This window comes from Jeongeupia naejangsanensis, from assembly GCF_016865585.1.
Lineage (GTDB): Bacteria > Pseudomonadota > Gammaproteobacteria > Burkholderiales > Chitinibacteraceae > Jeongeupia > Jeongeupia naejangsanensis.
Genome location: NZ_JAESND010000004.1, coordinates 223685 through 281156, shown reverse-complemented (window position 1 = coordinate 281156; position 57472 = coordinate 223685). Strand labels below are relative to the sequence as shown.

Sequence of the window (57472 nt, the reverse complement as noted above, 5' to 3'; positions counted from 1 at the left end):
TGACGTAGTTGTTGCCGCTGTAGACGCGCCGGTAGTAGGTGTAATAGGTCGTGCCCCAGACCGGCTGGTTGTAGGTGACGGTCTTGCCGTCGTCGATCCCGTAGGCGAGTTCGACCAGCCAGTCCGCGCGCGACGCATTGCTGTCGAGCGTCAGGCCGTAGCCTTCGAGCGCGACGGCGACATCGTGTTCGACCTGTCGCTGCAGCAGGCTCTGCGCCTGACTGGCGTCGCGCTTGAACGCGAAGCGCTTGCCGGCGACATCGGACGCGATCTGGTGACGCACGCTGACCTCGGCGTTGAACGTCGGTGGTGACGTCGCGCAGCCGGCGAGCAGCGCCAGCAGGGCCATGAGGACAAGCGCACGCATTTCAGGTTCTCCGCTCAGGCAATCTTGCCGGGAATGCGCGGCGTATCGACGACGACATCGCCGCACTGGGCACGGTGGCGCAATGCGTGGTCGATCAGCGTCAGCGCCAGCATCGCCTCGGCGATCGGCGTCGCGCGGATGCCGACGCAGGGGTCGTGGCGACCGGTCGTGGCCATCATCACCGGGTTGCCCTGCTTGTCGATCGAACGGCGTTCCTGCGCGATGCTCGATGTCGGTTTGACCGCGAGATTGACGACGATATCCTGACCGCTGGAAATGCCGCCGAGCACGCCACCGGCGTGGTTGGTCGCAAAGCCCTGCGGCGTCAGCTCGTCGCAGTGCACCGAGCCGCGCTGCGCGACGCTGGCGAAACCGGCGCCGATCTCGACGCCCTTCACCGCGTTGATGTTCATCATGTTGTAGGCGATGTCGGCGTCGAGGCGGTCGTACACCGGCTCGCCCCAGCCGACCGGCACGTTCTCGGCAACGACGGTGATCCTGGCGCCGACCGAATCGCGCTCGCTGCGAACGAGGTCCATGTAGTCCTCGAGCTGCGGCACGATGGCGTTGTTCGGCGCGAAGAAGGCGTTGTCGCCGACCTGGTCCCAGCTTTCGAACGGGATCTCGATCTCGCCGAGCTGGCTCATGTAGCCGCGGATGACGATGCCGAACTTCTCGGACAGCCACTTCTTGGCGATCGCGCCGGCGGCGACGCGCACCGCGGTTTCGCGCGCCGAGCTGCGGCCACCGCCGCGGTAATCGCGGATGCCGTACTTGTGCCAGTAGGTGTAGTCGGCGTGGCCCGGGCGGAAGGTCTCGACGATCTTGCCGTAGTCCTGGCTGCGCTGGTCCTGGTTGCGGATCAGCAGCGCAATCGGCGTGCCGGTGGTCTTGCCTTCGAACACGCCGGAGAGGATCTCGACCGTATCGGGTTCCTTGCGCTGGGTGACGTGGCGGCTGGTCCCCGGCTTGCGACGGTCCAGCTCGAGCTGGATGTCTTCGAGCGTCAGCGCCAGCCCCGGGGGGCAACCATCGACGATGCAGCCGATGCCCGGCCCGTGCGATTCGCCGAACGAGGTGACGGTGAACAACAAACCGAGCGAATTGCCGGACATGGAAAGCCCCCAGAAGCGCAGATTGGAATAGGAATTGCTGCCAATTCTACCATGCGCACCGCGCGCCAGCCCGGCCGTGCACGGGATCAGCCGCCTGCCTGCAGATACGCCGCAAGCCGGTCGAGAAAATGGCGCGTACGGGCCGGCATCAGGCGCCGGGCCGGCAGCAGCGCATAGATGATCAGCGGCTCGGTCGGCCATGCCGGCAGCAGCCGGACCAGCTCGCCCCGTTGCACTTCGGGCTCGCAGAACGTGGTGGCGACCATCGCCACGCCCAGCCCCTGGGTGGCCGCGCGCAGGCGCAAGGCCGCGTTCTGCGTGCGCAGACGCGGTGCCAGCGCCAGCACATGCGATTGCCCCTGCGCATCGCGAAACTGCCAGTGCTGCTCGTTCGGCGATGCGAGCTGCGGCCACTGCGCCAGCCCGGCCGGATGATCCAGCGGCGGCAAGGCCGCAATCAGACCCGGCGAGGCATACAGGCCGCGTTCGACGCTGAATACCTGCCGCGCCACCTGACTCGAATCGGGCAAGGCATCGGCGGTGACCACGAAAACGATGTCGTAACCATCGGCAATCGGATCGACGCGGCGCGCACTGACATCGACGTGGATGTCGAGTTCGGGGTGCTCGGCCAGCACGTCGCAGATCACATCGGCAAGTTGCAGGGTGCCGAATTCGTACGGTGCGGCAATGCGCAGCACACCACGTAACCGGTCGTCGCCGGCGTGCAGATGGTCGGCGATATCGTCCAGCCGGGTGAACAGCGGTGCAATGGCCGCCAGCAGCTGCTCGCCCTCGGCAGTCAGCCTGAGCCGGCGGGTGCTGCGCTCCAGCAGGCGTACGCCGGCACGCTTTTCCAGACGGCTGATAGCAAGGCTCACCGAGGATTTGGGCTGTTCGAGCCGTTCTGCCGCGCGGGTAAAGCTCGCCAGTTGCGCCACCATTGCAAAGCAGTACCAGTCGTTCCAGTCTTTTGTTCGCATGGATGAACAATAAATCCATTTGCCGGTATTTTTCCAGCCCCCCGGCCTGCGTACGCTTCGGAGATGAATACCCCGCCCCTGCTTTCCAGACACCCCGAACTCGGCCGCGCCCGGGTTTACCTGTTCGGCCTGACCGCCGGCTGCGTCACCGGCGTCGATTTCGTCGCCTCTTCGATGATCGGCATCGCCGGCGCCCACATCCAGGGCGGCGTGAATGCCGCGCCCGAAGAATACCTGTGGGCCATCACCGTCTACGCCGCCGCCGCAGTCGTCGCCAATCTCGTGCTCGGCCGAATCGGCAGCCGGATCACCTTCCGCCGTTACATCCTGCTGTCACTGCTGGTGTTCTGCACCGGGGCACTGCTGTGCGCCGCGTCCAACGACATCAGCGAGCTGGTGCTGGCGCGTGCCGTGCAGGGGCTCGGTGGCGGCGGGCTGTTTGCCGCCGCGCGCATCATCGCGCAGCTCGTCAGCGAGCCGCACGAGCGGCTGCCGATCTTCGTCGGCTTCGGCCTCGGCAGCTTCGCCATGACCGCGCTGGCCCCGTGGGTTTCGGCCGAACTAGCGCTGAACCTCGGCTGGCGGGCGATCTTTCTGGTGCAGGCGCTGGTCGCCGTGCCGCTGTTCGCAATGGTGCTGACGCTGTTCCCGCGCCGGCGCGAGCCGCCGACGACGGCGCAGATGGGGACGCTGGGCTGGCCGGCTGCGCTGGCTTTTGGCTTCGGCGCGCTGCTGCTGCTGCACGGTGTCGAGGATTTCCGGCTGGCGCGGATCGGCCTGTCCGGCGGCGAAACGTTCGCGCTGCTTGCCGGCGCCGGCCTGCTGGTGTTTGCCTTCCGCTGGCTGCACAGTCATCCGGACCCGTGGCTGGACATCCGCCGGCTCGGCAGCCGCCGCTATCTGGTCGGGCTGGGCTTCTACTCGCTCTACTACCTGATCTCGGGCGGCTGGAACTATCTGGTGCCGTCGTTCATGCAAGCCGGGCTCGGCTTCAATTTCCAGACGACCGGGATGGTGCTGAGTCTGGCCGGGATCGTCGGGCTGGTCGGGGTGATGCTGCACACCTTCAACTTCCGCCGCATCTTCCGCCGGCGCCGGGTGATCACGGCCGGCTTCATCGTTTTCGCACTGGCGGCGACACTACTGTCGGTCGGCGCGATGCCGGGAGCATCGATCGCCACGCTGATGCCGGCGATGATGCTGCAAAGCCTGACGACCGCACTGATCATGGTGCAGGTCGCGTCGATGACCTACCTCGATTTCGAGCCCGAGGACTTCGTCCACGCCTACCAGCTGAAGAACATCATGCGCGAGGTGGCGACCGCGCTGGGCACCGGCATGACGAGCCAGTGGCTGCAGACCGACCGGGCCATCGCCCGCACCGATCTGGTCGGCCGGGTCAACGTGTTCGACCTGCAGACGCTGGCGCCGGAACTGCCGCGGACGCCGGACACGCTGGCGCGGCTGTCGCTGCAGATCGACCAGCAGGCGGCGCTGATCGCCTGCGACCACCTGTTCGTCGCGCTGGCCGTGATCTGCATCGCCGCCGCCGGCGTGGTGCTGGCGCAGCGCGCGCTGGCCTGATCAGCCTTCGATGAAACGCATCTTGAACGCACGGCCCTTGATCTTGCCGTGCTCAAGCCGCTTGAATGCCTTGTCGGCAATCTTGCGGTCGAGCGCCACATAGGTCATGTGGTCGAACACATTGATCTTGCCGACGAACTCGCCGCTGATGCCCGCATCGCCGGTCAGCGCACCGAGCAGATCGCCGGGACGCAGCTTGTCCTTCTTGCCGCCGGCAATGCACAGCGTCACCATCTGCGGCAGCAGCGGCGCCTCGCTGGCCGGCGTCAGCGTTTCAAGGCCGAACCAGCGCACCGGCCCGCCCTGATACTCCTCGATCAGCTTGACCCACTTCTTCTCCTGCGGCGACGCCAGGCTCAGCGCCAGCCCGCGCTGCTGACCGCGTGCCGTACGGCCGATGCGATGAATGTGGATTTCGGTATCGCGCGAGACATCGACGTTGATCACGTAATCGAGCGTGGTGATGTCGAGGCCGCGTGCCGCGACGTCGGTCGCGACCAGCACAGTGCAGCTGCCGTTGGCGAACTGCAGCAGGATTTCGTCACGGTCGCGCTGTTCCAGATCGCCGTACAGCGCCAGCGCCGAGAAACCGCGTTCGCGCAGTTCGTCGACCAGCTCGCGGCAGTGGATTTTGGTGTTGCAGAACGCCAGTGCCGACTTGGGCCGGTAATGGTCGAGCAGCATCGCGACCGTGGCGTTGCGGTCTTCGTGCTCGACTTCGTAGAAGCGCTGCTCGATCTTGCTGGCGTCGTGCAGCGATTCGACCTTGATCTCGACCGGCAGGCGCAGCAGGCGCGCGCTTTCCTTGCGGATGGTGTCCGGGTAGGTCGCCGAGAACAGCAGCGTCTGGCGCTTTTTCGGGCAGGCGCTGGCGATGCCCATGATGTCTTCGTAGAAGCCCATGTCGACCATCCGGTCGGCCTCGTCGAGCACTAGCGTGCTGATCGTCGACAGGTCGACCGTGCCGCGGCCGAGGTGATCGCGGATTCGCCCCGGCGTGCCGACGACGATGTGCGCGCCGTGTTCGAGCGAACCGATCTGCGGCCCCATCGGCGTCCCGCCGCACAGGGTGATGATCTTGACGTTGTCGATGTGCCGCGCCAGCCGGCGCAGCTCCTTGGCGACCTGATCGGCGAGTTCGCGCGTCGGGCACAGGACCAGAGCCTGAATGCCGAAGAAACGCGGATTGAGCGCATTGAGGATGCCGATGCCGAAGGCCGCGGTCTTGCCGCTGCCGGTCTTGGCCTGCGCGATCAGATCGTGGCCGTCGAGGATCACCGGCAGCGCCTGTGCCTGGATCGGCGTCATCTGGTGATAACCGAGGCTGTCGAGGTTGCCGAGAAACGCGTCGGACAGGGCCAAACTGGAAAAAGGTGCTGTGTTCACAATGACTTGGCCCCGTTAATGACAAAGTCGCGCAGTGTAGCACCGCCAGCCCGGCTTGCGGCCCGGCAGGTAAAAATGCGCGGCGTGCCGGACGATGCCCGGCCGTTCCTGCGCCGTGGAACGGATCGGCTGGGGCAGCCGGCACCATGCGGGATCAGAGCAGCGGCAAGCCGCTGTTGAACGCCAGATCCACCGTATCGGCGGGCTGGCCGGTAAAGGTCAGCAGGTCCGCGTCCCGGGCCTGCGGGAAGCTGATCTGCTGCGCCAGCAATGCCGACAGCGTGGCCTCGCTCAGCATCAGCACCGCGTCACCGGGCTGGGCTTCCTGATGCGAGCGCATCAGCACGCCCTGATCCGAACCTTCAAATCGCGTCCACAGCCGGCTGTCGACCAGATAGACCGCCAGCCGGGTTTTCATGCCATTGCTTTCCAGCGTGGCCCGCATCCGGTCGAGCCAGCCGCTGGCCCGCGCCAGCCCCTCGGTTCCCGCCAGAGGCGGCAAGGCGCGGATTTCCCCGCTGACCACGGCCATTCGGGAATTCACGTCCAGCCTGTATGAGTTCATGTACGGATACAGCGTGACCGTACCGTGCATGCCGCCGTAACCGCAGGCCTGCGCCAGCCCCGGCATCAGGGCCAGACACACCATAGCAACCCGTGCTTGTTTGCTGAAGATCATGGGACTCCTGTCGTGACCGGCCGGTATGCAGGCCGGGCCACCGTGATTTCAAAAAGCAACGGCACCCGAAGGTGCCGTTGCGTTCAGCGCGGGATCAGGACAATTACTTGATGCGGTTGCCTGCTTGCAGCGGCAGCACCAGGTTCATGTCGTTCCGGATGGTCAGATCGAACAGGCCCGGCAGCTTGTCCAGCACCTTGGCATCGCCGGTCACCTTGGCCTTGCCGGCCTTGACCAGATCGCTCATCGGGCTCTTGCCGGCGAGGAAGGTCAGCAGATCAAGCTTGGAGATGTCCAGCGTCACCTCGGCGTTCTTGGCGCTGAAGTCGCCCATGGTGTTGAACACGCCATTGTGCAGATCGATGCTGTACGGCTTCTCGCCCTTCAGGTTCAGGTTGATCAGGTGGTTGCCCGCCTTCTCGGCCTTGATCTGGTCGGTGATGATGCCAAGGTAAGGCATCAGGCTGTCGGCCGGCAGCGCTGCGATCACGTCAGGCGAGGTGGTCGCCAGACTGTTCGGCACGTTACCGCCCATGCGCAGTTCCTGCGCGCCGGCAAGATACCAGTTGCGGTTCAGTGCGGTTTCTTCCTGATAGCCCAGCTGTTCCAGCGCGTCGGCCATCAGCAGCACCGCTTTCTGGTTCTTCGGATTCGAAGCCACAATGTTGTTCAGCAGCTCGGTCGCGAAGCGGTAATCGCCCTTGTTGAAGCTCTTCAGCGCCGCATCCAGCACCTTCTGCTCGCCACCGAAGGCCTCGACATAGCGCTGGCCACGCTCGGCATCCGGGTAGGCTGCCAGCTTGGCGGCATTGCCGTCATACCAGCCGAGGTTGCGGATGTAGGTCGACTTCAGGTTGTTCTTCAGGTTGCCGTAGTACGGGCGGTTGTCCCACTTGTTGAATACCGACTTCGGCAGCTTGGCGTTTTCGGCGATCTCGTCCGGGCCGTAGCCGTAGTTGGCGTAGCGCAGCGTGGTATCGAACAGCGACTGGTACAGGTCGCGCTGGTCCTTCATGTACTCGACGACGTTCTTGTTGCCCCAGACCGGCCAGGTATGCGGACCGAACTGCACTTCGACCTTGTCGCCCCAGCGGCCCAGCGCCAGGTTGATGTACTTGGCCCAGGCGGCGGCGTCACGGATCTGGGCGCCACGCAGCGTGTAGATGTTGTGCTGCAGGTGGTTCACGTCCTCGGCCATCGACAGCGCATTCCACTTCGGAATGAACATGACCATTTCGGCCGGTGCCTCGGTCGCCGGGACCAGATAGAACACGAAGTCGACACCGTCGATCTTGACGGTCTCGCCATCCTTGGTGATGAAATGGTTCGGGATCGGCAGCGTCGATGCGTCGTTCGCCAGCGCCGGGCCGAGCGCGCCGGTCACGATGCCCTTCTCGTTGATCTTGAGCACGTTGCCGTACTGGTAGCCGGCGCGGCGGGCCATGATGTTGCCGGCATTCACGTTTTCGCTCACGGCTTCTTCAACAAAGCCTTCCGGTGCGTATACCGGCAGCTTGCCGCTCTTCACGTCTTCCGGCGTCGCGAGGCCCGCGGCGTAGATGCCGGCGAAGCCGCCGAAGTGGTCGGCGTGGCTGTGCGAAATGATCACGCCCTTCAGTTCACGCTTGCCGCGGTGCTTTTCGTACAGATCGAGCGATGCCTTGAGGGCCTTACCCGAGTACTCGACGTCGTACAGCACGATGCCGCTGTCGGTTTCGATGACGGTCAGGTTCGACAGATCCTGGCCACGCACCTGATAGATGTGGTCGTTGACCTTGTACAGGCCGCCACGGTTCACCAGCTGGGCATGGCGCCACAGGCTGGGGTTGACCGAAGCCGGCGCTTTCTTGTCCTGCATGTAATTCATTGCAGTGGCGCTGAATACGCCATCGATATCACCATTGTTCAACAGCGGCGCAATGAAGCCGCGATCGGTATCGGCAAATGCCGTCTTGTTGCTGAAGTCCAGCTCCTTGTATACCTGCTCGTTGGCCTGTTTGGTATACGTGCTTGCGTCCTTGGTCTTGGCGGTGAAGTCGTAAGCCAGGGCTGCTTGTGACAGCGCCAGCATCGAGAACAGCAGCGGATAGCCGATCAATTGTTTCGTCTTCATTAAGATCTCTCCTTTTGAGATTATGCATGCAGTCAATGGACATGCTGTTGGCAGGGTCAAACAATATGGGCACAGCGTCCATGTCAACAGAATATCAGCAAATTGTAATTAACCGTAATCAATCAGCCGCAACGCCCGTATTTCACCGGGACAACGCTTCAACCGGAACGGATGCAAAACCGCCCCTCAGCTCCCCGCGCCTTTCCCGACAGGCGCTATCGGCTCGATGATCGGGCAAGCAATCGGGTTGGGGCAGCACCATGCCGGTATCGGGGCTATACATATTGGCATTGGAATGATCTGGCTTCAGTGCAATACCTGAACCACGGCGCGCCTTATCCGGCCAATCAAACCGGCCATACCGGAGCCGTAATCAGGCGGAACGAATGGAAAACAAATCAGCACCGAATCGTGAACCGACCACGAACGATTCATCAACCACTGGCAATGTCCAATCGGCATTTTTCGCAACACCACACGTTTTAAATGCAACGCCTTGGAAATCCGGCATGCCAATATTTGCGTATTGGCCATCGATGGATATCTGCGACACTCAGCGATATCCGATGTGCACATAGTAGTGTTTAGCAACTATGGAAAACTATCCCCAAAACGAAGACTTGCCCGTTTCCTCGATGTGTTTTCTACCAATTTTCCAGCATCATGGTTACGCCGACTTCGAACCCGCGCAGGCATTCGACATCGTGCAGGGCGGGTATTTCGAGCACCGGCTGCTGGCTGCGCAGCCCTCCGCAATGCGCCACCAGCGCCTGACGCTGGACGGTGTCCGGCTTGAAGCGGGCTTCTACGACTTCCCGGTGATCGTGCGTGGCGAAATGCCGCAAGACTCGTTCGGCTTCGGGCTGATCTCCGAGGGCTACGGCGATACCCGCTGCAACATCCTCGAGCTGAACGACAGCGAGATCCAGATCTACCCGCCCGGCAACGACATGATCTATCAGGCGGGCCGCGAATCGCGCTGGATTCATCTGGCGGTGCCGGAGTCGCGGCTGCAGCAGACCGCACTCGCCCGTACCGGCCGCACCCTTCAGCTGCCGCGGCACGACTCGACCTCGCTGCTGATCCCGCCTGCGCGGCGCTACGAACTGATCCGGCTCGCAGACGACGCACTCAGGCTCGGTCATTCGCTGCTGTCGACCGGCATCGAATCGGAGTTTGCAAAGCTGATCGCGCAGGCCCTGATCGACGGCTACGTCGATGTGCTGAGCGACGCCGTTGAAAAGCGTTCGACGTCGCGCGACAAGGCAGCGCAACGCCACCTGAAGATCATCCTGAAATCCGAGCAGATGCTGGAATCGGTACGCACCGCCGGCGTGGATCTGGACGTGCTGGCCCGCAGCGGTGGCTATACCCGGCGTGCGCTGGAGCTGCTGTTCAACCAGAGCGTCGGCATGACACCGGGGCGCTGGTTCATGAACATCCGGCTCAACGGTGCCTTGCGCGACCTGATGATGCCCGGCGCCGACTACGGCGTGACCGAAGTCGCGATCAAATGGGGCTTCACCCACCTGTCGCGCTTTTCGCAGCACTACTTCCAGGCCTTTGGCGAGCTGCCGCGCCAGACGCTGAAGCGCGCGCGCGGCCAAGCCCTGTCGTAGCCATTCGGCCGCCCACATGCCACAAAAAAAGCGCCCACCCGGGCGCTTTTTTCATGAACGTACAACCGGGCGATCATGCCGCCACGTGCAAACCGTCGCTCAAGGACAGCCGGTATGCGCGCCATGCCGGGACGATGCTGACCACCAGCCCCGCCAGCAAGGTGCAGCCCATCAGCAGCCATTCGCTGGCGGTCGGCCAGCCCGGCGTGATCAGCAGCGTCATGTGGTCACGCAGCAGCGGCCCGGCAATCGCCAGCGCGCCCTGCAGCAGCGCGCCGCCGATGGCGATGCCGCCGACCAGCAGGCAGGCCGTTTCGCCGACCACCAGCGCGAACAGCTGCCACGGCCGGGCGCCGACCGAACGCAGGATCGCCATTTCGCGGCGGCGCTCGTTCAGGCCGACCAGCAGCGCCGTCATCATTCCCAGCAGGCCCACCAGCAACACGAACCACGACAGCACCTGCAGCGCCTGTTCGGCCACCTTGAGCAGCTGCCACAGCTCGGACAGCGCAACGCCGGGCAGGATGGCCATCAGCGGCTCGCCGCGGAACTGGTTGATGGCGCGCTGGACGCCAAACAGCCCGGTGCGCGATTTCAGCCCGACGTAGAACGCGGTGATGCTGTCCGGCGGCGGCACCGCGCGGTCCTGATCGGCCGAGAGCGCACCGGTGGTCGCCAGCAGCGAGGCACTGCCCGATTCCCAGCCCTGGTGGATCGCGGTGAGGCCGTCGAGCGAGATGTGCAGCGTGTCATCGACCGGGGTGCCGGTCGGCGCAAGGATGCCGGTGACGGTGAACGGCTGGTCGGCATGCTCGGTCAGCGCGCCGTCGCCGCTGCCATGGGTCAGCACCAGTTTCTGCCCGAGCTGGTAATGCAGCCGGCGGGCGATGTTGGCGCCGAGCACGACGTCGTGCAGATGGCTGAATTCATGACCGCTCTGCATTTTCAGCGGCTGGTCGTCGCCGTAGCGCAGGTAGCGGAAGTAATCGTGGCTGGTGCCGAGCACCGGATAGCCGTGGTGGCTGTCGCCGAGCGAGACCGGAATGGTCCAGGCCACGCGCGGGTCTTTCGCCAGCTTCTCGTAACTGTGCCAGTCGATGTTGTTGGTCGCGTTGCCGACCCGGAACACGCTGTACAGCAGCAGCTGGATCGAGCCGGTACGCGCGCCGACGATCAGGTCGGTGCCGCTGACGGTGTTGGCGAAGCTGGTGCGCGTTTCGTTGCGCACCCGGTCGACGCCGAGCAGCATCAGCGTGGCCAGCGCGATGGTGGCGATGGTCAGCACCACGGTCAGCCGGCGGCTGCGCAGACTGCGTAAGGCAATTTCAAACATGGTCGACCTGGCTTGCGGTATTCAGTTCGGAAAGGTTCAGGCTGCGATCGAAGCCTTCGGCCAGCCGGGGATCATGGCTGACCAGTACCACCGCCGTGCGCTGTTGCTCGGCACACGCGAACAGCAGCGAGACGAAGGCATCGCGGCGCGCTTCGTCCAGCGCCGACGTCGGCTCGTCGGCGATCAGCAGCTCCGGCGCGCCGATCAGCGCCCGGGCCACGGCGACGCGCTGCTGCTGCCCGACCGACAGCGCGCGGGCCGGACGATCGGCCAGATCGCCCAGCTCGAGCTGGGCGAGCAAGGCCAGCGCCTGCTTTTCCGGCGAGCCGGCCAGTCCGGCGGCCCGCTGGCGGCGCAGCTTCGAAAACTGGCAGCCCAGCAGCACGTTCTGCCGCACCGACAGATACGGCAGCAGGTTGAACTGCTGGAACACATAGCCCAGATGGTTGGCACGGAAGTGATCGCGCTGCGGTGCACTCAGTTTCGCCAGATCCTGGCCCAGCACGGCCAGTTGCCCCGAGTCGGGCGTCTGGATGCCGGCCAGCAACGCCAGCAAGGTGCTCTTGCCGCTGCCGCTGGGGCCGTGCAGGAACAGTTTTTCTTCGGCAGACAGGGAAAACTGCGGGATGCACAAGGTATCCCGCGGATTGCCCGGCCACTTGAAATGGAGGTCGCGCAGCTCTATCAGCATCGGATCAACGCAGGTTCAGCGTCTGGCCCGGCTTGAGCTTGAGCTGGCGCTGGCCCTTGTCGGTGGCGATGTTCACGACCAGTTCGTGGATGTTCGGGTACTGCTTCCACAGCGGCAGCGCGATGCTGGCCGGCGCACGCTGGCACTTGAAGCTGTAGTCGGCATCGATGTCGACATGGGCGCCGGTGCTCCAGTCCGGCGCGGCAACCTTGATCGGGGCGGTCTTGCAGCCGGCAGCGGCGTCAGGCACGAACAGATTGGTCGCGAGCGACAGCGTTTTGGTCATCTGGTCGATCTTCTTGCGCTCGGCATCGGTCTTGGGCGCGTGCTCGAAACCGAGCACGTTGTCGGCCGGGCTGGCGAAGTCCAGCGCCAGTTCGCCCTTGTCGAACGCGACATCCAGCGTCGCCACACCGTGCTGGTGCGGGCCGTGCTCGTGATGTTCGTCATCGTGTGCCCACGCTGCAGCGCTGGTCAGCGCCAACAGTACGATCCACTTCTTCATGGGTCCTGCTCCTTTGCTTGCTTGCGGAAATGCTATTTCTTGTAGGCCGTGACGGCGTCGGCCGACATCTGGTAGCCCGATTCGACCATCGCCGCACCGTCGACCAGCGACAGGTTGCTCTTGCTGTGGCCGACCCTGAGCTTGCCCCTGATCGTCACCGGCGCGAACAGCTCGCCCTGCTCGTAGCCCTGCGGATAGCGCACGACGATCATCTGGTTCGGCGGCGGCGGCGGGACGTGGATGCAGGCGCCGACGATGGGGACCAGCAGGAATTCGGTGACCTTGCGGTTGCTCTGCGTCAGCGGCAGCAGGTAGCCGTCGATCTGCACGTCCTGCAGGTTCAGCGACGGCTTGAGATCGGTGATGCGACGTTTCTCGAAGGCGTTGAGCTGATCGACCATCGGTGCAAGATCGCTCAGGTCTTCCTTCAGCAGCTTGCGCTCCCACTCGCCCAGCGCGTCGGGCTTGGTGCCCTGCTCTTTCATGCTCAGCTGCAGCTTGCGCTGCTGCACCGCGCGCACCAGCCGGCTGCGCTGATCGCTGCTCATTGCCGCAACCTTGGCGCGCAAGGCCGGGTCGTACTGGAGGCTGACGCCGTCGCCCCAGAGATCATGTTGCCCCTGCGATCATACTGCATGGTGTAATTCTCAGTACCTTGTACCCGATCAGCCGCTGCGGTGTGTCGTAGCTGTAGTCGATTAGCTAGGCACCGTATTTCTGCCGCAGGACGTTGGTTGTTGTCGTCATAGTAGATGTCGATCTGGTGTAAATTTGTGTCCGGTTCAGCTCCGAATAAACCACATACTAGATCTGAGTGACTATGTTGTTGCCGTCGTAGTATAAGAAATAACTCAAGACCATCAATACATTGAAACCATCCAACCAACACCGAGACAAAGGCCCTATTGCATTTATATATTTTTCACAAACTTAATTGCCCCAGCCTGCTCGGGATCAAACCCATCTGGCCAAGTAGTTTCTTGATCATAGATAGCGCCACTCAAATCAGCCTCATCCAATCGCTTTACACACATATTCGCACCTTTCAACACCGCCCCAGAAAATACAGCCCCTCCAGCATCCCCCCCTGCTAAGTTAACAAAAGACAAATCTGCCTCGGTAAAGTCTGCAAAAATCGGCAGAGCATCCTTTAGATTCGCTCTAAACAAATTCGCCCTTTTGAAATCTGCATTCATGAGGCGAGCATCCGTCAGAATTGAAAATCGCAAATTGGCTGCCTCAAAATTTGCACTCCGAAGATCGACCCCCTTAAATACAGCATAACTTAAATCCAAACCAACAAATTGAGCGCGATGCATGTCCATAGCGGAAAAATCGAACCCAACCAACGTCTCTACTGCCAGAATCTCAGGCTCTTTGTGCTCAAAAAAAACCATAACCATAATCAGTGATTCCCCCAATCAGTCGGGTCAATTTTCATGTTACTTATTGGCTGAATTTGCCCCACTTTACCAGGAGGTACTGTTCCCGGCTTCACATCTGGCATCTTCCCCACAACTTTGCCAGCAATGTACCTATGATTACCGTCAACAATAACATTTCCATCCTTAGTAATTGCAGGAGCTTTCTTGCCTCTCAGCAACTCTTTTCCATATCGAACAATAGCTGGAAGTGACACGGCCTTTTGAACCGTCTCGGTCATGTCGTCCTTTAATATTTGCTTCACGGCATCGGCAGTCAAATCATCCAAAGCCTTCGTAAATGGACCGATATTTCCAACGAGTCCAAACGCTAGCGTCGGATCAGCCTCAAGCGTCCAGACTTGCTGCATTTGACGAGCCCATGGGCCTGAAGCCACACAAGCAGTGCATTGCGCTTTGGGATCAACCCCCGTCCATCCAGTATGTGGACCCAGCACGCTTGCTGCAGTACTTTCAGCCTCTCTACCATCCGGATCAATATACTTAAATGGATTATTGCTTGCGTACGCATACGAGTTAAAGCTGTATAGCGGATTACCTTCCACCCACGGCACCGGATCAATCGCGGCAAACCGCCCCAGCACCGGGTCATACCAGCGTGCACCGAAATAGCTCAACCCAATCTGGTCCTCATATGGCTTGCCGGTAAACCACTGCTTGTTCTTGCCGCCGTCACCGCCCACCATCCGCTCGCCGTACGGGCGATAGTAGGTGCGCCAGAGGATGTTGCCGTTGGCGTCAGTCGCCGCAACCGGGCTGCCCAGCACATCGGTATGGTAATAGGTGACTGTTTCGGCGCCGCTGCGCGTTTCGATATCGGCCGCCTTGTTGCGGCCGAGGTAAATGTATTCACGCGTGGTGCCGGTGCTCAGGTCCTGCTCGTACACCAGTTGACCGGCCTGATCGGTGAATTCGACACGGTTCAGGTTGTTGCCGACGCTGAGCACACGCTGGCCGGCACCGTCGTAGCTGTAGGCAATCTGGCTGGGCGCGCCTTTGTTGGCATAGCGCAGGTTGCCCGCAGCATCGTACTGGAAGCTGACGCCGTCACCGCGGGTCGTCATGTTGCCCCAGCCGTCGTATTGCATGGCGTAGGTCTTGGCGCCTTGCACGCCGGTCAGGCGTTGCTGGGCGTCGTAGTTGTAATCGATCAGCCAGTCGCCGTACTTCTGTCGCTGAATGTTGTTGTTGCCATCGTAATAGATCTCGCCACGCCCCCATGGGCCATTGGCAACGATCAGGCTGTCGATCTCGTCATAGGTCAGTGTCCGGTTCAGTTCCGGGTAAACCGTATCCTGAATCTGCGTAACGTTGTTGTTGCCGTCATAGCGGTAGTTGGTATCCAGCACCGTGGCCACGGCCGACGCCGTGACTGGAGCCAACAGGGTCAGACCCAATGCGACGACCGGCAGTACGTTCAAGCGCGCGATGTTTTTCATGTTCTTGTCCTTCGCACCTTAGGGGTAGCAACGCTGGCCGGTTGAAATGCGGCGTTGCAAGCACGCACTCTTGATGCACGGTGTACCTACGCCCGGGCGTACCAAGTTGCAAAGCTCCGAGCCTACCCCGAGATACTGGCCGGTCTGGGTGCAGGCATCGCCAATGGCGCTGGGGCTGCAAGTGCTGCCTTGGTGACTGAGTTTCTCGACAAGAGGCAGCGAACCACACTGAGTCTGACAAGTGGACTGGGTAACATAATCCACCTTGTAGATGTTGTACTGGAAGCCCGGGGGAGTCGGCACTGGAGTAGGTACAGGTGTGGGCACCGGCGTCGGAACCGGCGTTGGGACCGGAGTCGGTACAGGCGTGGGCACCGGGGTCGGTACGGGGGTAGGCACTGGAGTCGGAACCGTGCAGCGTACGCCAGTCGATAGCCGCTTTTGCAGACATGCGTTCTTGATGCAGGCGGTGCCGACGCCAGGACGGGTCTCGTTGCAAATATCCCGACCAACGCCGAGGTAGTCGCCACTCCCAGTGCAGCCTTCGGACAGGGTCGTTGCACTGCAGGTCAGACTGGTCTGCGACAGCGTTTCCACATAGGGCAAGGTTCCGCACTGGGTTTGGCAGCGATTGTCAGTCGCATAATCAACCTTGTAGTAACCATACTGGTAGCCGGCAGGGGTAGGCGCCGGAGTCGGCACGGGAGTCGGTACCGGAGTGGGAATCGGTGTCGGCACCGGGGTTGGGGGCGGCGGATCGCAGCGCAATCCATTGGCCTTGCGGCGCTCCAGGCAAGCATTTTTGATGCACGCAGTGCCGACGCCCGGTCGGGTCTGATTGCAAATGGAATTACCGCGGCCAAGGTAATCGCCAATCTCCGTGCAAGCGTCAGGGACAGAGGTTGCACTGCACACTGTACCTTTCTTGCTCAGCACCTCCTCAAGCGGCAACGTGCCACATTGCGTCTGGCAAGGGATCAAGACGGCGTAGTCCACCTGGTACACGTCGTATTGATATCCGGTAGGTGTCGGTATCGGTGTAGGTGTTGGGATCGGGGTTGGCGTAATGTATTGCCCACCGACAAACAGACGCTCGGTTCGCAAGCGCTGATCCTGCAGGATCGACGTCATCAACGGACCTTGCTGGAAGTACTTCACCTGGCCATTCGGGTGATACACGACCGGGCCGCCAACATAGCTACCCAGCTGGGTCGGACGGCCGAAGGCATCCGGTTGCAGGTCAAGCTGCCGCCCCGTTGGATATCGCTGCACGGCTAATGCGTCGTTGCCGTTGTAGCTGTAATTCAGATCCCATTGTTTGCCGTCGAGCAGCAGGGATTCGGAGGTCAGGTTGCGGTTGCCGTCGTAGCCGTAGCTGCGGGTTACTTTGGCTGTCTTCAGCTCGCCCAGCTTGCCGTTTTTTGCATGCTGCAGGCAGCTGTTTTCCGCCAGATTGTCGCTGTAGGTGGTGGCCTTGAGGCGGTTTTGGCCATCGTAGGTATACGCCGTGGTCGGCTGATTGCCGACCTTGCTGCTGATCATGTTGCCGACCGCATCCCGACCGTAGACGGTACGGCCGACTTCCGGATCGTTTCGGGCAATCAGGAACTGTCTGGCGTCGTACTCGTACGAGCGGGTGGCGCCCTTCTGGCTCACCGAAGTGACATTGCCGATCAGATCGCGGGTCAGCGTCACGGTCGGATCGGTCAATGCCGGGACGATCTGCATCAGCTGGCGTGCATCCGGGTCACCGTAAGCGCGGTAAATTCTGGACGTTGCAAAGCCGCGCTCGTTTCGCTCCTCGATGGTCGCACCCGAATAACTGAACTGCTTGTACTGTCCGTCCGCATGGGTCACGCGAACCGGGCGGGACAGCGCATCGAACTCGGTGGAGGTTCCCACGCCCGCCCCCGGATAGCTCTGGAATACCAGACGTCCGAGCGCATCGAAACGACGATTCACGCTGACGCCGTTGGTGACCTCGGAAACCGGTCGACCAAAGCCATCGAAGTAAATCGCATTGCTGTAGTTGCCACGCGTCAGGACACGCTGGCCTTGCTGCCAGACAATCGAACTCGGGTTGCCCTGTGGTGTTGAAATCGACGTAACGCGATTGAGGCCGTCGTACTGGTAAGACGTTGTGAAACCCGCACCGTCCGTAAACGAGAGCACGTTCCCGTAATCATCGACAGTACGACGCAGATCGATGGTCGCGCCAATGGTCGACGGGCACGAACCACCATCACTGACACCCACTGGACGCTGCTCAAAGCGTGGCAGGCCGCGGTAGTAGTCGTTGAAGCTGGTTACAAAGCCCCGTGCATCGCTGGTCGTCGCAACATCGCCACTGGCGTGGTACGTGAACCCGGTTGTGACCTGATTGGCGGTTTCCGTGGTGACGTTGCCGCGATCATCGAACTGCCGGCTGAGGCGGGAAACAACGGCCCCTCCTTCGGTAGCAGCAACAGTCTCCTCACCAACCAGATTCAACAGCCACTTGCCAGACAGCTCGACATAGCTCTTGCTGGTGACCCGCGTTTCACCGCCGGGCCCCGTTTCCGAAATCAGGGTCGGCCGGCCATAGGCATCGTTGCGATAGTTGGTCGTGTAGGTCGCACCGTCGCGGACCACGGTTTTTTTGTTCATGACGGGCATGAACGCCTTCGAGCCTGTGCAAGAGAAGATATTCTGCTCATAGGAGAAGGCCTTGATCGGGCCAAACAGATAGTCGTCGCCAATGCCAATCTGTTGCTTTTCCCAATCGAAGGTGGTTTTTTCCAGCTCGCGACCGCTGAAGTCCCGCACCGACTTTTCTAGCAGCGAGCCGATCTTCCAGCGGTCTGCCGTGCAGTTATCCGTGTCATAGATACTGAAGTAGCGATATACCGTTGTGCCTGACGGTGTCGAGACCGTACGGATCGTTGGGTCGGTCGGTTTTTCACTCATCGCCGAAGGCGCATAGGTCGAGTTCATTTTCCCCGGATTGAACTCACGGATCGTCCACTCTCCGCCATCGGAGCTGGCCTTTCGCCAGACCAGGTAGCGACCATGCTCACGGATGGGATTATTGCGCTGAAGTTGTCCGCAATTTTCATTCCCGCAGTCACTGGCACGGGGGTTATCCACGACCAAGAATGCGTAGGAGTAGGTGTATTTTCCGGAGTCCGGCGTTGTAATTGATGTCAGCAACCAGTCCAAATTAAACTTGGTGGCGGTGTAATCGAATATCCAAGCCTGGCCATCAGGTCTGACCAATCTAAAACGCGAAGTGTTGTCTCGTTCAATGCGCCAAGCCTGATTGCCCACGGCAATGCTCGTGAGTTTGCGATCGGCATAGGCCAACGTGGCGAGACGTCCATCACTAGCCTCTACCCGGCTCAAATCGCCATCCTGATACTGGATGCTCAACCAGTTGCCATTACGATCCGTCACTCGACTGGGTTGAAAGTAATTGAATGTGGAAACCGAGTATTGCCGCTCGATTTGGGTTGCGCTGCCGACTTGTGCATCGGGGTTCCACAGCGGCGCATAGGCTGCTGTACGCGTTGCTCGTTGATCAAACTGAAAGACGGAGCCGTCGGGGGCATACCCGTAAAAGACAGGCTTCCCATCCTGTAGTCTGCAATCGATTTTCCAGTTCCCTGGTGTACGGAAGCGGGCCTCTCCGTTGCCGAGTGTTTCGGCATACAGCACCTGCTGGGTGGTGCCATCCGGCATTTCCAGCTTCAACATCGCCTCCCTGTACTCAACGGCACCGGTAAAGCAAGTCGACGTTTTGGTGGCATACCGTAGCCGTGGGTAATACACGCCGTTTTGTAACGGATCCGCAGTGTTGATCGTGTACTGCAGTGCGAGTGGAAGCTGCCCGTTCCCCCGAATGTTGAACATCGGGATGACCACCCGCAGCGTACCGGTCAGCGGATCGAGTTCGTCGACAGAACCAGTTCCCTCGGGCGTACGAACTTGCTTGGCCCCAGGTTCGCTATAGGTATCCGGGAACTGGCCACTTAGGTCTGTGCCAGTGCTCGTTGGATCTGTAATCGCGGCTAGAACAATCCCTGCGGTAGCGATGACGCAACCCGCAGCCAACAACTTGTTTTTGATTTTCATGTGCAGTTTTTTGTATGTCGTCAGCTACGAAGCCAAGCGCGCAACTTACGAAAAATTAATCCCAGACTGACTTTTACCCTGCACACGAAACAATTTCAAAATCGTTACGAAAAAATGTCACAACATCGCTACATATGGTCTATATGCAATCCGCATTTATTTAGCACGTCTCTCGCCTCGACCAAGGCGTACGGTCGAAGGCGCATGGGTGACTCATTTGTCAGGTTTGGGCATCCTGCTGCGCATACTTCAGGTTTTGCACCACACGCCTCGACCAGCCCTTACCGTTGTCCGGCCAGCCTGAGCAGTCGGTGAAATACTGCTCGCGCAAGGCGAAGAACAGCGGCTGCACATCGTAGGGGGCTTTAGCGCCTGCGGGCCGATCATCGATTGCCGAAGCCTTCGCACCCAAGTTGAAACCGACGGGTGTCGCAGCCGCATTAGAAGCATGGCTCGCCGCACCTCCACGCAAACCTGTAGCGGCTCCTACAGTGCCTGAGCGTGCAAGGGGGATCACGGCTGTAGCCAACTTCTGGGCACCAACAATCGCAGCAAAGCACCGAAGCAAGAACAGTTGCCTCTCAAAGGCGTAGCAAAGCAAAAAAAAGCCCGCATATGCGGGCTCCTTGAAAGATGGTTCTGCATCGAGGATTAGAAGTCCTTCTAATCCGAGCCAGAACGAAAAAAGGGGGTTAGCCGAAGCTAACCCCCTTTTCTTTTATTGGTCGGAATGGCGGGATTCGAACTCGCGACCCCTTGCACCCCATGCAAGTGCGCTACCAGGCTGCGCTACATTCCGAGAGCTGCGAAGTATAACGACTTCGCCGGCACTGCGCTAGAGCTTGAGCCAGTCGAGCAACGCTTGAAGCTCCTGCCGTACCGACGCGGTCACTTCATTGCTGCCGGCCGTGCCCTCGCCCAGATGCGCGAGCTGGTTGCGCGCGCCGCTGATGGTGAAGCCCTGCTCGTACAGCAGCGAGCGGATCCGCCGCACCAGCAGTACTTCGTGATGCTGGTAGTAGCGACGGTTGCCCCGCCGCTTCACCGGCTTGAGCTGGGTGAATTCCTGCTCCCAGTAGCGCAGCACATGCGGCTTGACGCCGCACAGCTCGCTCACCTCACCGATGGTGAAGTAACGCTTGGCCGGGATCGGCGGCAGTTCATTGGTCGGAACGACGTTGCTGGTGCTTTGCATAGTGGATTTCGACTAAGCCCTTGAGCTTCTGGCTGGCGTGAAAGGTCACCACCCGGCGGGCGGAAATCGGGATTTCTTCCCCGGTCTTGGGATTGCGCCCGGGGCGCTGCGGTTTGTCGCGCAGCTGGAAATTGCCGAACCCCGACAACTTCACGACATCCCCATCGGCCAGCGAGAGGCGAATTTCTTCGAAAAACGCCTCGACCATGTCTTTTGCTTCGCGCTTGTTGAGGCCCACCTTGTCGAACAGCATGTCGGCAAGGTCGGCCTTGGTCAGCGTCATTGTGGTAGTTCCGTACTGCATTACGCCCTCAACATCGCGCCACACGTTTCTGCTTTGCGCAGCAGCTGATTCACGGCGGCATCGACCTCATCATCGGTCAAAGTTTTCCGAGTATCTTGGATTAACACCTTGAAAGCAAGGCTCTTTTTCCCGTCCTCGACCCCCTTGCCACGGTAGACGTCGAACAGGGCTACCTCGGTCACGATCGGGTTCTTCACCGTTGCGAATGCGGCCTGAAGTTCGGCCACCGACACTGCCTCGTCCACGACCAGCGCAAGGTCACGGCGGACAGGCTGGAACTTCGACACCGGCTCGGCCTTGATCCGCCGCACCGACAACAAGGCGGCAACATCCAGTTCGAACAGCACCGGCGCCTGACCGAGTTCGTAGGCCTGCACCCACTGCGGATGCAGCTCGCCGAGCACGCCGATCACGGCACCGTCGAGCACGACTTCGGCGGCACGGCCCGGATGCAGCGCCGGATGGGCCACGCGGCGGAACTCGGCCACACGCGGCGCGATCAGGGCTTCGACATCGGCCTTGATGTCGAAGAAATCGACCTTGTCCTTGCCGGCGCTCCACTGCTCGGGCGCGCGGGCGCCCCAGGCCAGCGCGGCAATGCGCTCGGGCTGAACGTCGGCGGCAACGCCGTTGAACACCCGTGCCACTTCGAACAGGCGTACCCGCTCCTGCTTGCGATTCAGGTTGTGCTTGAGGCCGGCAACCAGACCGCCGATCAGGGTCGAACGCATCACGCTCATCTGGCTGGCGATCGGATTGATCAGCTTCACCGGATTGGCGTTGGCGGCGAAGTCGGCTTCCCACCGGGCTTCGACGAAGGCGTAATTGATCGCTTCGCGATAATCGCGCGCCACCAGCTGATGCTTCAGCGCCATCTTGCCGCGCGCATCACCCGGCAGGGCCAGCATCGCCAGCTTGGCATTCGATGCTGCGACCGGAATATTCTCGTAGCCGTAGACGCGGGCGACTTCCTCGATCAGGTCTTCCTCGATTTCGATATCGAAACGGAAGCTCGGCGGGGTCACGGTAATCACGTCACCGGCCAGCGCGGTCGGCAGGCCGATCCGGCCGAGGATGGCGACAATCTCTTCTGCTGCCAGCTGTACGCCCAGCACCTTGGCGACGCGCGACACGCGCAAGGTCACCGGCTTGCGGGCCGGCAACGTGGCGACGGCCTCGGTTACCGGGCCGGCATTGCCGCCGCAAATATCGAGGATCAGTTGCGTGGCACGTTCGAGCGCCTCGCGGCTGGCGCCGAAATCGACGCCGCGTTCGAAGCGGTGCGAGCTGTCCGAGCTGAAGCCGAGGCGACGCCCCTTGCCTGCAATCACTTCCGGCGCGAAGAACGCCGATTCCAGCAGCAGCTCACGGGTCTCGTCACCCACCGACGAATCCAGTCCGCCCATGATGCCGGCCAGCGCCAGCGCCTTCTTGTCGTCCGCGATCACGAGCATGTCTGCGTCGAGCTTGACCTCCTTCTCGTTCAACAGCACCAGCGTTTCGCCGGCCTGCGCAAAGCGCGCCCGGATGCCGCCTTCGATCCTGGCCAGATCAAACGCGTGCATCGGCTGGCCTTGTTCGAGCAGCACATAGTTGGTGACGTCGACAACGGCGGAAATCGAACGCACGCCCGAACGTGCCAGACGCTGTTTCATCCAGTCCGGCGTTGCGGCTTGCGTGTTGACGTTGCGCAGTACGCGGCCGAGGTAGCGCGGGCAGGCTTCGCCACCGTGCAATGACACACTGATCGCGTCATCAATGCTCGGCGCAACCGCGACGGCCAGCACCGGCTTGGCCTCGGCACCGGTCAGGGCCGCCACTTCGCGGGCAATGCCCTTGATCGACAGGCAGTCGGCGCGGTTCGGCGTGAGCTTGAGCGTCAGCAGCCGGTCGTCGAGCTGCAGGTAATCGCGGATGGGCGTGCCGACCGGCGCATCGGCCGGCAGCAGCAGCAGGCCGTCGACGCCGTCGGGAATACCGAGCTCGTCACCCGAGCACAACATGCCGGACGACTCGACACCGCGCACCTTGGCGCGCTTGATCTTGAAATCGCCGGGCAGCGTCGCGCCAATGCGGGCGCACGGCACTTTCAGGCCGGCAGCCACGTTCGGTGCACCGCAGACGATGGTGATCGGCTCGGCTTCGCCGACATTGACACTGCAGACGTTCAGACGGTCGGCGTCCGGGTGCTTGGCAATCGACAGCACCTCGGCAACGAAAACGTTGTCGAATGCGGGCGCTGCCGGTTCGTTTTCTTCGACCTCAAGGCCGGCCATCGTCAGCAGATGCGCCAGCTGCTCGGAATCGAGCTGGGGGTCGACCCAGCTGCGCAGCCATTGTTCGGAAAATTTCATCGCTTGGCTCCAAGGTGCAGCCGTCGCATCGCGACCGCTGCATTCAGGCATGGGAAAAGGAATTCGGGGGTAAGACGGCTTATTCGAACTGACCGAGGAAGGACAGGTCGTTCTCGAAGAACAGGCGCAGGTCGTTGACGCCGTAATAGAGCATCGCAAAACGGTCGAGGCCGATGCCGAAGGCAAAGCCGGTGTACTTTTCCGAGTCGATGCCGACGTTCTTTAGCACGTTCGGATGCACCATGCCGCAGCCGCCGACTTCGAGCCAGCCGCGCTCGCCCAGCACGTCGATCTCGGCCGACGGTTCGGTGAACGGGAAGAAGGACGGACGGAAACGCACCTGCAGGTCATCGCGTTCGAAGAAATTGCGCAGGAAGTCGACGATCACGCTCTTAAGGTCGGCAAACGACACGCCTTCTTCGACCCACAGACCTTCCATCTGGTGGAACATCGGCGAATGGGTCGCATCGGAGTCGACGCGGTACACGCGGCCCGGCGCAATGATCTTGATCGGCGGCTGATTGTTCAGCATGTAACGGACCTGGATCGGGCTGGTGTGCGTACGCAGCACCAGCGGCTCGCCGCCGCCTTCGTCTTCGATATAGAAGGTGTCGGCCATCGCCCGTGCCGGGTGATCCTTGGGGATGTTCAGCGCTTCGAAGTTGTGGAAATCGTTTTCGATTTCCGGGCCGTCGGCGACATCGAAACCGATCGAGCGGAACAAGGCCTCGATGCGCTGCTGCACCAGCGTCACCGGATGCAGGCCACCGGACGGCAGGCCTCGCCCCGGCAGCGAAACGTCAAGCGCTTCGGCGGCCAGCTGCTTCGCCAGCTTGTCGGCGGCCAGCGCATCGCGTCGCGCCTGCAGCGCGGCTTCGAATGCCTGCTTGGCCTGATTGACGGTCGCGCCAAAGGTTTTCTTTTCTTCCGGCGGCAAGGCGCCCAGCTGGCGCAGCAAGGCGGTGATCGCACCTTCCTTGCCAATGTAACGCGCCTTGGCGTTCTCCAGCTCTTGCGCGTCGCTCGTCGCTGCCAGCGCGGCCAGGCCTTCATCGAGAAGGGTTTGTACGTTCGCAACCATGGTCGGGTCCCGGATGGGTCAGGAAAAACGATTCACGAAAATTCTGATCAGAATGCTCGGGAATCACGTCTCGTCAACGTCGCAGCGGCAAAACACGCCCAAAACGACAGGAATAAAAAAGGGAGGCCGGAAAGCCTCCCTTTTCAAGCACTTACCGATCAGGCAGCGAGGCCAGCCTTGGCTTGCTCGACAAACTTGGCAAAAGCCGGCTTGTCGAACACGGCGAGGTCAGCCAGCACCTTGCGGTCCACTTCGATGCCAGCCTTCTTCAGGCCGTTCATGAAGCGGCTGTAGGCCAGACCGCATTCGCGTGCTGCTGCATTGATACGGGTGATCCACAGCTGACGGAACTGACGCTTCCTTTGACGACGGTCACGGTAAGCGTATTGGCCAGCCTTCATAACCGCTTGCTTGGCAATGCGGTATACGTTCTTGCGACGGCCGCGATAGCCCTTCGCCAGATTCAGGATCTTCTTGTGACGAGCGCGGGCGGTTACACCACGTTTAACGCGAGGCATGTTTCTTCTCCTTTAGTTACGCGTAGGGCAACATCGCACGTACGTGGCCCATGTTGGTCGCATCGACCATCGAGGTACCGCGCAGTTGGCGCTTGTTTTTGGTGGTTTTCTTGGTAAGGATGTGGCGCTTGAACGCATGGCTGCGCTTGACGCCGCCACCGCCAAGAACCTTGAAGCGCTTCTTGGCGCTGCTCTTGGTTTTCATCTTGGGCATGTATATGCACTCCAAGTTGTGTTGGATCAGGCAACAGGCGCTCCAAAGAGACTTAAAGCCCGCCACCCCGCTTTTGTTGCGACAACGATCCCGTTTCCGGAACTCGACGGCGGCTGTCGCCACGCCGTTATTCTGTGCTGCGGGCGCTTACTTCTTCTTCGGCGCCAGCATCATCACCATTTGCCGGCCTTCAAGGCGCGGATACTGCTCGACCACGGCCAGTTCGGTCAGGTCGGCTTCGACGCGCTTGAGCTGCGCCATGCCGATTTCCTGGTGAGCCATTTCGCGACCGCGGAAACGCAGCGTGATCTTGGCCTTGTCACCTTCTTCCAGGAAGCGAACCAGATTACGCAGCTTGACCTGGTAATCGTTTTCGTCGGTACCCGGACGGAACTTGACTTCCTTGACCTGGATTTGCTTCTGCTTCGCCTTGGCCGCCGCCTTCTTCTTCGACTCTTGGAACTTGAACTTGCCGTAGTCCATCAGGCGGCAAACGGGCGGCTGCGCGTTCGGGGCGATTTCAACCAGGTCGAGTTCGGCTTCTTCGGCCATCGACATCGCCTGGAACAGGCTTACGATACCGAGTTGTTCACCCTCGGCCCCTTGCAGTCGCACTTCGCGGCCGGTGATTTCACCGTTGATCCGCGGTTCTTTGTCTTGCGCAGCTATTGCAGTTCTCCAAATCCGGAAAAAGAAAAACCGTGCGTCTTAGAGGACACTCCCTCAGAGCAGTTCGCCGTTGAAGCGCTCAACCAGCGCATCCAGCGTCATTTGCCCGAGATCCTCGCCACTGCGGCTACGCACGGCCACCAAGCCTGCTTCCTTCTCCTTGTCGCCCACGATGAGCTGATAAGGAAGGCGTTGCAAGCTATGTTCGCGAATTTTATAGGTTATTTTCTCGTTCCTCAAGTCGGCGTCACCACGGAAGCCGCGTTGACCCAGCAACTTGGCAACCGATTCGGCGTACTCGCGCTGAGATTCGGAAATATTCATCACGACAAACTGCGTCGGCGCCAGCCAGAACGGGAACGCGCCGGCATGGTTTTCGATCAGGATGCCGATGAAGCGCTCGAGCGAACCCAGCACCGCGCGGTGCAACATGATCGGGCGATGCTTCGCATTGTCTTCGCCGACGTACTCGGCACCGAGACGCTCCGGCAGGTTCGGGTCGATCTGCAGCGTACCGCACTGCCACAAGCGCCCCAGACAGTCCTTCAGCGTGAACTCGATCTTCGGGCCGTAGAACGCGCCCTCACCCGGCAGATACTCGAATGCCAGCCCCTTGGAGTCGAGCGCAGCCGCCAGCGCCGCCTCGGCGCGATCCCACGCCTCTTCGGTGCCGATGCGCTTTTCCGGACGGGTCGACAGCTTGACGAGGATTTCGTCGAAACCGAAGTCGGCATAGACCTCTTTGAGCAGATCGATGAACTTGGCTGCCTCGACCTGCACCTGTGCTTCGGTACAGAAGATATGCGCATCGTCCTGCACGAAGCCGCGCACGCGCATGATGCCGTGCAACGAACCCGACGGCTCGTTGCGGTGGCAGGAGCCGAACTCGGCGTAGCGCAGCGGCAGGTCACGATACGAGCGCAGGCCCTGGTTGAACACCTGGATATGACCCGGGCAGTTCATCGGCTTGACCGCGTAGTCACGTTTTTCCGATTCGGTCGTGAACATGTTGTCGCGGTAGTTGCCCCAGTGGCCGGACTTTTCCCACAGCGTCCGGTCCATCACCATCGGCGTGCGGATTTCCTGATAGCCATGCTCGTTCAGCTTGCGACGCATGTACTGCTCGATCGACTGCCACAGCGACCAGCCCTTCGGATGCCAGAACACCATGCCCGGTGCTTCGTCCTGCAGGTGGAAGAGATCCAGCGCCTTGCCGATCTTGCGATGGTCGCGCTTCTCGGCCTCTTCGAGCCGATGCAGATAAGCCTCGAGGTCTTCCTTCTTGGTCCACGCGGTACCGTAGACGCGCGTGAGCATTTCGTTCCTCGAATCGCCGCGCCAGTACGCGCCGGCGACCTTCATCAGCTTAAACACCTTGAGCTTGCCGGTCGACGGCACGTGCGGGCCGCGGCACAGGTCGGTGAAATCGCCTTCGCGGTACAGGCTCAGCACCTGGTCGGCCGGAATGCTCTCGATGATCTCGGCCTTGTACGCTTCGCCAATGCCCTTGAAATAGGCCACGGCCTCGTCGCGACTCAACTCGTAGCGCTCGACCGGAAGGTCCTTCTTGGCCAGCTCGGACATCTTCTTCTCGATCAGCGCCAGGTCTTCGGGCGTGAACGGACGCTTGTAACTGAAGTCGTAGTAAAAACCATCCTCGATCACCGGGCCGATCGTCACCTGCGCCTCCGGGAACAGCTCTTTCACCGCGTACGCCAGCAAGTGCGCGGTCGAGTGGCGGATCACCTCCAGCCCTTCCGCATCGCGGTCGGTAATGATGGCCAGCTGGACGTCGCGATCGATCAGGTAGCTGGTATCGACCAGTTGACCATCGACCTTGCCGGCCAGTGCGGCACGGGCCAGGCCGGCGCCGATGCTGGCTGCGACGTCGTGCACGCGCAGCGGTGCATCGAACTGGCGTTGGGAACCATCAGGAAGCGTGACGACGGGCATGGTGAGCGCCTTTAAACTGGACCGGATCAGGTCGTTAACGATACGTGAGGACAAAAAAAAAGTGCGGCCAGGCCGCACTTTTTTCATTCGATCAAATCAACTTGCCAGCACGGCTATCCGTTTAGTGTTGGATAGTAGTGCGAGTTCGCAACATGATTCAATCTCCAAATTCGTTGGTAGGCACGATTGGACTCGAACCAACGACCCCCACCATGTCAAGGTGGTGCTCTAACCAGCTGAGCTACGTGCCTAACGAAGGACTGCATATTAGCTTTACGATCCGGATTCCGCAAGCACTTCCTGCGAAATTTTCATGACCAAGTCGATAAATCATTGATTCGACAAGGTCTTTGTCTTATCGATTACAGCCCCGGCTTGCGCCAGAAGAACCGCCAGACAAAGCCGGGCCACGACAGTACGGCAAACATCGCCAGCGTCGTGACGTAAAACTGCCAGTTTTGCGAATGCGGCGTGGCCAGACGCGACTCGAGCCCCCACGCAAGACCGCCCACGGCAAGGTAGTACACCACCCACTCGAGCAACTGCCAGCCGAAATGCTTGTTGGCCAGATGCAGTACACCGAACAGACGCCCCGAAACAAAAGGCACATTGGCGGCCAATGCCGCCAATGTGCCCAGAAGGATGACCTCCAGCATTGCGCTTTACAGGCCGGTGTGCAGCGAGAACTGCAGGGCCGTCGTCAGGGCAGTCAGCAGGCGATCCGGCATCATGCCGAGCACCAGCAGCAGCAGGCAGTTGACCGACAGCACAAGCTTGGCATCGGTACCGGCGGCGATCGGTGCAGCATCGGTCGGATCTTCGAAGTACATGACCTTGACGATACGCAGGTAGTAGAACGCGCCGATCACCGACATCAGCACCGCGATCACGGCCAGCCAGACGAGGCCGAGGCCAACCAGTGCCTGGATGATCGCCAGCTTGGCAAAGAAGCCGACGAAGACCGGGATGCCCGCCATCGAGAACATGACGATCAACATCATCGCGGCAAACCACGGGCTGCGCTTGTTCAGACCACGGAAATCGGCAATCTGGTCCGCTTCGAAGCCTTCGCGCGACAGCAGCATGATGATGCCGAAGCCGGCTGCTGCGGTGAGCATGTAGGTCATCGCATAGAAGAACGCTGCGGCATAGCCGCCCGGCGTCGCCGCCATGATGCCCAGCAGCAGGAAGCCCATGTGCGAGATCGTCGAGTACGCGAACATCCGCTTGATGTTCACCTGCGCAATCGCGGTCAGGTTGCCGATCACCAGCGAGAGGACGGCCAGCACCATCAGCATCGAGCGCCAGTCGAAAGCAAACCCCTCGAGCGCCTGTGCAAGGATGCGCATGATGAAGGCAAATGCCGCGACCTTCGGAGCCGAACCGATCAACTGCGAAATCAGCGTCGGCGCACCGTCGTAAACGTCCGGCGCCCACATGTGGAACGGCACGGCGCCGAGCTTGAAGCCCAGACCGGTGACGATGAACACGATGCCGAACACGGCCAGCAGGCGGTTGGCTTCGTCATTGGCGATTTTCTGCGAGATCACGAAGACATCCAGGCTTTGCGTCGCGCCGTAGATCATCGACATGCCGTACAGCAGCAGGCCCGATGCCAGGGCGCCAAGGATGAAGTACTTCATCGCCGCTTCGGTCGAACGGCTGGAGTCACGCTGCAACGCAACCAGCGCGTACAGCGAGAGCGACAGCAGCTCGAGGCCGACGTACAGCACGACGAAGTTGACGGCCGAGGCCATCACCATCATCCCGAGCAGTGCGCACAGCGTCAGGGTGAACAGCTCGCCGCGGAACAGGCCGCGCGCCACGGCATAGCCGCGACCGTAAACGAGCATCAGGATCACGCCGACCACCATGCCGAGCTTGGACAGCGAAGCCAGCGGATCGGCGACGAACATGCCGTTGAACGCCAGCAGCGGTTGCAGCGAGTAGCCGGCAACCAGCAGGCAGCCGGTAGCGACCAGGGTCGCCAGCGTCAGCACGTAGCTGATGTGGCGCTTGGCATCGCTGAGGAATACATCGATCAACAGGATGGCGCAGGTCGCACAGAGCAGGAAGATCTCCGGGGTCGCGACGCCAGCGTTGAGACTGGACCAGGTCATGATATTCATCGGTGACTCTTTATTGGAGCTTGGACTGCGAGACGTGCCAGATCAGGTCGTTGACCGACTGGTGCATCACTTCGGTAAACGGCTTCGGATACAGACCCATGCCGAGGACGGCGATTGCGAGAATCGCCAGCACGAGGAACTCGCGCTTGTTCACGTCCTTGAGTTCGGCAACGTGTACGTTGGCGACATCACCGAAAATCACGCGCTTGTACATCCACAGCGTGTAACCGGCGCCGAAGATCAGCGTGGTTGCAGCGGCGAAGGCGTACCAGAAGTTCACTTGCACGGCACCGAGGATGACCATGAACTCGCCGACGAAACCGGAGGTACCCGGCAGGCCCGAGTTGGCCATCGCGAACAGCATCATGAAGGCAGCGAAGATCGGCATCTTGTTGGCGACGCCACCGTAATCGGCAATCTTGCGGCTGTGCACGCGGTCGTACATCACACCGATGCAGAAGAACATCGCGGCCGAGACGAAGCCGTGGCTGACCATCTGCACGATGGCGCCTTCGACTGCGTAGGGATTCAGCTGCGTGCCACCGGCAAACATGAAGAAGCCCAGCGTGACGAAGCCCATGTGCGAGATCGACGAATAAGCCACCAGCTTCTTCATGTCAGTCTGCACCAGCGCGACGAGGCCAATGTAAACGACGGCGATCAGCGAGAAGATGATGAACACCCACGCATATTCACGTGCAGCGTCCGGTGCGATCGGCAGAGCGAACCGCAGGAAGCCGTAGGCACCGAGCTTCAGCGTGATCGCGGCCAGCACCATCGAACCGCCGGTCGGCGCTTCGACGTGTGCATCCGGCAGCCAGGTGTGGACCGGCCACATCGGCACCTTCACCGCAAAGGCGAAGAAGAACGCGATCAGCAGCATGACCTGTGCGCCCATGCCCAGCGGCAGGCGCTGGAAGTCGGCAATGACGAAGCTGCCACCGGCCTGCATGTACAGGTAAACGAAGGCCACCAGCGTCAGTAGCGAACCGAGCAGGGTGTACAGGAAGAACTTGACCGACGCGTAGATCCGGTTCGGACCGCCCCAGACGCCGATGATCAGGTACATCGGGATCAGCATGGCTTCGAAGAACACGTAGAACAGGATCGCATCGGTGGCGGCAAACGCCCCGTTGATCAGGCCCGACATGATCAGGAACGCAGCCATGTACTGTGCCACGCGGCTCTGGATCACCTGCCAGCCGGCGATCACGACCATCAGCGTCGTGAAGCTGTTGAGGATCACGAACAGCATCGACAGGCCGTCGACGCCGAGTGCGTAGTTGATGTTGAACATCGTGATCCACGGTGTCGATTCGACGAACTGCAGACCGCCGTGCAACGAATCGAAACCGGTGTAGAGCGGCACCGAGACCAGAAGGCCGGCCAGCGCACCGAGGACAGCAAGCCAGCGCGCGGCGTTGGCGTTGCGGTCTCCCCCCGTTGCGAGCACGACGAGGCCGGCGACGATCGGCACCCAGATCGTCAGGCTCAGAAGATTACCCGTCATAGTTTACCTACTTGTTATCAATTCAAACCGAGCTTACTGGCTAACCAGCACGCCACCGAGCCACCAGGTCATCAGCACCAGCGCGCCGAGAATCATCGCGAACGCATAGTGATAGATGTAACCCGTTTGCAGACGGCGAGTGATCCTCGAGAAGAAGCCAACCACCTTGGCCGTGCCGTTGACCATCAGTCCGTCGATCAGCAGCACGTCACCGACCTTCCAGAACAGCGTACCGAGCACGCGGCCGAAAGCGGCAAAACCGTTGATGTACAGATGGTCCATGTAGTACTTCTCTTCCATGAGCTTGCGCACGCCGATCGCGGTAAAGAAGCGGTCGATCGCGGCCGGAATCGCCGGCATTTTCATGTAGAAGAGGTAGGACACGGCCACACCCGCGATCGCCAGATACAGCGGCAGCGTCGAGAACGAGTGGATCACCATGGCCAGCGGGCCGTGGAACTCTTCCTTGAGCATTTCCATCGTCGGGTGCGCTTCATGATTGATGAAGATCACGCCTTCGAAGAAGTTGCCATAGAGCATCGGCTGGATTGCGAAGTAACCGATCAGCACCGACGGAATCGCCAGCAGCACCAGCGGCAGCGTCACGACCCACGGCGACTCGTGCGGCTTGTCGTTCGGGCCGAGTCCGTGGTGGTGTTCGTCCTCGTCGTGCGCATCGGCTTCGTGATGTGCGTGATGATCCTTCGCCATCCAGCGTTCCTTGCCGTGGAAGACGAGGAAGTACATCCGGAACGAGTAGAACGCGGTCACGAACACGCTGGCGATCACGGCGAAGTAGGCAAAGCCGGCACCCGGCAGGTGCGACTCGGCCACGGCCTCGATGATCGAATCCTTCGAGTAGAAGCCCGCGAAGAACGGCGTACCGATCAGCGCCAGCGAACCCAGCAGCGAGGTGATCCAGGTAATCGGCATGTACTTGCGCAGGCCACCCATATTGCGGATGTCCTGGTCATGGTGCATGCCCATGATCACCGAACCGGCGCCAAGGAACAGCAGCGCCTTGAAGAACGCGTGCGTCATCAGGTGGAACACGGCGACCGAATAGGCCGATGCGCCCAGTGCGACGGTCATGTAGCCGAGCTGCGACAGCGTCGAGTACGCGACCACGCGCTTGATGTCGTTCTGGATCATGCCGAGGAAACCCATGAACAGCGCGGTAATCGCACCGATCACGAGGATGAAGTTCAGCGCAGTGTCCGACAGCTCGAACAGCGGAGACATCCGGGTCACCATGAAGATACCGGCGGTCACCATCGTCGCGGCGTGGATCAGTGCCGAAATCGGCGTCGGGCCTTCCATCGAATCCGGAAGCCACACGTGCAGCGGGAACTGCGCCGACTTGCCCATCGCACCGATGAACAGCAGGATGCAGGTCACGGTCATCAGTGACCATTCCGCGCCCGGGAACAGCGTGATCATCGCGTCCTTCAGTGCCGGCGCCTGTGCGAACACTGCGGCATAGTCCAGCGTGCCGAAGTGTGCCAGCACCAGACCGATGCCGAGCAGGAAGCCGAAGTCACCCACGCGGTTGACCAGAAAGGCCTTCAGGTTGGCAAACGTCGCGGTCGGACGCTTGAACCAGAAGCCGATCAGCAGATACGAGACCAGACCCACCGCTTCCCAGCCGAAGAACAGTTGGACGAAGTTGTTGGCCATCACCAGCATCAGCATCGAGAAGGTGAACAGCGAGATGTAGCTGAAGAAGCGGTTGTAGCCCGGGTCTTCCTGCATGTAGCCGATGGTGTAGAGGTGAACCATCAGCGATACGAAGGTCACCACGCACATCATCATCGCGGTCAGGCTGTCGACGAGGAAACCGACGTTGAATTCAACGCCGTTCACCGTCAGCCAGGTGTAGACCGTCCCGTTGAACGGCTCGACGCCGTCCAGAAGGATGCCCTTCAGCACGAAGGCCGAGAGCAGGAAAGACACCGCGACACCGGCAATCGTCACACAGTGCGCGGCGCGGCGGGAAATCGCCCAGCCGAAGAGACCTGCCACCAGCGCGCCGAACAGCGGCGCGAGCGGGATGAGCAGGTAGATCGTTTTCATGTCCATTGGCAATACCTGTTATGTCGATCTTGTTATCGGGTCAGCCCTTGAGGCTATCGAGGTCTTCGACGTTGATCGAACGCAGGCTGCGGAACAGCACGACGAGGATCGCAAGGCCGATGGCCGATTCGGCTGCCGCCACGGTCAGGATGAAGAAGACGAAGACCTGGCCCGCGGTATCACCGAGGAACTGCGAGAAGGCGATGAAGTTCATGTTCACCGCCAGCAGCATCAGTTCGATCGCCATCAGCAACACGATCAGGTTCTTGCGGTTCATGAAAATGCCGAATACGGAAATCGCGAACAGGATTGCCGCCAGCACAAGGTAGTGAGTGAGTGTGATCACGTTTGAATCCTCTCCGCCGCTCAGGCCTGACCGTCATCGGCCTTGGGGGCCTCGACGCTCGGACGTTCTTCGGCCGGCATCGATACGATCTTCACGCGATCGTTCCGCTTGACCTGTATCTGGTCAGCCGGGTTGATGTACTTGGTGTTCTTGCGCTTGCGCAGCGTCAGCGCGATCGCGGCGATCATGCCGACGAGCAGCAGCACCGCAGCGAGCTGGAACGGCAGGAAGTACTCGGTGTAGATCAGCTGGCCGAGCACCTTGGCGTTGTTGTAGCCGGCCGGATGATTGACCAGTTGCGCGCCTTCGATCTGCGCGGCACGGTGCGTCAGGATCAGCACCATTTCAACGGCCATCACCACCGCAACGACGCCGGCAACCGGCACGTACTTCCAGAAGCCCTTGCGCAGCTCTTCGAAGTTGATGTCGAGCATCATCACCACGAAAAGGAAGAGCACCATCACCGCGCCGACATAGACGACGATCAGCGACACCGCGAGGAACTCGGCCTGCATCAGCATCCACAGCGCGGCGCCGTTGAAGAACGACAGCACCAGATACAAGGCGGCGTGCACCGGGTTCTTGGCGGTGATCACCCGCAAGCCTGCAAACAGCAGGACTGCGGCGAACACATAAAAAATCACTTCGATCATAGCGAGTCGGCCCTGTTAACGGTATTTGGCGTCAGCCGCCTTGTTGGCGGCGATCTGCGCTTCGTACTTGTCACCCACAGCCAGCAGCATCGGCTTGGTGTAGTACAGGTCGCCGCGCTTCTCGCCGTGATACTCGAGAATGTGCGTTTCGACGATCGCGTCAACCGGACAGGCTTCTTCGCAGAAGCCGCAGAAGATGCACTTGGTCAGGTCGATGTCGTAACGCGTGGTGCGACGGGTCTTGTCGTCCTCGCGCGCTTCGGATTCGATCGTGATCGCCATTGCCGGGCAAACCGCTTCGCACAGTTTGCAGGCAATGCAGCGCTCTTCGCCGTTGGCGTAACGACGCTGGGCGTGCAGGCCGCGGAAACGCGGGCTGTACGGCGTCTTTTCCTCTGGGAACTGCACCGTGATCTTGCGCTGGAAGAAGTGCCGGCCCGTGAGCATCAGCCCCTTGACCAGTTCGACCAGCAGGAAGGTCTTGAAGAAATGAGCAATTTTTTCCATGTCTATCCCCTGCTTACTTCCACAGCGACAGCGGGGTTTGCATCCACGCGCCGACCACTACGATCCAGACCAGCGTCACCGGAATGAACACCTTCCAGCCCAGGCGCATCAACTGGTCGTAGCGATAGCGCGGGAACGTGGCGCGGAACCACAGGAAGAGGAACATCATGAAGAAGACCTTGAGCACCCACCACAGGAAGGACGGTGCGCCGAGGATCGGCCAGCTTTCCGGGAACGGCGACAGCCAGCCGCCGAGGAACATCACCGACGCCATCGCGGCGATCAGCCACATGTTCGCGTATTCGGCCAGGAAGAACAGTGCGAAGCTCATGCCCGAGTACTCGACCATGTGACCGGCAACGATTTCCGACTCGCCTTCCACCACGTCGAACGGCGCGCGGTTGGTTTCGGCGACACCCGAGATGAAATAGACGACGAACAGCGGCAACAGCGGGATCAGGTTCCACGACAGGATCGAGCCGCCACCGATACCGTGGCCCTGCTGGTTGACGATCTCGGTGAGGTTCAGCGAACCCGACACCATGATCACGCCGACCAGCGCAAAGCCCATCGCCAGTTCGTACGACACCACCTGCGCAGCGGCACGCAGGCCGCCGAGGAAGGCGTACTTCGAGTTCGACGCCCAGCCGGCGATGATCACGCCGTAGATGCCCATCGAGGTGATCGCCATCACGTACAGCAGGCCGACGTTGACGTCGGCGACGACGAAGCCCGGGTAGAACGGTACGACCGCCCAGGCGGCCAGCGCCGGCACCAGCACCATGACCGGCGCAAGGAAGTACAGCCCCTTGCTCGCGGCGCTCGGCGTGATGATTTCCTTCAGCAGGAGCTTCACGCCGTCTGCGATCGGTTGCAGCAGGCCGAACGGGCCAACCCGGTTCGGACCGACCCGGATCTGCATGTAACCGATGACCTTGCGCTCGGCGTACGTGGCGTACGCGACGGCGCCCATCAGCGGCGCGACGATGCAGAGGATCTTCGCCAGCGTCCAGAGGAAGAAAGCAAGGCTTGCGTTGAGGCCCAGCGTGGTTTGCAGAAATTCCATGCTCTTCCCCTTATGCCTTGGCTACTTCGATTGCGCCCGAACCGAGCACCAGCGTCGCCCGACCGGACGGCACGCGCACCACGGCGTCGAGCAGGCCCGCATCTTCGGCAACGGCCAGCGTCACCGCTGCCCCGCCCTGCTGGACACGGGCGTTGCCGCCTGCGACCAGACCGAGCGACGCCAGCGTGGCCGCATTGGCACGCAGCTGCGCAGCCGATTCGGCATCGACCGTTGCCTGCAGGCTCGGTGCACGGCGGACCAGTGCATCGGTTTCATACAGCGGCACTTCGGCCAGACGGACCAGACCGGCAGCGGCCTGCGCCTTGACCGCAACGGCCTTGGCCGGCGCGTTGTCGAGCACCTTGGCGATATCGCCGTTCAGCACGTCGGCACGGACGGCTTCCGAGCTGTCGTAGTCGAAGCCGTTCAGGCCGAGGATGTTGCCAAGTACGCGCAACACCTTCCACGCCGGACGGGTTTCGCCCAGCGGGCGGACAACACCGTTGAAGCTCTGCGGCTTGCCTTCCATGTTGACGAAGGTACCCGAGGTTTCCGAGAACGGCGACACCGGCAGCAGCACATCGGCGTAGTCGCGCGCTTCGTCGGCGAACGACGTCATCGCAACGACGAATTCGGCACCTTCGAAGGCCGCCTTGGCGCCGCTCTTCAAATCGGCCAGTTCGCTGTGCAGCAGCACATAGGCCTTCTTATTCGCAGCGATCAGATCCTTGTTTGTGGCGAAACCGACGATGTCGGCACCGACGCTGTTGGCGCCGTCACGCAGCAGGCCCAGCGTCGCACCGGCGATGTCGGCTAGCGCAGCCGCAGCCGCGTGCAGCTCGGCAGCGCGCTCGTGCTGCAGTGCGATATTGCCGAGGACCAGCGACTTCTTCTCGCCGGCGACAATCAGTTCGGCCAATGCACGCGCTTCGGTCGAGACTTCAACGCCCGCCAGATCGATGTCGGCCGGCACGGTCTTGCCGGTGACTTCGGCCGCAGCCTTGAGTACGGCAAGTACGCCTTCGACCAGCTGGTCCGGGCGTACGACCAGCTTGCCGGCAATCTTGGTCAGCAGCTCGTCGTCATGCGGGTTGATCAGCGCGAGCTTCAGGCCCTTCTTCACCGACTGGCGCAGACGCTGCGCCAGCAGCGGCTGTTCCTTGCGCAAGGTCGAGCCGATCAGCAGCAGCGATTCGCTTGCAGCGAGATCGACGATGCTCTGACCGAGCCAGCCCGCAGCCTTGGTCTCGAAGCGCACGTCGCCGAGGCGGGTACGCGCTTCGAGGTTGCGGATGTCCAGACCGGCCAACGACTTGCGCAGCAGGTAGAGTTCTTCAAGCGTGCTGTTCGGCGAAGCGATCGCTGCAACGCTGTCGGCGCCATGATTGGCGGTGATGCCCTTGAGCTTGGTCGCGACCAGCTCCAGCGCTTCCTGCCAGCCGACGACCTTCCACTCGCCGCCGTCCTTGACCATCGGCTGGGTCAGGCGCGCAGCACTGTTCAGCGCTTCGTAGCTGAAGCGTTCGCGGTCCGACAGCCAGCATTCGTTGATGGCTTCGTTCTCGAGCGGGAGAACACGCATCACCTGGTTGTTCTTGACCTGAACCACGAGGTTGGCACCGAGACCGTCATGCGCACCGACGCTCTTGCGACGCGACAGCTCCCAGGTCCGGGCGCTGTAGCGGAACGGCTTGCTGGTCAGCGCGCCGACCGGGCACAGATCGATCACGTTGCCGGAGATTTCCGAGTTCACGGTCTTGCCGATGAAGCTCATCACCTCGGTGTGCTCGCCACGACCCGGCATGCCGAGTTCCTGGTAGCCGGCGATCTCTTCGGTAAAGCGCACGCAGCGGCTGCAGTGGATGCAGCGTGTCATGTCGGTCGAGATCAGCGGACCGAGGTTCTTGTTGGCAACGACGCGCTTTTCTTCTTCGTAGCGCGAGCCCGACTGACCGTAACCCACGGCCAGATCCTGCAGCTGGCATTCGCCGCCCTGATCGCAGATCGGGCAGTCGAGCGGGTGGTTGATCAGCAGGAATTCCATCACCCCTTTCTGGGCCTTCACGGCCATATCGGAGTGGGTATAGACCTTCATCCCGTCGGTAACGGGGGTAGCACAGGCGGGCAGCGGTTTCGGCGCTTTCTCGACCTGAACCAGGCACATCCGGCAGTTCGCGGCAATCGACAGCTTCTTGTGGTAGCAGAAGTGCGGGATATGCACGCCAATCGAATTGGCGGCGTCCATCACGGTGCTTCCAGTGGGGACTGTCAGTTTCTTACCGTCGATTTCAATTTCCAGCATGATCGACTCGATTCAATGGCAAATTTTTAACCAAACCCAATCAGAAGCCTGGAACCAGGCACTGCTTGTGTTCGATGTGGTGTTCGAATTCGCTGCGGAAATGCTTGAGCATCCCCTGCACCGGCATCACCGCTGCGTCGCCGAGCGCGCAGATCGTCCGGCCGGCGATGTTGCCGCCGACCGAAAGCAGCAGATCGAGGTCTTCGGGACGCCCGAGGCCCTGTTCGATCCGGTGCACGACGCGGTACAGCCAGCCGGTGCCTTCACGGCACGGCGTGCACTGGCCGCACGACTCTTCGAAGTAGAAGTACGACAGCCGCTCGAGCGCCTTGACCATGCAGGTGGTCTCGTCCATGACGATGACCGCACCCGAACCGAGCATCGATCCCGCCTTGGAGATCGAATCGTAATCCATCGTGCACTGCATCATGATGTCGGCCGGCAGCACCGGCGCCGACGAGCCGCCCGGAATCACCGCCTTGAGCTTCTTGCCGTCGCGCATGCCGCCGCACATTTCCAGCAGTTCGCTGAACGGCGTGCCGAGCGGAATTTCGTAGTTGCCCGGGCGGTTCACATGGCCCGACACCGAGAACAGCTTGGTACCGCCGTTGTTCGGCTTGCCGAGTTCGAGGAACTTCTGCCCGCCTTCACGGATGATGAACGGCACCGACGCGAACGTTTCGGTGTTGTTGATCGTCGTCGGCTTGCCGTACAGGCCGAAGCTCGCCGGGAACGGCGGCTTGAAGCGCGGCTGGCCCTTCTTGCCTTCTAGCGATTCGAGCAGCGCGGTTTCTTCGCCACAGATGTAGGCGCCGTAACCGTGGTGGCCGTGCAGCTGGAAGCAGAAATTGGTGCCGAGGATGTTGTCGCCGAGGAAACCGGCGGCACGCGCCTCTTCCAGTGCGGCTTCAAAACGCTCGTACGCCTCGAATACTTCACCGTGGATGTAGTTGTAACCGACGGTGATGCCCATCGCGAAACCGCCGATGATCATGCCTTCGATCAGCGCGTGCGGGTTGTCGACGATGATGTCGAGGTCCTTGAAGGTACCCGGCTCGCCTTCGTCGGTGTTGCAGACGAGGTATTTCTGGCCCGGGAAGCTGCGCGGCATGAACGACCACTTCAGCCCGGTCGGGAAGCCGGCACCGCCGCGGCCACGCAGGCCCGACGTCTTCATTTCGGCGATGATCTCGTCCTGCGTCATGCCGGTCGAAAGGATCTTTTTCAGTGCGGCATAGCCGCCGCGCGCCATGTAGGCTTCAATGCCCCAGTGCTTCGGATCGTCGAAATCGACGCCCTCGAACACGACGCCTTTCACATAAACGGTCATCTTATTCGAGCTCCGCCAGTTTCTTGTCGATCGCGTCCGGCGTCATGTGGTTGCACATGCTGTGGTTGTTCACCAGCAGGACCGGCGCATAACCGCACGCGCCCATGCACTCGCCTTCCTTCAGCGTGAACTTGCCGTCGGCGGTGGTTTCGTTGAAACCGATACCGAGCTTCTGTTTCAGGTAATCGGCCGCCTGGTAACCGCCCGACAAGGCACAGGGCAGGTTGGTACAGACGGTGATCTTGTGCTTGCCGACCGGCTTCATGTCGAACATGTTGTAGAACGTCGCGACTTCCATCGCGGCGATCGGCGGCACGCCGACATAGTCGGCGACGACGGCGATCAGCTCGTTCGACAGCCAGCGATGCTCGACCTGTGCGATGCGCAGCGCGCTCATCAGTGCCGAGCGACGCTGGTCGGCCGGGTACTTGGCCAGTTCGCGATCGATCTGCGCCTGCGATTCGGCACTCAGCGTCGGTGCCTGATTGCTGGTAACCATTAGCGGTCAATCTCCCCGAATACGATGTCTTGCGTACCGATGATCGCGACGACGTCGGACAGCATGTGACCACGCGCCATTTCGTCGAGCGCGGCCAGATGGGCAAAGCCCGGCGCGCGGATTTTCAGCCGGTACGGCTTGTTGGCGCCGTCGGACACCATGTAGATGCCGAACTCGCCCTTCGGGTGCTCGACGGCGGCATACGCCTCGCCTTCGGGCACGTGCATGCCTTCGGTGAACAGCTTGAAGTGGTGGATCAGATCCTCCATATTGCTCTTCATACTTTCACGCGACGGCGGTGCAACCTTGTTGTTGTCGGTGATGACCGGGCCCGGATTCTCGCGCAGCCACTTCACGCACTGCTTGATGATGCGGTTCGACTGGCGCATTTCTTCGATGCGGACCAGATAGCGGTCGTAGCAGTCGCCGTTGATGCCAACCGGGATGTCGAAATCGAGCTTGTCGTAGACTTCGTACGGCTGCTTCTTGCGCAGGTCCCAGGCCACGCCCGAGCCACGCAGCATCGGGCCGGTCAGGCCCAGTGCCATCGCGCGTTCCGGCGACAGCACGCCGATACCGACGGTCCGCTGCTTCCAGATCCGGTTGTCGGTCAGCAGGGTTTCGTATTCGTCGACATAGGTCGGGAAACGGTTGGTGAAGTCCTCGATGAAATCGAGCATCGACCCCTGACGGTTTTCGTTGAGCTTCCTGATCGCAGCAGCGTTGCGCACCTTCGAAGCCTGGTACTGCGGCATCGTGTCCGGCAGATCGCGATACACGCCGCCCGGGCGGTAGTAGGCCGCGTGCATGCGCGCACCCGAGACCGCCTCGTAGACGTCCATCAGGTCTTCGCGCTCACGGAACGCGTACAGGAAGATGGTCATCGCACCGCAGTCGAGGCCGTGCGCGCCGATCCACATCAGGTGGTTCAGGATGCGGGTGATCTCGTCGAACATCACGCGGATGTACTGCGCACGCACCGGCACGTCGAGTTGCAGCAGCTTCTCGATCGCCATGCAGTAGGCATGCTCGTTGGACATCATCGACACGTAGTCGAGACGGTCCATGTACGGCAGCGACTGGATGTAGGTCTTGGATTCGGCCAGTTTCTCGGTCGCGCGATGCAGCAGGCCGATGTGCGGGTCCGCACGCTCGACGACTTCGCCGTCGAGCTCGAGCACGAGGCGCAGCACGCCGTGCGCGGCCGGGTGTTGCGGACCGAAGTTGAGGGTGTAGTTACGGATTTCAGACGCCACCGTAGTTCTCCTCGCGAATGATGCGCGGGGTGATTTCGCGCGGATCGATGGTGACAGGCTGGTAAATCACGCGGCCCTGCTCCGGGTCGTAACGCATTTCGACATAACCCGAGGTCGGGAAGTCCTTGCGGAACGGATGACCGACAAAACCGTAGTCGGTCAGGATGCGACGCAGGTCCGGGTGACCTTCGAAAACGATGCCGTACAGGTCGAACGCTTCGCGCTCGAACCAGTTGTTGCCCGGCCAGATGTCGACCGAGGTCGGCACGACCGGGAAGTCGTCATCCAGCGCGAACATGCGTACGCGCAGACGCTGGTTGTTGGCGTAGGAGTTGAGGTGGTAGACCGCGGCAAAGCGCGAACCTTCCCACACGCTGTCCTTGTACGCGCTGTAGTCGACACCGCAGACGTCGACACAGGATTCGAAACGCAGCTCGGCGTGATCGCGCAGCAGCGTGGCCGCGGCGATGAAATCGGCCGGCTTGATCTCGATCGTTACTTCATCAAGCGCGCACTTGATATTGGCGAGCTTGTCGCCGAGCACACGCTCGAGGCTTTCCATCAGGGCATTCAGGGTGGCCATCGGGTCAGCTCCGCGCAATCGTATTGGTGCGCTTGATCTTGTTCTGCAGCTGGATCAGGCCGTACAGCAATGCCTCGGCCGTCGGCGGACAGCCCGGCACGTAGACGTCGACCGGAACGATGCGGTCACAACCGCGCACGACCGAGTACGAATAGTGGTAGTAACCACCGCCATTGGCGCACGACCCCATCGACAGCACCCAGCGCGGTTCGGGCATCTGGTCGTAAACGCGGCGCAGAGCCGGCGCCATCTTGTTGCACAGCGTGCCGGCAACGATCATCAGGTCGGACTGGCGTGGCGACGGACGGAACACGATGCCGAAACGGTCGAGGTCATAGCGCGCCGCGCCGGCGTGCATCATCTCGACCGCGCAACAGGCGAGACCGAAGGTCATCGGCCACAACGAGCCGGTACGGGTCCAGTTGACGACGGTGTCGACCGTGGTCGTCAAGAAGCCCTTTTCAAGGTTTTGTGCTTGCATCAGATCACTCCCACTCCAGGGCACCCTTCTTCCACTCGTAGACGAAGCCGACGACCAGAATGGCCAGGAAAATCATCATCGAGAAGAAACCGAAGCTGCCGATGTCCTTCAGGACCAGCGCCCAGGGAACCAGGAAGGCCACTTCGAGATCGAACAGGATGAAGAGGATGGCGACGAGGTAGTAGCGCACGTCGAACTGCATGCGGGCATCTTCGAACGCATCGAAGCCGCACTCGTACGGCAGCAGCTTCTCGGCATCGGGTTTATTGGTCCCCAGCACTTTGCCGACCCCCCAGCCCAGACAGAGCGGGGCGACACCGACCAGAAGGCCGATGATCAGGAACAGCAAAATGGGGAAGTAGTTCTCTAGCATGCGGATCCCCGTTTTTCTTGAACGATTTTGACTAACGACAACACCGGACCATGACGTCCGGTTTACTGTTACCACGCTCGAAAAAAAACCGGGTTGCCCCCGGTTTTTTCAAAAATGATGGTGCCGACAGTGAGACTCGAACTCACACAGCCGCAGCCACTACCCCCTCAAGATAGCGTGTCTACCAATTTCACCATGTCGGCCAATCACAAGGAATAAGCTGTCGCGGGCGCGGACGCTTATTCCGGAATCTTGTCCTGCGTGGACTGAGCAGGCTGGCTGGCCACCGGTTTGACGCCGCTCATCACGCCAAGTGAATCCTTCTTGGCGGACGGGCTCATGACCAGCACCAGCGCGAGGCAGGAAGCAAAGAAGACGGTGGCGCACACTGCCGTGCTGCGGCTGAGGAAGTTGGCGGAACCCGACGAGCCGAACAGGCTGCCGGCCGAGCCACTACCGAAAGCCGCACCCATGTCGGCCCCCTTGCCATGCTGCATCAGCACGAGAACGATCACCGCAATCGCGGAGAGCGCGTTCACGATCAGCACCAGAGTCTTGATAAGTTCCATATTTGCTCGTATTAACGCGGCGAAAATTGTAGCGCCGCGGTGTAAATTTTGCAATCAGCCAGCGATACGACAGATTTCGAGAAACTCGCTTGCCGACAACGCTGCCCCACCTACGAGCACGCCATCGACACCGTCGACTGCCAGCACCTGCGCCGTATTCGACGCCTTGACACTACCCCCGTACAACACCCGGGTGCGTGCATCGAGCGTTTGCTTGATGAACGCATGCATTTCCGCGATCTGTTCCGGCGTTGCAATCACGCCCGTTCCGACCGCCCACGACGGCTCGTAAGCCACCGCGTAAAGGCTGGTCGGCACGCCGGCCAGCACTTGCAATTCCTCGGCAATCACCTGATGCGCGATGCCGCTTTCGCGCTGCTCGGCGGTTTCGCCGACGCAGTATACCGGCAGAAGCCCGGCATCGAGCGTTGCCCTGACCTTCCGGGCTGCGGTTTCGCTCGTTTCACCGAAATAACGCCGCCGCTCCGAATGGCCGACGATGACCAGTTCGCAGCCGACATCGGCCAGCATCGCCGCTGACACCTCGCCGGTGTAGGCGCCGATGTGGAACTCGCACACATCCTGCGCCCCGACCTGTACGGCGGTATCTTTCAGCAGCGTCTTGGCCAGCCCGAGATAGGGATAAGCCACGCAGACCGACACATTCGCACCCAGCTCGGCACGCGACACTTCGGACAAAACCGATCGAATCTGCCCGATGCTGCCGTGCATCTTCCAGTTGCCGATCACCTGCTTCCTGGCCATACGCGTCGCTGCACCCGCCGGAAAAGCCCTCGATTCTAAGCCCATGCCCTACCCCCGTCAAACCACGTCAGATCTGGAAAATACCGCTTGTCGCGGCGCATGCGACCCGCCGGGCGCCAATGTGACCGACTTGTAATATTTCGGAAACATGGAGGCTCTACGATGCATCCCGTCAACCGATCCACCACCCCAAAAATTCCAGGAGATTCGATCATGACGTTTGGGCGCAAACTGCTCGTTGGCTTCGGCATCGCGGCTGGTCTGTTCACGGCGTATGCTAGCGCCGCCGACATTACCGGCGCCGGTGCGACTTTCCCGTACCCGCTGTACGCGAAGTGGGCGGAGCAGTACAAGGCCAAGACCGGCGTCGGCATGAACTACCAATCGATCGGTTCGGGCGGTGGCATCAAGCAGATTCAGGCCAAGACCGTAGACTTCGGTGCTTCGGACAAGCCGCTGAAGGCGGAAGAACTGGAAAAAGCCGGTCTGGTCCAATTCCCGACCGTGATGGGCGGCGTGGTGCCGGTCGTCAACATCGAAGGCGTCAAGGGCGGTGAACTCAAGCTTTCGCCGACCGTACTGGCCGACCTGTTCCTCGGCAAGATCAAGAAGTGGAACGACCCGGCCATCGCCAAGCTGAACCCGGGCGTGAAGCTGCCGGATCTGGGCGTGACCATCGTCCACCGTGCGGACGGTTCGGGCACGACCTGGATTTTCACCAACTATCTGGCCAAGGTCTCGGCTGACTGGAAAACCAAGGTCGGCAACGACGCCTCGGTGCAATGGCCGGCCGGTGTCGGCGGCAAGGGCAACGAAGGCGTGGCGCAATACGTGCAGCGCATCAAGGGTGCCATCGGCTACGTCGAGTACGCCTACGCCAAGCAGAACAAGATGGGTTACACCCAGCTTCAGAACAAAACCGGGAACTTTGTCCAGCCGGATGACACAACCTTCAAGGCTGCTGCCGCCAGCGCTGACTGGAAGGGTACGCCGGGCTTTGGCGTAGTCCTGACCGACCAGGCCGGCAAGGATTCGTGGCCGATCACCGGTGCGACCTTCATCCTGATGCAGAAAAAGCAGGACAAGCCGGTGAACGGCACCGAAGTCCTGAAGTTCTTCGACTGGGCTTACAAGGACGGCGACAAGGCTTCGGCCGACATGGACTACGTGCCGATGCCGGCATCGGTCAAGGACGTGATCCGCGGCTCGTGGAAGCAGATTTCCGACGCGGGCAACGCGCCGATCTGGAAGTAAGGCAGCAAACGGTAGCCGGCGGCGTCGATTAGAATGCCGCCACTACCGAACAGCGACAGGAGCCCGCGAGGCTCCTGTTGCATTGATTGGAACCGGAGACGTTCATGACGCCCCAAGAGTTACGGCTGAAGCGGCAAGCGCTGCAGGACATGGTTTTTCGCGGCTCGACCCGCTTTTTCGCCTTTCTGGTGCTGGCCCTACTGGCCGCGATCATCCTGTCGCTGATCCACGGCGCCTGGCCCAGCATTCAGGCATTCGGCATCGGCTTCATCACCGGCAGCGACTGGAACCCGGTGACCGAGCAGTTCGGCGGCTGGAATTCGATTCGCGGCACACTGCTGTCATCCTTCATTGCGCTGCTGATCGGCATCCCGGTCAGCTTCGGCATCGCCATCTTCCTGACCGAGCTCTCGCCAGCGTGGCTGCGCCGACCGCTCGGCATCGCCATCGAGCTGCTCGCCGGCGTCCCGTCGATCATCTTCGGCATGTGGGGCCTGTTCATCTTCGCGCCGTGGTTTGCCGACAACGTCCAGCCCTGGCTGACCGAGCATACCGCCGGCATCCCGATGATCGGCTGGCTGTTCCAGGGCCCGCCGATGGGCATCGGCATGTTCACCGCCGGGCTGATCCTGTCGGTGATGATCATCCCCTACATCGCCTCGGTGATGCGCGACGTGTTCGAAGTCGTCCCGCCGATGCTGAAGGAATCGGCCTACGGCCTCGGCTGCACCACCTGGGAAGTCGTCTGGAACGTTGTGCTGCCCTACACCCGCCACGGCGTGATCGGTGGCGTGATGCTCGGCCTCGGCCGCGCGCTCGGCGAAACGATGGCCGTCACCTTCGTAATCGGCAACTCGCACAAGGCCATCGAATCGCTGTTCGATCCGGGCACCTCGATTGCCGCGACGCTGGCCAACGAATTCACCGAAGCCACCGGCACGCTGCATACCGCTTCGCTGATCAATCTCGGCCTGCTGCTGTTCCTGATCACCTTCGTCGTTCTCGTCCTCTCCAAGCTTCTGCTGCTGAAGCTGCAGAGGGGCGAAGGCGCTCACTCCTGATACGCGGACACCGACATGACTCTCTATTTCCGCCGCCGTCTGATCAACTCCCTGAGCCTGACGCTGTCGCTCGCCGCCATGGCCTTCGGCCTGTTCTGGCTCCTGTGGATCCTCTACACCCTGTTCAGCAACGGCCTTCCCGGCCTCGGCACGGTGCTGTTTACCCAGACCACCCCCGCCCCCGGCAGTGCTGGCGGTCTGGCCAACGCCATCGTCGGCAGTCTGGCGATGTCGGCTGTCGGCGTCGCCATCGGTACGCCGATCGGCATTCTCGCCGGCACCTATCTGGCCGAGTTCGGTGAGCGCGGCTGGCTGGCACCGGCCACGCGCTTCATCAACGACATTCTGTTGTCGGCGCCGTCGATCGTGATCGGCCTGTTCATCTACGACGTTTACGTCGCGCAGGTCGGCCACTTCTCCGGCTGGGCCGGTGCGCTGGCACTTTCGCTGCTCGTGATCCCGGTTGTTGTTCGAACCACCGAAAACATGCTGCGACTGGTACCGAACAGCATGCGAGAAGCGGCATACGCCCTCGGCGCACCGCAGTGGAAGATGGTGTTGCAGGTCAGCCTGCGCGCGGCCAAGGCCGGTGTCGTGACCGGCATCCTGCTCGCCGTCGCGCGGATTGTCGGCGAAACGGCACCGCTGCTGTTCACCGCACTGAACAACCAGTTCTTCTCGAACATGAACGAACCGATGGCCAACCTGCCGGTGGTGATCTTCCAGTACGCGATGAGCCCGTACGAAGACTGGCACACGCTGGCCTGGGCAGGCGCATTGCTGATCGGCCTCTTCGTCCTGTCGCTCAACATCATTGCACGCGTCCTCGTCCGTCCGGCGAAGTCGCACTGATCGCACCGAATCAGCCATACCGAGATCCGATATGACCCAAGCACTGACTCCGAAACTTGCCGTCAAGAACCTCAACTTCTACTACGGCAACTTCCACGCGCTGAAGAACATCAACCTCGACATCCGCGAAGGCAAGGTCACCGCCTTCATCGGCCCGTCGGGCTGCGGCAAGTCGACCCTGCTGCGCACCTTCAACCGCATGTACGGCCTGTACCCGAAGCTGCGCGCCGAGGGCGAGATCATCATGAACGGCCGCAACGTGCTCGACCCGAGCGTCGACCTGAACATGCTGCGCGCCAAGGTCGGCATGGTGTTCCAGAAACCGACACCGTTCCCGATGTCGATCTACGACAACATCGCTTTTGGCGTGAAGCTGTACGAGAGCATGTCCAAGTCCGAAATGGACGACCGCGTCGAGTGGGCGCTGCAGAAGGCCGCGCTGTGGAAGGAAGTGAAGGACAAGCTCAAGCAGTCCGGCCTCGGCCTGTCGGGCGGCCAGCAACAGCGCCTGTGCATCGCCCGCGCCGTCGCGGTGAAGCCTGAAGTGCTGCTGCTTGACGAACCGACGTCGGCCCTCGACCCGATCTCGACCGCACACATCGAGGAGCTGGTGCACGAGCTGAAGCAGGACTACACGATCGCCATCGTGACCCACAACATGCAACAGGCCGCGCGTGTCTCGGACTACACCGCCTACATGTATCTGGGCGAGCTGATCGAAGTCGGCGAAACCGACAGCATCTTCACTACGCCGAAGAAAAAGGCCACCGAAGACTACATCACCGGCAAGTTCGGCTAAGTCTCGCCGAACCAACAAAAAAGCCACGGCATGCCGTGGCTTTTTTGTTGGGTTTCGCCACTCAGTCTTCGGCCGCCTCGGCCGCAACGACTGCAGCGATACGCTCGGCCCAGTCGGTCGCGACTGCCACCTGGGTATGCTCGACCATCACCCGGATCAGCGGCTCGGTACCCGAGGCGCGCAGCAGCACGCGCCCTTCCCGGCCCATCGCCGCTTCGGCCTCGACGACCTTCGCCTTGATCTTTGCCGAACCGGCCAGGTCGAATCCCTTGGCAATGCGGACGTTCTTGAGCACCTGGCCCGAGAGCGTCAGTTCCGCACGGATTGCCGACAGCGGCTTGCCCTGCTCGATCAGTGCCTCGAGGACCTGCAGTGCCGACACGATACCGTCACCGGTAGAGTGCCGGTCGAGACTGAGCAAATGGCCCGATCCTTCGCCACCGAGCAGCCAGCCGTGTTCGGCCAGCTGTTCGAGCACGTACCGGTCGCCGACCTTGGCACGCACGAAGGGAATGCCGCGTTCGACCAGTGCGTTCTCGACACCGAGATTGGTCATCAGCGTGCCGACAACGCCACCGCCCAGCGTGCCGCGGTCCTGGCGGTAGCGCGCCAGCACGTACAGCAGCATGTCGCCGTCGATGATCGAACCGTCGCCATCGATCATGATCAGGCGGTCGCCGTCGCCGTCGAGCGCGATCCCGTAATCCGCGCCTTCGGCAAGCACCTTCTTGCGGATCGCTTCGACGTGGGTCGCCCCCACGTCCTCGTTGATGTTGTAGCCGTTCGGCTTGTCGCCGATCGTGATCACTTCTGCGCCGAGCTCGTGGAAGACCAGCGGCGCGACCTGGTAAGTCGCACCGTGCGCGCAATCGACAACGAGCTTGAGCCCGCGCAGATCGAATTCGTTGGGGAAGGTCGACTTGCAGAACTCGACGTAACGACCGACCGCATCGCCGACGCGCTTGGCCTTGCCCAGTGCCTTGGGACCGACGCAAGGCTGGATCTCGTCGATCGCCGCCTCGATGGCCAGCTCGACTTCATCGGCCAGCTTCTTGCCGCCGGCACCGAAGAACTTGATCCCGTTGTCGTAGTACGGGTTGTGAGAGGCGGAAATCACCACACCGGCCGACAGGCGCAGCGCGCGGGTCAGGTAAGCAACGCCCGGCGTCGGCAGCGGCCCGGTCAGGTAGACGTCGACCCCGGCAGCATTCAGGCCGGCCTGCAGTGCAGCTTCGAGCATGTAGCCCGACACGCGGGTGTCCTTGCCGATCAGCACGGCAGCATGGTCGCCCGGCTGGCGTTTCTCCGCCGCAGCCAGCACCTTGCCGGCGGCGTAGCCCAGTTTCATGGCGAAATCGGGCGTAATCGGATATTCACCGACCAGGCCACGTACGCCGTCGGTTCCAAAATATTTTCTGGGCATTGCGGTTTCTCTTTGTAATGTTGTTGGTTTATCCGGTACGGTGCCGGTGCTCATTGCTGCAGGGCAGCATGAACGATTCGGGTTTCATTTTAGGGCCTGCCAGACCTTGATCGCATCCACTGTTTCCCTGACGTCGTGGACGCGAACGACCGCTGCGCCAGCCTGTACGGCCAGCAGCGCGGCAGCAACGCTGGCGCTGACACGTTCGGCGGGAACACTTCGGCCGGAGATTGTCCCGAGCATGGTCTTGCGCGATACGCCGATCAGCAACGGCGCCTCAAGACGATCGGACTGCCCGCTCATGGCCCGGAACAGCGCGACATTATGCTCAAAGGTCTTGCCGAAACCGAAGCCCGGATCAAGCAAAAGCCGCTGCCGGTCTATTCCGGCAACCAGCGCGGCATCACGGCGTTCGATCAGGTAGGCCTCGACCTCGGCGACAACATCGTCGTAATGCGGCGCGGCCTGCATGCTCTGCGGCTCGCCCTGCTTATGCATCAGACACACCGCCGCCTGCGAACGGGCAACACTGACGAGTGCGCCCTCGTCCTCCAGCGCGGCGATGTCGTTGACCAGATCGACCCCCGCATCCAGCGCAGCCCGCATGACCGCCGTCTTGCAGGTATCGATCGACAGCGGCACGTTCAGACTCTGCAAGGCCTGCAAGACGGGCACGACGCGATGGATTTCCTCGTCGTCGGGCACCCTCGCCGCGCCGGGCCGGGTCGATTCACCACCGATGTCCAGAATGTCGGCGCCGTCGTTGACGAGCCGTTCTGCCTGCGCAACCGCCTTGGCGACCGAGTCGTAGCGTCCACCATCGGAAAAGGAATCGGGCGTGACATTGACGATGCCCATCACCAGCGGGCGAGAGAGAGAGAGCCGGAAGCGGCCACACAGCAGTTCGGACATTCGTTGAATCTCGGCAAGTAAAAAGGCGACGCCATGGCGTCGCCCTCTCGATCACACCAGCAAGCTCAGCTTTCAGCCGCCGGGGTGGTGGTGGCGGCAGGCGCATCGCCGCTCGGCTTGTCATCCGACGGCAACGCCAGCTTCGGTGCAGGCGGATTCTTCGGCGGACGCGGCTCGATGCCAGCCATGATGTCGTTGATCTGGTCGGCGTCGATGGTTTCCCACTCGAGCAGCGCCTTCGTCATCGCTTCGACCTTGTCGCGGTTCTCGTCGAGCAGGCGGCGAGCCAGTGCGTACTGTTCGTCGATGATGCGGCGGATTTCACCGTCGACCTGCTGCATCGTCGTTTCCGACAGGTTCTTGTGCGTCGTGACCGAGCGGCCGAGGAAGACCTCGCCTTCGTTCTCGCCGTACACCATCGGGCCGAGACGATCGCTCATCCCGTAACGGGTAACCATGTCACGCGCCATCTGCGTCGCACGCTCGAAGTCGTTGCTCGCCCCAGTGGTCATCTGGTTCATGAACAGCTCTTCGGCAATACGGCCACCAAACAGGATCGCGATACGATCCAGCAGGTAACCACGGTCATAGGCGTAGCGGTCTTCCTCCGGCAACTGCATCGTCACGCCCAGTGCGCGACCGCGCGGGATGATCGTGACCTTGTGCACCGGATCGGACTTCGGCAGCAGCTTGGCAACCACCGCGTGGCCGGACTCGTGGTAGGCAGTGTTCTTCTTCTCTTCCTCGCTCATCGCCATATTGCGACGCTCGGCGCCCATCATGATCTTGTCCTTGGCCGACTCGAAATCGTCCATGTCGACCAGGCGCTTGCTGCGGCGCGCGGCAAACAGTGCCGCTTCGTTGACGAGGTTGGCCAGATCGGCACCCGAGAAGCCCGGCGTACCGCGCGCCAGCACCGAAGCATCGACGTCGTTGGCAATCGGCACCTTGCGCATGTGCACGCCAAGGATCTGCTCACGACCACGGATATCCGGCAGGGGCACGACCACCTGGCGATCGAAACGGCCCGGACGCAACAGCGCCGGATCAAGCACGTCCGGACGGTTGGTCGCGGCGATGACGATGATGCCCGAGTTGCCCTCGAAGCCGTCCATCTCGACCAGCATCTGGTTCAGTGTCTGCTCGCGCTCGTCATTGCCGCCGCCGAGGCCGGCGCCACGCTGGCGACCGACGGCGTCGATTTCATCGATGAAGATGATGCACGGTGAATTCTTTTTGGCGTTTTCGAACATGTCGCGAACGCGCGCGGCACCGACGCCGACGAACATTTCGACGAAGTCCGAACCGGAGATCGAGAAGAACGGCACCTTGGCTTCGCCGGCAATGGCCTTGGCCAGCAGCGTCTTGCCGGTACCCGGCGACCCGACCATCAGGATACCGCGCGGCATGCGGCCGCCGAGGCTCTGGTACTTGCTCGGATCGCGCAGGTAATCGACGATCTCGGCGACGTCCTGCTTGGCCTCGTCACAACCGGCCACATCGGCGAAGGTCACCGCGTTGGTGCCTTCGTCGAGCATGCGGGCACGGCTCTTGCCGAAGCTGAACGCGCCGCCCTTGCCACCGCCCTGCATCTGCCGCATGAAGAAAATCCATACGCCGATCAGCAGCAGCATCGGGAACCAGTTGATGAAGATGCTCATCAGCAGGCTCGGCTCTTCTTCCGCCTTGGCTGCAAACTTGACGTCGTGCTTGATCAGGGTGTCGACCAAGCGGAAGTCGAACGGCGCCAGCGTCGAGAACTTGCTACCGTCGGTACGCTGGCCGCGAATCCACTGGCCACGCAGCGGGTTGCCCTCGATCTCGACCGATGCGATGCGGTTGCCCTCGACGTCGGCCATGAATTGCGAGTACGCAACCTGGTTCGACGTTTCCTGCCGCTTGGTGAATTGGTTGAAGACCGTCATCAGTACAAGACCGATGATCAGCCAGATAGCGATGTTCTTGCCGAGGTTGTTCACGGCCTTACTCCTTGCTGCATGCGCGCCGGATCGACGATGTCTGTGCGGATTCTACTCCGCTCATGCCTTCTTCTGCTTGCCAAGTAGATACATTTCCGTGCTGCGGTCCCGCGACGCCTTGGGTTTGCGCGTGAGAACCTGGGTGAAAGTGGAGCGCATTTCGGCCATGTACTCGTTATAGCCGTAGCCCTGAAATACCTTGACCAGGAAATCGCCGCCAGGTTTCAGGTGATCCTGGGCAAATTGCAGCGCAAGCTCGCACAGGTGCATCGAGCGGGCCTGGTCAGTCACTGCATTGCCACTGATATTGGGGGCGATATCGCAGATCACAAGATCTACCTGCCGACCATCGAGCAGAGCCAGATACTGTTCAAGCACTACGTCTTCACGAAAATCGCCCTGGATGAACTCGACACCGGGAATGAAGGCCATGTCGAGGATGTCGAGCGCGAACACCCTGCCCTTGTCACCGACGAGTCTGGCCGCGACCTGCGACCAGCTGCCCGGCGCGGCGCCGAGGTCGGCAACCCACATGCCGGGCTTGATGAGCCGGTCCTTGTCGTTGATCTCGGTGAGCTTGTACGCGGCCCGGGCGCGATAGCCGTCCTTCTGCGCCATCTGAACGTACTGATCGTTCACATGTTCTTGCAGCCATGCGTTACTGGTCTTGCTACGTGCCATCGGGTAAACTTGCCTGTTTAATCAAGGAATTGAAGCATGGAACTCACTGCGGATCAACGCCGCCACCTGCGCGGCCTCGCGCATCACCTGAATCCGGTGGTGATGATCGGCAACCAGGGCCTGACCGATTCGGTCCTGCGCGAAATCGCCGTCAATCTCGATGCGCACGAGCTGATCAAGATCCGCGTGCTCGGCGACGACCGTGCGTTGCGCGAGGAATTCCTGCAGACCATCTGCCGCGAACTCGGCGCATCGGCCGTCCAGCATATCGGCAAACTGCTGCTGGTCTACCGCGCCAGCGACGGCGACAAGCCAAAAATCAGCCTGCCGAAGGCCAAGAAAAAGGGCTGAGCCCTGCCTGAGCGCAGTCCAATGCAAAGGGCCGGCATCTGCCGGCCTTTTTCATTGCTGCTTCAGTCGTCTTGCCAGATATAGGCCAAGCCAAACAGCGCCTGCACCAGATAGATCAGGCTAGAGATCGTATGCCATTGCGCGAGACCGCCGCCAAATACGCCGGTCGCCGCACTGCTGACGCCGGTCTTGACCGCAGCAATCAGCGGAAACAATGCGAACTGGTTGACCAGCGTACACACCAGCATACCGATCACAAGCCACAGCCGCCCAGTGCGGAATGCTCCCAGACCACCGGCCAGCAGCCAGTAAACGAGCAGATAAGCACCAGCAACGATACCGACCCAGCCGATCATGCTGAACAAGCGGCCTGCGACCATCCCGGCAACCGGCGTGGCCAGCGACTTGAACAGGATCGGCGCGACGATGACGCCGATGACCCAGATGCCGCCAATCCATAGCGTGGCGAAGATGTTCTTGATGCCGGTACCCAGATTCATGATGCCCATCGATGCGTTCAGACCGCCGGCATTGTCGCTGAAATCGACGCCGACGGCGAGTTGGCACTGTGCTTACAAGTACTGGACGTCGAGAACTTCGTATTCGCGGATGCCACCCGGTGCGACCACCTCGGCGACGTCACCGGCGTACTTGCCGATCAGCGCACGGGCAATCGGGCTCGAGACCGAGATTTTGCCGTCCTTGAGGTCGGCTTCGTCGTCGCCGACGATCTGGTACGTCACCTGCTTGCCACCCTCGAGGTCTTCGAGAGCAATCGTTGCGCCAAAAACAACACGGCCTTCGGCCGCGCCGGCCAGATCCTTCGGATCGATGATCTGCGCATTCGACAGTTTGCCTTCCAGCTCGGCGATACGGCCCTCGACAAAACCCTGTTTTTCCTTGGCGGCTTCGTACTCGGCGTTTTCCGACAGGTCGCCCTGCGCGCGCGCTTCGGCGATCGCCTGGATCACCTCCGGACGCTCGACACTCTTGAGGCGCTGCAGCTCGGCCTTGAGCTTTTCCGCACCGACAACGGTCAGCGGGACTTTGATCATGATGCTCTTCTCCACGGCGCGACTCGTGACGCGCCCAACAAAACAAAGGGCCAAGCTGGGCTTGGCCGCGATACAAATGCAGAGCCGCCGTCACGAATGACGGCGGCTGATTTCGCTTTACGTTATCAGGCTTTCAGCGACTGGTGCAAGCCCTGCACGTCATAGACGCGCATTTCCTTGAGGTCACGCAGACCGATGCACGCAGCGCGCGCGCCGGCGATCGTCGTGTACACCGGCAGCTTGGCCTTCAGTGCCTCGTGACGGATCGAGTAGCTGTCCTGGATCGCCTGGCGACGCTCGTCGACGGTATTGAAGATCATGGCGATCTCGCCATTCACGATCATGTCGACGATATGCGGACGGCCTTCGGTCACCTTGTTCACGGCAGTGACGTCAAGGCCGGCTTCGGCCAGCGACGCCGCCGTACCCTTGGTCGCGATCAGCTTGAAGCCGATGTCGGCCAGCGCCTTGGCGCACTCGATCGCCACCGGCTTGTCCGCATCGCGCACCGAGATGAACACGTTGCCCGAACTCGGCAGTACCACGCCCGCAGCAAGCTGCGACTTCACGAAGGCTTCGGCAAACGTGTCGCCCACGCCCATGACTTCGCCGGTCGACTTCATTTCCGGGCTGAGGATGGTGTCGACACCCGGGAACTTGGCGAACGGGAACACCGCTTCCTTGACCGAGTAGTACGGCGGAATCACTTCCTTGGTGACGCCCTGGCTCGCCAGCGACTGGCCGGCCATGCAGCGTGCGGCGACCTTGGCGACCGAGATACCGGTGGCCTTGGACACGTACGGCACGGTACGCGACGCACGCGGGTTCACTTCGAGCACGAACACCACGGCTTCATCGCCACGCCCCTGGATCGCGAACTGCACGTTCATCAGGCCGACCACGTTGAGCGCCTTGGCCATCGCCACGGTCTGACGGCGCAGCTCGTCCTGCAGCTCGGCGGAGAGGCTGTACGGCGGCAGCGAGCACGCCGAGTCGCCCGAGTGCACGCCGGCCTGTTCGATGTGTTCCATGATGCCGGCGACCAGTACGGCTTCGCCGTCGCAGATCGCGTCGACGTCGACTTCGATCGCGTCGTTGAGGAAGCGGTCGAGCAGCACCGGGCTGTCGTTCGACACCTTCACCGCTTCACGCATGTAGCGGGCCAGGTCTTCCTCGCTGTGGACGATCTGCATCGCACGACCGCCGAGCACGTAGGACGGACGCACCACCAGCGGGTAGCCGAGTTCTCGCGCCAGATGCAGCGCGTCCTGCTCGGTACGTGCAGTGGCGTTCGGCGGCTGACGCAGGCCGAGGTCCTTCAGCAGCTGCTGGAAGCGCTCGCGGTCTTCGGCGGCGTCGATCATGTCCGGGCTGGTACCGATGATCGGTACGCCGTTGGCTTCGAGCGCACGCGCCAGCTTCAGCGGCGTCTGGCCGCCGTACTGGACGATGACGCCGACCGGTTTCTCGACCGCGACGATTTCGAGCACGTCCTCGAGCGTCAGCGATTCGAAGTACAGACGGTCCGAGGTGTCATAGTCGGTCGACACGGTTTCCGGATTGCAGTTGACCATGATGGTCTCGTAGCCGTCTTCGCGCAGCGCGAGTGCGGCATGGACGCAGCAGTAGTCGAACTCGATGCCCTGACCGATCCGGTTCGGACCGCCGCCGAGCACCATGATCTTCTTGGCACTGGTCGGCAGCGATTCGCACTCGTCCTCGTAGGTCGAGTACATGTAGGCGGTGTCGGTCGAGAATTCGGCCGCGCAGGTGTCGACGCGCTTGTAGACCGGGCGGATGCCCAGACTGTGGCGATGACGGCGAACGGCGCTCTGGTCACAACCGAGCAGCGCACCCAGACGGCGATCCGAGAAGCCCTTGCGCTTCAGTTTGCGCAGTTCGGCGTAGTCGAGGCTGTCGACTGTGCGGCCACGCAGGCCGTTTTCGAGCTGAACGATCTCTTCGATCTGCGCGAGGAACCACGGATCGATCTTCGACAGATTGAAGACTTCCTGCTGGCTCAGGCCGATGCGGAACGCGTCGGCGACGTACCACAGCCGCTCCGGCCCAGGTGCCGCGAGTTCGGACTCGATCGCCTGGCGATCGGTGGTCACTTCGTCGAAACCCGACATGCCGGTTTCCAGACCGCGCAGCGCCTTTTGCAGCGACTCCTGCAGCGTGCGGCCGATGGCCATGACTTCGCCGACCGACTTCATCTGCGTGGTCAGGCGGCTGTTGGCCTGCGGGAATTTCTCGAACGCGAAACGCGGCACCTTGGTGACGACGTAGTCGATCGACGGTTCGAACGACGCCGGGGTCTTGCCGCCGGTGATTTCGTTCTTCAGTTCGTCGAGTGTATAGCCGACGGCCAGCTTGGCAGCGATCTTGGCGATCGGGAAGCCGGTGGCCTTCGATGCCAGCGCCGACGAGCGCGATACGCGCGGGTTCATTTCGATGACGATCAGCCGGCCGTCCTTCGGATTGACCGAGAACTGGACGTTCGAGCCGCCGGTATCGACACCGATTTCACGCAGCACCGCCAGCGAGGCGTTGCGCATGATCTGGTATTCCTTGTCGGTCAGCGTCTGTGCCGGTGCGACGGTGATCGAGTCGCCGGTGTGCACGCCCATCGGATCGAGGTTTTCGATCGAGCAGACGATGATGCAGTTGTCGGCGCTGTCGCGCACGACTTCCATCTCGTATTCCTTCCAGCCGAGCAGCGACTCTTCGATCAGCAGCTCCTTGGTCGGCGACAGGTCGAGACCGCGGGTGCAGATCTCGATGAACTCCTGGATGTTGTAGGCAATACCACCGCCCGAACCACCCATGGTGAACGACGGGCGGATGATCGCCGGGAAGCCGACGCTGGCTTGCGCGGTGAGCGCTTCTTCCAGCGTATGGGCGATGGCCGACTTGGCCGAGCCGAGGCCGATCTTGTCCATCGCAGCCTTGAACTTCTGGCGGTCTTCGGCCTTGTCGATCGCTTCCGGCGTCGCACCGATCAGCTCG

54 protein-coding genes and 3 tRNA genes (2 of these 57 cut by a window edge) are annotated in these 57472 nt (G+C 61.4%); 7 read left to right on the top strand and 50 right to left on the bottom strand.

Annotated features, from left to right (window positions below):
- The 3 genes from JMJ54_RS10865 to JMJ54_RS10855 form a co-directional block, all read right to left on the bottom strand.
- Positions 1–367, bottom strand: the 5' portion of a protein-coding gene (locus JMJ54_RS10865) for a DUF4136 domain-containing protein (RefSeq protein ID WP_203538570.1). The gene continues 275 nt to the left of window position 1, outside the view; the window shows 367 of its 642 coding nt (coding positions 1–367); the start codon lies at positions 365–367; the stop codon falls past the left edge of the window.
- 14 nt (positions 368–381) lie between these two features.
- Complete coding sequence (gene aroC, locus JMJ54_RS10860; RefSeq protein WP_203538569.1) at positions 382–1482, bottom strand: chorismate synthase; 1101 nt, start codon at positions 1480–1482, stop codon at positions 382–384.
- Between the two features lie 86 nt (positions 1483–1568).
- Positions 1569–2465, bottom strand: coding sequence for a LysR family transcriptional regulator (locus JMJ54_RS10855; protein WP_203538568.1), 897 nt, complete (start codon positions 2463–2465; stop codon positions 1569–1571).
- A 63-nt stretch (positions 2466–2528) separates the two neighbouring features.
- Here JMJ54_RS10855 and JMJ54_RS10850 point away from each other — a divergent pair, with 63 nt between their 5' ends.
- On the top strand, positions 2529–4049 hold the full coding sequence (locus JMJ54_RS10850; protein ID WP_203538567.1) for an MFS transporter: 1521 nt from the start codon (positions 2529–2531) through the stop codon (positions 4047–4049).
- On the opposite strand, the gene dbpA is transcribed toward JMJ54_RS10850, so the two are convergent.
- The 4 genes from dbpA to JMJ54_RS10830 all read right to left on the bottom strand — a co-directional run bounded on the left by dbpA (position 4050) and on the right by JMJ54_RS10830 (position 8780).
- Complete coding sequence (dbpA, locus tag JMJ54_RS10845) at positions 4050–5435, bottom strand: ATP-dependent RNA helicase DbpA (RefSeq protein ID WP_203538566.1); 1386 nt, start codon at positions 5433–5435, stop codon at positions 4050–4052.
- Between the two features lie 154 nt (positions 5436–5589).
- The gene (locus JMJ54_RS10840; RefSeq protein WP_203538565.1) at positions 5590–6114 is read right to left on the bottom strand and encodes a hypothetical protein; all 525 of its coding nucleotides are present in this window, start codon (positions 6112–6114) and stop codon (positions 5590–5592) included.
- A 103-nt stretch (positions 6115–6217) separates the two neighbouring features.
- The gene (locus tag JMJ54_RS10835) at positions 6218–8227 is read right to left on the bottom strand and encodes an alkyl/aryl-sulfatase (protein ID WP_203538564.1); all 2010 of its coding nucleotides are present in this window, start codon (positions 8225–8227) and stop codon (positions 6218–6220) included.
- A gap of 373 nt (positions 8228–8600) precedes the next feature.
- Positions 8601–8780 carry a hypothetical protein gene (locus JMJ54_RS10830; RefSeq protein WP_203538563.1) on the bottom strand — a complete coding sequence of 60 codons (180 nt, stop codon included), beginning with the start codon at positions 8778–8780 and terminating at the stop codon, positions 8601–8603.
- 82 nt (positions 8781–8862) lie between these two features.
- Here JMJ54_RS10830 and JMJ54_RS10825 point away from each other — a divergent pair, with 82 nt between their 5' ends.
- Positions 8863–9846: an AraC family transcriptional regulator gene (locus JMJ54_RS10825; RefSeq protein WP_203538562.1), complete on the top strand. Its 984-nt coding sequence runs from the start codon at positions 8863–8865 to the stop codon at positions 9844–9846.
- 73 nt (positions 9847–9919) lie between these two features.
- Here the strand turns inward: JMJ54_RS10825 and JMJ54_RS10820 are convergent, their stop codons facing one another.
- From JMJ54_RS10820 to tpiA, 36 genes are all read right to left on the bottom strand, one after another.
- A complete protein-coding gene (locus JMJ54_RS10820; RefSeq protein ID WP_203538561.1) occupies positions 9920–11179 on the bottom strand; it encodes an ABC transporter permease in 1260 nt (419 codons plus the stop codon).
- Positions 11172–11870, bottom strand: coding sequence for an ABC transporter ATP-binding protein (locus JMJ54_RS10815; protein ID WP_203538560.1), 699 nt, complete (start codon positions 11868–11870; stop codon positions 11172–11174). The genes JMJ54_RS10820 and JMJ54_RS10815 overlap by 8 nt, the downstream gene beginning before the upstream one ends.
- A 4-nt stretch (positions 11871–11874) precedes the next feature.
- Positions 11875–12375 (bottom strand): ZrgA family zinc uptake protein, encoded by a 501-nt coding sequence (locus JMJ54_RS10810; RefSeq protein ID WP_203538559.1) that lies wholly within the window; start codon positions 12373–12375, stop codon positions 11875–11877.
- A gap of 32 nt (positions 12376–12407) precedes the next feature.
- Positions 12408–12923, bottom strand: coding sequence for a DUF3299 domain-containing protein (locus JMJ54_RS10805; protein ID WP_203538558.1), 516 nt, complete (start codon positions 12921–12923; stop codon positions 12408–12410).
- 363 nt (positions 12924–13286) lie between these two features.
- Positions 13287–13778 carry a pentapeptide repeat-containing protein gene (locus tag JMJ54_RS10800; protein ID WP_203538557.1) on the bottom strand — a complete coding sequence of 164 codons (492 nt, stop codon included), beginning with the start codon at positions 13776–13778 and terminating at the stop codon, positions 13287–13289.
- Positions 13779–13780: 2 nt separating this feature from the next.
- Positions 13781–15256 carry an RHS repeat domain-containing protein gene (locus JMJ54_RS10795; protein WP_203538556.1) on the bottom strand — a complete coding sequence of 492 codons (1476 nt, stop codon included), beginning with the start codon at positions 15254–15256 and terminating at the stop codon, positions 13781–13783.
- Between the two features lie 18 nt (positions 15257–15274).
- Positions 15275–19366, bottom strand: a complete 4092-nt coding sequence (locus JMJ54_RS10790) for an RHS repeat domain-containing protein (protein ID WP_203538555.1) — start codon at positions 19364–19366, stop codon at positions 15275–15277.
- Between the two features lie 220 nt (positions 19367–19586).
- Entirely contained in the window at positions 19587–19778 is a 192-nt protein-coding gene (locus JMJ54_RS10785; RefSeq protein ID WP_203538554.1) for a hypothetical protein, read from the bottom strand.
- Between the two features lie 310 nt (positions 19779–20088).
- Positions 20089–20165: transfer RNA gene (locus JMJ54_RS10780), tRNA-Pro, on the bottom strand.
- Between the two features lie 36 nt (positions 20166–20201).
- Positions 20202–20561 (bottom strand): MerR family transcriptional regulator, encoded by a 360-nt coding sequence (locus tag JMJ54_RS10775; protein ID WP_189458309.1) that lies wholly within the window; start codon positions 20559–20561, stop codon positions 20202–20204.
- Positions 20527–20844: an integration host factor subunit alpha gene (locus tag JMJ54_RS10770; RefSeq protein WP_189458308.1), complete on the bottom strand. Its 318-nt coding sequence runs from the start codon at positions 20842–20844 to the stop codon at positions 20527–20529. The genes JMJ54_RS10775 and JMJ54_RS10770 overlap by 35 nt, the downstream gene beginning before the upstream one ends.
- A gap of 20 nt (positions 20845–20864) precedes the next feature.
- On the bottom strand, positions 20865–23219 hold the full coding sequence (gene pheT / locus JMJ54_RS10765; protein WP_203538553.1) for a phenylalanine--tRNA ligase subunit beta: 2355 nt from the start codon (positions 23217–23219) through the stop codon (positions 20865–20867).
- Between the two features lie 79 nt (positions 23220–23298).
- A complete protein-coding gene (gene pheS, locus JMJ54_RS10760; protein ID WP_203538552.1) occupies positions 23299–24300 on the bottom strand; it encodes a phenylalanine--tRNA ligase subunit alpha in 1002 nt (333 codons plus the stop codon).
- A 158-nt stretch (positions 24301–24458) separates the two neighbouring features.
- On the bottom strand, positions 24459–24818 hold the full coding sequence (gene rplT / locus JMJ54_RS10755; protein ID WP_070531169.1) for a 50S ribosomal protein L20: 360 nt from the start codon (positions 24816–24818) through the stop codon (positions 24459–24461).
- Positions 24819–24834: 16 nt separating this feature from the next.
- Positions 24835–25032 (bottom strand): 50S ribosomal protein L35, encoded by a 198-nt coding sequence (rpmI, locus tag JMJ54_RS10750; protein WP_018748785.1) that lies wholly within the window; start codon positions 25030–25032, stop codon positions 24835–24837.
- 147 nt (positions 25033–25179) lie between these two features.
- Positions 25180–25701, bottom strand: a complete 522-nt coding sequence (gene infC / locus JMJ54_RS10745) for a translation initiation factor IF-3 (RefSeq protein ID WP_203538601.1) — start codon at positions 25699–25701, stop codon at positions 25180–25182.
- A gap of 54 nt (positions 25702–25755) precedes the next feature.
- Positions 25756–27654: a threonine--tRNA ligase gene (gene thrS, locus JMJ54_RS10740; RefSeq protein ID WP_203538551.1), complete on the bottom strand. Its 1899-nt coding sequence runs from the start codon at positions 27652–27654 to the stop codon at positions 25756–25758.
- A 174-nt stretch (positions 27655–27828) separates the two neighbouring features.
- A tRNA-Val gene (locus JMJ54_RS10735) sits at positions 27829–27905 on the bottom strand.
- A 111-nt stretch (positions 27906–28016) separates the two neighbouring features.
- Positions 28017–28310, bottom strand: a complete 294-nt coding sequence (locus JMJ54_RS10730; protein WP_203538550.1) for a DUF2818 family protein — start codon at positions 28308–28310, stop codon at positions 28017–28019.
- A gap of 6 nt (positions 28311–28316) precedes the next feature.
- The gene (gene nuoN / locus JMJ54_RS10725) at positions 28317–29774 is read right to left on the bottom strand and encodes an NADH-quinone oxidoreductase subunit NuoN (RefSeq protein WP_203538600.1); all 1458 of its coding nucleotides are present in this window, start codon (positions 29772–29774) and stop codon (positions 28317–28319) included.
- A 19-nt stretch (positions 29775–29793) separates the two neighbouring features.
- Positions 29794–31293 (bottom strand): NADH-quinone oxidoreductase subunit M, encoded by a 1500-nt coding sequence (locus JMJ54_RS10720; protein ID WP_203538549.1) that lies wholly within the window; start codon positions 31291–31293, stop codon positions 29794–29796.
- Between the two features lie 33 nt (positions 31294–31326).
- On the bottom strand, positions 31327–33372 hold the full coding sequence (nuoL, locus tag JMJ54_RS10715) for an NADH-quinone oxidoreductase subunit L (RefSeq protein ID WP_203538548.1): 2046 nt from the start codon (positions 33370–33372) through the stop codon (positions 31327–31329).
- Between the two features lie 34 nt (positions 33373–33406).
- Complete coding sequence (gene nuoK / locus JMJ54_RS10710; RefSeq protein WP_203538547.1) at positions 33407–33712, bottom strand: NADH-quinone oxidoreductase subunit NuoK; 306 nt, start codon at positions 33710–33712, stop codon at positions 33407–33409.
- A 20-nt stretch (positions 33713–33732) separates the two neighbouring features.
- Complete coding sequence (locus tag JMJ54_RS10705) at positions 33733–34365, bottom strand: NADH-quinone oxidoreductase subunit J (RefSeq protein ID WP_203538545.1); 633 nt, start codon at positions 34363–34365, stop codon at positions 33733–33735.
- A gap of 15 nt (positions 34366–34380) precedes the next feature.
- Positions 34381–34872, bottom strand: coding sequence for an NADH-quinone oxidoreductase subunit NuoI (gene nuoI / locus JMJ54_RS10700; RefSeq protein ID WP_203538543.1), 492 nt, complete (start codon positions 34870–34872; stop codon positions 34381–34383).
- 13 nt (positions 34873–34885) lie between these two features.
- Positions 34886–35938 carry an NADH-quinone oxidoreductase subunit NuoH gene (nuoH, locus tag JMJ54_RS10695; protein WP_203538541.1) on the bottom strand — a complete coding sequence of 351 codons (1053 nt, stop codon included), beginning with the start codon at positions 35936–35938 and terminating at the stop codon, positions 34886–34888.
- Positions 35939–35948: 10 nt separating this feature from the next.
- The gene (nuoG, locus tag JMJ54_RS10690) at positions 35949–38240 is read right to left on the bottom strand and encodes an NADH-quinone oxidoreductase subunit NuoG (protein ID WP_203538539.1); all 2292 of its coding nucleotides are present in this window, start codon (positions 38238–38240) and stop codon (positions 35949–35951) included.
- Between the two features lie 40 nt (positions 38241–38280).
- Complete coding sequence (gene nuoF, locus JMJ54_RS10685; protein ID WP_203538536.1) at positions 38281–39570, bottom strand: NADH-quinone oxidoreductase subunit NuoF; 1290 nt, start codon at positions 39568–39570, stop codon at positions 38281–38283.
- 1 nt (position 39571) lies between these two features.
- Complete coding sequence (nuoE, locus tag JMJ54_RS10680; RefSeq protein WP_203538534.1) at positions 39572–40069, bottom strand: NADH-quinone oxidoreductase subunit NuoE; 498 nt, start codon at positions 40067–40069, stop codon at positions 39572–39574.
- Entirely contained in the window at positions 40069–41325 is a 1257-nt protein-coding gene (locus tag JMJ54_RS10675; protein ID WP_203538532.1) for an NADH-quinone oxidoreductase subunit D, read from the bottom strand. Before JMJ54_RS10675 ends, nuoE begins: the two co-directional genes overlap by 1 nt.
- Positions 41315–41908: an NADH-quinone oxidoreductase subunit C gene (locus tag JMJ54_RS10670; RefSeq protein ID WP_203538530.1), complete on the bottom strand. Its 594-nt coding sequence runs from the start codon at positions 41906–41908 to the stop codon at positions 41315–41317. The genes JMJ54_RS10675 and JMJ54_RS10670 overlap by 11 nt, the downstream gene beginning before the upstream one ends.
- A 4-nt stretch (positions 41909–41912) precedes the next feature.
- Entirely contained in the window at positions 41913–42389 is a 477-nt protein-coding gene (locus JMJ54_RS10665) for a NuoB/complex I 20 kDa subunit family protein (protein WP_189458291.1), read from the bottom strand.
- Between the two features lie 4 nt (positions 42390–42393).
- Positions 42394–42762, bottom strand: coding sequence for an NADH-quinone oxidoreductase subunit A (locus tag JMJ54_RS10660; RefSeq protein ID WP_203538528.1), 369 nt, complete (start codon positions 42760–42762; stop codon positions 42394–42396).
- A 118-nt stretch (positions 42763–42880) separates the two neighbouring features.
- Positions 42881–42965: transfer RNA gene (locus JMJ54_RS10655), tRNA-Leu, on the bottom strand.
- Positions 42966–43001: 36 nt separating this feature from the next.
- Positions 43002–43331: a preprotein translocase subunit SecG gene (gene secG, locus JMJ54_RS10650; protein ID WP_203538526.1), complete on the bottom strand. Its 330-nt coding sequence runs from the start codon at positions 43329–43331 to the stop codon at positions 43002–43004.
- Positions 43332–43385: 54 nt separating this feature from the next.
- A complete protein-coding gene (gene tpiA / locus JMJ54_RS10645) occupies positions 43386–44096 on the bottom strand; it encodes a triose-phosphate isomerase (RefSeq protein ID WP_203538524.1) in 711 nt (236 codons plus the stop codon).
- A 213-nt stretch (positions 44097–44309) separates the two neighbouring features.
- Here tpiA and pstS point away from each other — a divergent pair, with 213 nt between their 5' ends.
- The 4 genes from pstS to pstB all read left to right on the top strand — a co-directional run bounded on the left by pstS (position 44310) and on the right by pstB (position 48062).
- Complete coding sequence (gene pstS, locus JMJ54_RS10640) at positions 44310–45350, top strand: phosphate ABC transporter substrate-binding protein PstS (RefSeq protein ID WP_203538522.1); 1041 nt, start codon at positions 44310–44312, stop codon at positions 45348–45350.
- 104 nt (positions 45351–45454) lie between these two features.
- Positions 45455–46411, top strand: a complete 957-nt coding sequence (pstC, locus tag JMJ54_RS10635) for a phosphate ABC transporter permease subunit PstC (protein ID WP_203538520.1) — start codon at positions 45455–45457, stop codon at positions 46409–46411.
- A gap of 15 nt (positions 46412–46426) precedes the next feature.
- Positions 46427–47263 (top strand): phosphate ABC transporter permease PstA, encoded by an 837-nt coding sequence (gene pstA, locus JMJ54_RS10630; protein ID WP_203538518.1) that lies wholly within the window; start codon positions 46427–46429, stop codon positions 47261–47263.
- Between the two features lie 31 nt (positions 47264–47294).
- Complete coding sequence (gene pstB / locus JMJ54_RS10625; protein WP_203538516.1) at positions 47295–48062, top strand: phosphate ABC transporter ATP-binding protein PstB; 768 nt, start codon at positions 47295–47297, stop codon at positions 48060–48062.
- 61 nt (positions 48063–48123) lie between these two features.
- Here the strand turns inward: pstB and glmM are convergent, their stop codons facing one another.
- The 4 genes from glmM to rlmE form a co-directional block, all read right to left on the bottom strand.
- The gene (gene glmM / locus JMJ54_RS10620) at positions 48124–49485 is read right to left on the bottom strand and encodes a phosphoglucosamine mutase (protein WP_203538514.1); all 1362 of its coding nucleotides are present in this window, start codon (positions 49483–49485) and stop codon (positions 48124–48126) included.
- A gap of 84 nt (positions 49486–49569) precedes the next feature.
- Entirely contained in the window at positions 49570–50397 is an 828-nt protein-coding gene (gene folP, locus JMJ54_RS10615; protein ID WP_203538512.1) for a dihydropteroate synthase, read from the bottom strand.
- A 65-nt stretch (positions 50398–50462) separates the two neighbouring features.
- A complete protein-coding gene (ftsH, locus tag JMJ54_RS10610; protein WP_203538510.1) occupies positions 50463–52376 on the bottom strand; it encodes an ATP-dependent zinc metalloprotease FtsH in 1914 nt (637 codons plus the stop codon).
- Between the two features lie 60 nt (positions 52377–52436).
- Positions 52437–53057 (bottom strand): 23S rRNA (uridine(2552)-2'-O)-methyltransferase RlmE, encoded by a 621-nt coding sequence (gene rlmE / locus JMJ54_RS10605; RefSeq protein WP_203538507.1) that lies wholly within the window; start codon positions 53055–53057, stop codon positions 52437–52439.
- Positions 53058–53093: 36 nt separating this feature from the next.
- Between rlmE and yhbY the strand changes: the two genes are divergently transcribed.
- A complete protein-coding gene (gene yhbY / locus JMJ54_RS10600; protein WP_203538504.1) occupies positions 53094–53408 on the top strand; it encodes a ribosome assembly RNA-binding protein YhbY in 315 nt (104 codons plus the stop codon).
- Between the two features lie 62 nt (positions 53409–53470).
- On the opposite strand, the gene JMJ54_RS10595 is transcribed toward yhbY, so the two are convergent.
- From JMJ54_RS10595 to carB, 3 genes are all read right to left on the bottom strand, one after another.
- A complete protein-coding gene (locus tag JMJ54_RS10595; RefSeq protein WP_203538501.1) occupies positions 53471–53908 on the bottom strand; it encodes a DUF4149 domain-containing protein in 438 nt (145 codons plus the stop codon).
- A 72-nt stretch (positions 53909–53980) separates the two neighbouring features.
- Positions 53981–54463, bottom strand: coding sequence for a transcription elongation factor GreA (gene greA / locus JMJ54_RS10590; protein ID WP_189458278.1), 483 nt, complete (start codon positions 54461–54463; stop codon positions 53981–53983).
- Positions 54464–54588: 125 nt separating this feature from the next.
- Positions 54589–57472: the 3' portion of a carbamoyl-phosphate synthase large subunit gene (carB, locus tag JMJ54_RS10585; RefSeq protein ID WP_203538499.1), read on the bottom strand. The gene runs 338 nt beyond the window's last position; the window shows 2884 of its 3222 coding nt (coding positions 339–3222); its start codon lies off the right edge, out of view; it ends in the stop codon at positions 54589–54591.

Coding starts and splice junctions, on each gene's coding strand:
- aroC (WP_203538569.1), bottom strand. CDS start 1,482: ATGTCCGGCAATTCGCTCGGTTTGTTGTTCACCGTCACCTCGTTCGGC.
- JMJ54_RS10855 (WP_203538568.1), bottom strand. CDS start 2,465: ATGCGAACAAAAGACTGGAACGACTGGTACTGCTTTGCAATGGTGGCG.
- JMJ54_RS10850 (WP_203538567.1), top strand. CDS start 2,529: ATGAATACCCCGCCCCTGCTTTCCAGACACCCCGAACTCGGCCGCGCC.
- JMJ54_RS10840 (WP_203538565.1), bottom strand. CDS start 6,114: ATGATCTTCAGCAAACAAGCACGGGTTGCTATGGTGTGTCTGGCCCTG.
- JMJ54_RS10835 (WP_203538564.1), bottom strand. CDS start 8,227: ATGAAGACGAAACAATTGATCGGCTATCCGCTGCTGTTCTCGATGCTG.
- JMJ54_RS10825 (WP_203538562.1), top strand. CDS start 8,863: ATGTGTTTTCTACCAATTTTCCAGCATCATGGTTACGCCGACTTCGAA.
- JMJ54_RS10820 (WP_203538561.1), bottom strand. CDS start 11,179: ATGTTTGAAATTGCCTTACGCAGTCTGCGCAGCCGCCGGCTGACCGTG.
- JMJ54_RS10815 (WP_203538560.1), bottom strand. CDS start 11,870: ATGCTGATAGAGCTGCGCGACCTCCATTTCAAGTGGCCGGGCAATCCG.
- JMJ54_RS10810 (WP_203538559.1), bottom strand. CDS start 12,375: ATGAAGAAGTGGATCGTACTGTTGGCGCTGACCAGCGCTGCAGCGTGG.
- JMJ54_RS10805 (WP_203538558.1), bottom strand. CDS start 12,923: ATGAGCAGCGATCAGCGCAGCCGGCTGGTGCGCGCGGTGCAGCAGCGC.
- JMJ54_RS10800 (WP_203538557.1), bottom strand. CDS start 13,778: ATGGTTATGGTTTTTTTTGAGCACAAAGAGCCTGAGATTCTGGCAGTA.
- JMJ54_RS10795 (WP_203538556.1), bottom strand. CDS start 15,256: ATGAAAAACATCGCGCGCTTGAACGTACTGCCGGTCGTCGCATTGGGT.
- JMJ54_RS10790 (WP_203538555.1), bottom strand. CDS start 19,366: ATGAAAATCAAAAACAAGTTGTTGGCTGCGGGTTGCGTCATCGCTACC.
- JMJ54_RS10775 (WP_189458309.1), bottom strand. CDS start 20,561: ATGCAAAGCACCAGCAACGTCGTTCCGACCAATGAACTGCCGCCGATC.
- JMJ54_RS10770 (WP_189458308.1), bottom strand. CDS start 20,844: ATGACGCTGACCAAGGCCGACCTTGCCGACATGCTGTTCGACAAGGTG.
- pheT (WP_203538553.1), bottom strand. CDS start 23,219: ATGAAATTTTCCGAACAATGGCTGCGCAGCTGGGTCGACCCCCAGCTC.
- pheS (WP_203538552.1), bottom strand. CDS start 24,300: ATGGTTGCGAACGTACAAACCCTTCTCGATGAAGGCCTGGCCGCGCTG.
- rplT (WP_070531169.1), bottom strand. CDS start 24,818: ATGCCTCGCGTTAAACGTGGTGTAACCGCCCGCGCTCGTCACAAGAAG.
- rpmI (WP_018748785.1), bottom strand. CDS start 25,032: ATGCCCAAGATGAAAACCAAGAGCAGCGCCAAGAAGCGCTTCAAGGTT.
- thrS (WP_203538551.1), bottom strand. CDS start 27,654: ATGCCCGTCGTCACGCTTCCTGATGGTTCCCAACGCCAGTTCGATGCA.
- JMJ54_RS10730 (WP_203538550.1), bottom strand. CDS start 28,310: ATGCTGGAGGTCATCCTTCTGGGCACATTGGCGGCATTGGCCGCCAAT.
- nuoN (WP_203538600.1), bottom strand. CDS start 29,774: ATGACCTGGTCCAGTCTCAACGCTGGCGTCGCGACCCCGGAGATCTTC.
- JMJ54_RS10720 (WP_203538549.1), bottom strand. CDS start 31,293: ATGACGGGTAATCTTCTGAGCCTGACGATCTGGGTGCCGATCGTCGCC.
- nuoL (WP_203538548.1), bottom strand. CDS start 33,372: ATGGACATGAAAACGATCTACCTGCTCATCCCGCTCGCGCCGCTGTTC.
- JMJ54_RS10705 (WP_203538545.1), bottom strand. CDS start 34,365: ATGATCGAAGTGATTTTTTATGTGTTCGCCGCAGTCCTGCTGTTTGCA.
- nuoI (WP_203538543.1), bottom strand. CDS start 34,872: ATGGAAAAAATTGCTCATTTCTTCAAGACCTTCCTGCTGGTCGAACTG.
- nuoH (WP_203538541.1), bottom strand. CDS start 35,938: ATGGAATTTCTGCAAACCACGCTGGGCCTCAACGCAAGCCTTGCTTTC.
- nuoG (WP_203538539.1), bottom strand. CDS start 38,240: ATGCTGGAAATTGAAATCGACGGTAAGAAACTGACAGTCCCCACTGGA.
- nuoF (WP_203538536.1), bottom strand. CDS start 39,570: ATGACCGTTTATGTGAAAGGCGTCGTGTTCGAGGGCGTCGATTTCGAC.
- nuoE (WP_203538534.1), bottom strand. CDS start 40,069: ATGGTTACCAGCAATCAGGCACCGACGCTGAGTGCCGAATCGCAGGCG.
- JMJ54_RS10670 (WP_203538530.1), bottom strand. CDS start 41,908: ATGGCCACCCTGAATGCCCTGATGGAAAGCCTCGAGCGTGTGCTCGGC.
- JMJ54_RS10665 (WP_189458291.1), bottom strand. CDS start 42,389: ATGCAAGCACAAAACCTTGAAAAGGGCTTCTTGACGACCACGGTCGAC.
- JMJ54_RS10660 (WP_203538528.1), bottom strand. CDS start 42,762: ATGCTAGAGAACTACTTCCCCATTTTGCTGTTCCTGATCATCGGCCTT.
- secG (WP_203538526.1), bottom strand. CDS start 43,331: ATGGAACTTATCAAGACTCTGGTGCTGATCGTGAACGCGCTCTCCGCG.
- tpiA (WP_203538524.1), bottom strand. CDS start 44,096: ATGGCCAGGAAGCAGGTGATCGGCAACTGGAAGATGCACGGCAGCATC.
- pstS (WP_203538522.1), top strand. CDS start 44,310: ATGACGTTTGGGCGCAAACTGCTCGTTGGCTTCGGCATCGCGGCTGGT.
- pstC (WP_203538520.1), top strand. CDS start 45,455: ATGACGCCCCAAGAGTTACGGCTGAAGCGGCAAGCGCTGCAGGACATG.
- pstA (WP_203538518.1), top strand. CDS start 46,427: ATGACTCTCTATTTCCGCCGCCGTCTGATCAACTCCCTGAGCCTGACG.
- pstB (WP_203538516.1), top strand. CDS start 47,295: ATGACCCAAGCACTGACTCCGAAACTTGCCGTCAAGAACCTCAACTTC.
- glmM (WP_203538514.1), bottom strand. CDS start 49,485: ATGCCCAGAAAATATTTTGGAACCGACGGCGTACGTGGCCTGGTCGGT.
- folP (WP_203538512.1), bottom strand. CDS start 50,397: ATGTCCGAACTGCTGTGTGGCCGCTTCCGGCTCTCTCTCTCTCGCCCG.
- rlmE (WP_203538507.1), bottom strand. CDS start 53,057: ATGGCACGTAGCAAGACCAGTAACGCATGGCTGCAAGAACATGTGAAC.
- yhbY (WP_203538504.1), top strand. CDS start 53,094: ATGGAACTCACTGCGGATCAACGCCGCCACCTGCGCGGCCTCGCGCAT.
- JMJ54_RS10595 (WP_203538501.1), bottom strand. CDS start 53,908: ATGAATCTGGGTACCGGCATCAAGAACATCTTCGCCACGCTATGGATT.
- greA (WP_189458278.1), bottom strand. CDS start 54,463: ATGATCAAAGTCCCGCTGACCGTTGTCGGTGCGGAAAAGCTCAAGGCC.